Source organism: Gemmatimonadaceae bacterium, from assembly GCA_036273715.1.
GTDB lineage: Bacteria > Gemmatimonadota > Gemmatimonadetes > Gemmatimonadales > Gemmatimonadaceae > JADGGM01.
The window spans coordinates 1-57,671 of sequence record DASUHB010000068.1 but is presented as its reverse complement, the minus strand read 5'-3'; the positions used below and the strand labels follow the sequence as shown (position 1 = coordinate 57,671).

Here is a 57,671-nt window from a genome sequence, read left to right as displayed (position 1 = left end):
GGTGTTCCACTTCGCCGCCTAATTAAGCACGGCGCGTGCCACCATCCGGTTGTCATTACGCCGAGCCGCAGCACCCCAAGCGTTTTTGGAAGAACCGACGTTCGGCCGCGTTGCGCGCGAGGCGCATGGCGGCCTCGAAGTGCTCGCGTGCTTCGGCGGTTCGGCCGCGGCGGAGCTCCAACTCGGCGAACGCGGCGCGATAGAACGGGTACGCGGCCAGCCGCTCGGCGTCGCCGATGGCCTCGAGCTCGGCGATGCCGGAGTCCTCGCCGTCTCGTTGGGCCACGGCGACCGCGCGGTTGAGCGCGACGACAGGCGAGGGCGCGAGGGCCAGCAGGCGATCGTACAGCTCGACGACCGTGTGCCAATCGGTGCCCTCGACGCTCGGCGCCTGCACGTGCGCGGCGGCGATCGCGGCCTCGAGGTGGTACACGCTGACGTCGGCGCCGCGCGCCGACCGGTCGAGCAGCGCCAGTCCGTGGGCAATGAGCGACGCATCCCACGTCGAGCGATCCTGGTCGGAGAGCGCGCTCAGCTCGCCGGCGCCGGTGATGCGTGCCGGCAGGCGCGCCGCGTGCAGGCACATGAGCGCGGCGAGCGCGCACGTGGCCGGCGTGCCGGTCCGCGCATCGGCGGCGAGCAACTCCGTTAGGCGGATGGCTTCGCGGCACATCTCCGTGCGCACGACGGTGTCGGCCGACGCGCTGTGGTAACCTTCGTTGAACAGCAGGTAGAGCGCGCGCTGCACGACGGGCAGACGGTCCGCCACATCGTCGTCGGTGAGATCGAACAGGCGCTGCGACGTCGCGAGCGACTGCTTGCCGCGCGCGATGCGCTTTTCGACGGCGGCGCGGCCGGCGAGAAACGCGGCGGCGATTTCCTGCGCGCCGAACCCGCAAAGAATGTTGAGCACGAGCGCGATCTGCACTGCTTCCTTGAGGCGCGGATCGCAGCAGGAAAACATCATGCGGAGCTGTTCGTCGTGGATGACTTCGGAGGCGAACGCTTCGTCGACGACCGGCGCCAGCGTCCACTCGCTGTCGAACATGCGGGACAATTCCGGCGCGAACGTGGTGGCCGTGCGCTCGCGACGAATCACATCGAGTGCGCGATTCTTGGCGGTGGCCATGAGCCACGCCGACGGATTGTCCGGTACGCCGCGCACTTTCCAGACCTCGAGCGCACGACAGAACGCGTCCTGCACCACATCCTCGGCGAGCGACAAGTTGTGCACGCCGAAGATGCGGGTGAGGGCGGCGACCATGCGCGCCGATTCGCGACGGAAGAGATGCTCGTCGAGCTGCATCGCGCGGGGCCATGCGACGCGCCGGCCACGTTGGGCCGGGCGCGGCGCTGCCGGTCGTCAGAAATTCATTTGCATCACGGGACGCACTTCGACGGCGCCATCGCCCTCGAGGATGGGACATCCCTTGGCGAGCTCGGCGGCCTGCGCGATGTCGCGTGCCTGGACGATCATGAAACCGGCGACGAGATCTTTCACCTCGGGGAAGGGACCATCGGTGATGACCTTCTTGGAGCCGCGCACCACCTTGCCTTCGTTCTCGAGCGGCTGTCCTCTGTCCTTGACATGTCCTCTGGTTTCGAGATCGCGCAGCCACGCGAGCCAGCGCTGCATGCTCTGTTGGGCAAGCTCCGGGCTTCCCATCGCCGCGCGCCGGGCGTCGGGCGTGGTGCGGAACAGGTAGATGTAGTCGCTCATGTGTGTGCCTCTCGTGCAAGTGACCATCGGCCGGCGACCCGACTGGCGCCGCGTCATTCGACATTGGATCGACGTTCGGGCTCGCCCCCGCCGGACATTTTCATTCCGCTGTGCAATATCGTTCGCAGCCGGGTCGGGGTGGAGAGTCGGCGCGCCTCGGGTCCGCGGCGGCGCGCCCGGCATGCAGCGCAGCCCGGTGTTCGACCGTAATCTTTGCGGAGCCGCTGTACGGCGCGCCGTCGATCGGCGCAACCCATTCGACCCGGGTTCGGTATTTCATGGCCACTCTGTCCACGCATCTCGCTCGAGCCGCGTTCCTCGTGTCGGCCGGCGCCGCGGCCGCCGGCGCGCAGTCCCCGCAGCCCCCGCGCGACACGGCGGATCCCCAGATCACGCAGCTGGTGTCCCGCCTAACGCTGGACCGCTACAAGGCGACGGTGAAAGGGTTGACGCAGTTCGGCGACCGCCGTCAGGGCACGGACCGCAATCGTGCGGCCGTGGACTGGATCGAGGCGCAGCTCACGAGCTACGGGTGCACGCCCACGCAGCGGATCACGTACGACTATCAACCGCCGCCGCCGCGCGTGCGACCGACGCCGGAGCAGATCGCGGCCTTTCAGAAAGCGCGCGCGCGTGGCGAAGGGCAGGGCGGGTCGCGCATCCGCGGGAACCGCGGCCCGGTGGGCGTGAACACCGATTCACTGAAACAGCCGGATCCGGCGATTCGCGCGCTCGACTCACAGCCGAGCACTCCGGGGCAGCGGCAGGAGGTGTACTGCACGAAGGTGGGCACCGTGCATCCCGACGAGATGTACATCGTCGGCGGCCACATGGACGGGATCGGCTGGGGCCAGGCGGCCAACGACGACGGCTCGGGCACTGCGTTAGTCATGGAGCTCGCGCGCGTGCTCAGCGCGCCGGACGTGCGCACGGATATCTCGATCCGGTTCATCCTGTGGAACAACGAGGAGACGGGGCTCAACGGATCGCGCGCGTACGTCGCGCAGCGCGCAGCGCTGCAGGGCAAGGAAGATCCGCCGGGGTCGGGAAAGTATCCGGAGCCCAGGTGGCTCGGCATGATCCAGCACGACATGGAGATGTTCGACCACGGGATGCCTAACGCACAGGGGCAGGTGGGCAAGACGCAGCGCCCCGAGGCCGATGTGAACATCGAGTTCCAAGCCAAGTCGAAGTTTGCCGAGGGCGCCGAGCGGCTGGCGTGGGCGTTCCGCGATGCGAACGAGAAGTACGCGACGGACTATCCGGCGGCCGTCGGCCCGCACATGACGAACACCGACTCGGCGCCGTTCCAGGATCTGGTGCCGGCCATCAGCGTCCGCGAGAACGAGCGCGGCATGCAGATCGGCGCGGGATGGGACCCGCAGTGGCACCAGCCCACCGATGTATTTTCGACGTACAGCGATGACGATTTCCGGTTGGGCTTGAATGCGGCGCAGACGACGTTGGGCGCGGTGGCGACGCTGGCGGGCGCGCATCTCGCGCCGTGAACGCGGTGGGTTCGGAACCTTTCATCGCGTTCGGCGCCGGTCTATCATTGCATGGCGCCACCCGGCCGCGCCGTTCATTTCGTCGCCGCGATCGATTCCATCATCTCTCCCGTCATGCGCAGTCTGAGCCATCTGTTCGAGAACAATCGCGCCTGGGCGGCCGAGATGACGCGACAGGATCCGGCGTTTTTCAGCCGGCTCTCGGGCCAGCAGGCGCCGCAGTACCTGTGGATCGGCTGCTCCGACAGCCGCGTGCCGGCCAATCAGATCGTCGGGCTGCCGCCCGGCGAGATGTTCGTGCATCGCAACATCGCCAACGTCGTGGTGCACTCGGATCTCAACTGCCTGTCGGTGATGCAGTTCGCGGTGGAGTATCTCCACGTCCAGCACATCATCGTCTGCGGCCACTACGGGTGCGGCGGCGTGGCGGCCGCGCTGCGCGAGGACAAGTTAGGCGTGGTGGACAACTGGCTGCGCCACGTGCAGGACGTGCGGTGGAAGCACCACGCCGAGCTGGCTGCATTGCCTAACGATGAGGAGCGGCGCCGCCGGCTGTGCGAGCTGAACGTGATGGAGCAGGTGGTGAACGCCGCGCAAACCACGGTGGTGCGTGATGCGTGGGGGCGCGGGCAGCCGCTGTGGGTGCACGGCTGGGTGTACGGGCTCAAAGACGGCCTGCTGCGCGACCTGGGCCTGTGCATCGCCGCGGACGACGAGTTGCCGCGTCTGCGATCCGCACCCGAGACGCCGCCGCCGAGCGAATTGCGTCGGCAGCGCTGACCGCTTCGCGTCAGGCCGGCAGGGTCGCTACGGCTCCATGGAGACCGCGGCGCGCTTCCCCGGCGCGAGCGACGCCGGTCCCGTGCCCAACATCGCGATGCTCAGTGCGCCCGCGAGCAGCGTCAGCTCGAGCTCGATGCCCCGCGGCGAGAAGAATCCGCCGTGCAGCTTTACGAACAGAATCACGATCAGCATTTCGATCGCCAGCAGGCAGGCCGGCCACCGCGCCCACACGCCGAAGAAAATCGCCAGACCGCCGATGAATTCGACGATGATCGCCACCCACGCCGCTACCACCGGCAACGGAATCCCCATGTGCGCCATCGCCATCGCCGTCCCGCCGGCGCCATAGTGGAAGAGTTTCTGTCCGCCGTGCATCGCGAACACGAGTCCGATCACGAGACGAATGGGAAGGATGCCCCAGCCCACAGCGCGGTCCGTAAAGTCAGTCATCGTGCACCTCGTGGTCGAGCGTTAGTCGGAGGCTGCCGTGCCGGCGATGCTACGGATATACGGATGGGGACGGCTCGAGGCCAGTCTCATTGAATCACGGTCAGCGACAGCGTCGCCGAGAGTCCGCCTTTCGCTGCCGACACATCTGCTGTTCCCGGGGCAAGCGCGTGCGCGGTTCCGTCGGCGGCGACGCTGACGATCGTCGAGTCGGTCGTCCCCCATGTCACGCTGGCGGCGGGGATGTTCTGGATCATGCAGCCCGTGCTGCCGACGCCCGGTCCGAGCACGCCCTGCTGCGCAATGAGGGTCACGTCCTGGCCTACCGTGAGCGTGGACGATTTGCCGTTCGCGATGACGAGAAAGATCTTGCCGCCGCACACGCTATTGGGTGAGAGCGCGCCCGAGTTGCACGCGGCGCCGGCAAGGGCGGCGCCCATCGCTGCAATCGACAACAGGGTCCGATATCGCATGAGGCTGCTCTCATGTCGGTCATGGCGACGCGGGGCGCGCCGTCTGGCGAATGGATTCACGGCGCGCGTCTCGCGCGCAAGGGTCGCCTGAGCTCGTCACGCGACGATGACGCCAGCGCACACCAGACAACTGTTGGGCGGGTCGCCTGGTTCCCGTCGAGCGGGACCGCGGTGCGCCGACGCTCTATTCGCTGCGCATGGCGACGAGCGGGTCGACGCGCGATGCGCGCCGCGCCGGGACGACGCACGCCGCGACGGCAACGCCGAGGAGCACGACGGCGACCGCGACGTAGGTGACGGGGTCCGCCGGCGCGACGCCAAACAGCAGGCTCGCGATGAGCCGCGTGAGGAGCAACGATGCCACGATGCCGATGGCGACGCCCGCGCCCGCCAGCGCGGCGCCGGGCCGCAGCACGTGCGCCATCACGTCCGCCCGCGACGCGCCGAGCGCGATGCGAATGCCTAACTCGCGGGACCGCTGGCTCACGGCGTACGAGATCACGCCATAAATTCCGACGGCCGCGAGCACGAGCGCGATGCCGGCGAACGACGCGATGAGCGCCATGTAGAACCGCGGCTGCGAGACGGACTCGCTGACCAGCTCGCGCAGCTGGCGCAGTTGGGCGATGGGCAGGTCCGGGTCCACGGCGCCTATCGCGCCGCGCACTTGATCTTCCACCGCGGTCGGCGGCCCGCTCGTCCGCATGACGACGGAAAACGTGCTGAGCGTCGGCTGGTCGATGGCGATGTACGTCTCGGCGTCGGCCGGTGTCGCCAGACTGAAGCGACGCACGTCGCCGACGACGCCGATGACGTCGCCGCCTAACGTCACCGTCGTCGTGTCGCCGCCTTTGGCCGAGGCGGTATCCGTCGTCCAGCCGATCTCGATGCGGCTCCCGATGGGGCTGCGGCCGGCGAAATATCGTTTCGCCAGCGACTCGTCGATCACGGAGACGATCGGCGCCCCGCCCCCATCGTGCGCGGTGAAGTCCCGCCCCGCGATGAGCGGGATGCCCATCGTGCGGAAATAATCCGGACTCACCAGCGTGACGTACGTCCGTTTGCGCTCGGCCGGCCGTTCTTTGGGCGTGCCGACGATGTGCACGCTCGTGCGCAAGCTGAAGTCGCCTAACGGGAGCCCACCGACGACGGCCGCGGACTGGACCCCTGGTATGGCGCGCACGTGCGATAGAATGTCGGTAGTGAGTGTGCGGAGCGCGTGCCGATCGGCGTATTTGGTTTCCGGCGCCGAGACGTCGAAGGTGAGGACGCGGTCGGGGTGGAACCCGGGATTCACCGCCATCAGGTGCGTGAAGCTCCGCACGAGGAGGCCGGCGCCCACGAGCAGCAGCATGGCGAGCGCCAGCTCGCCCACCACCAGCGCGCCGCGAACGCGCCGGGTCGTGCGCGAGCCGCTCGAGCCGCGTGCGCTCTCCTTGAGCATCGCGGTGAGGCGGGCACGCGTCGCGCCGAATGCCGGCACGATGCCGAACAGCACGCCGGTGCCTAACGTGATCAGGGCGGTGAAGGCGAGCACGGCGCCATCCAGGTGCACCTCGTCCAGACGGGGCAGGTCGTGCGGTCCGAAGCGGACCAGCAGCGCGACGCCCCAGAGCGCCAGCAGCACCCCGGCCACTCCGCCCACGATCGAGATGAGCAGACTCTCGGTGAGCAGTTGCCGCATGATCCGCCACCGCCCCGCGCCGAGGGCGGTGCGCACCGCGATCTCCGTTTCGCGCGTCGACGCGCGCACCAACTGCAGATTGGCCACGTTCGCGCACGCAATGAGCAGCACGAACGCGACGGCGGCGAAGAGCGTCAGCAGTGCGGGTCGCACGTTGCCAACGACGAAGTCCTGCAGCGGCTTCACCGCGCCGCTGATGCCGGTGTTCGACTGTGGGTATTGCTGCTCGAGGCGCCGCGTCAGCGCGACGATCTCCCGGTTCGCCTGCGCGACCGTGGCGCCCGGAGCGAGACGTCCGACCACATCCAACCAATGCGCCCCGCGCTGGTCCGGGCTGAGGTCATCCTTGCTGAAGACGAGCGGCGTCCAGAGGTCGGGATGTTCGGGAAAGGTGAGCGACGGCGGGGCCACGCCGATGATGGTGCGCGGCGTGCCGTCGAGCATCATCGTGCGGCCGATCACGTGCGGATCGCCGCCGTACCTGCTGCGCCAGAGCCTGTCGCTGAGGATGACCACGCGGGCCGCCTGCGGCTGGTCCTCGTTAGGCGCGAAGCCGCGGCCGAGCGCGGGCGAGAGCCCGATCACGCGCCAGAAGTCGGCGCCGACGCCGGCGTCGTCGACGCGTTGCGGTTCGCCATCGCCGGTCAGGTTGGCCGACGCGGTGGAGTACGCGGCGAGCGACGAGAACGACGTGAGCTGGCGGCGCATGTCCTCGTAGTCGAGCGGCGACGTCGCGGACAGCTTGCGGTCGCGGCCGGCGCTCGCCACCTTCATGATCCGGTCCGGCGCGCCTAACGGAAGCGGCTTGAGCAGCACGCCGTCGACCACCGAGAACACGGCGGTGATGGCGCCGATGGCCAGCGCCAGCGTGACCGTGGCGACCACGGTGAATCCCGGCGAGCGCGCGAGCTGCCGCGCCGCAAATCGAATATCGTTCGAGAGCAAGGCCATGACACCAAAGGCCGAAGGATGGGAACGCCGACCGCCTGCGCCAATGGAAAACACATGCCACGAACGGGGAAGGGCAACCCGTTGGTGCCGTGCACGTTATGCCGTGACATCGGTGGCGTGAGACAGTCCGGGTGTCCGCTTTCAGCATCGCGTGTGCGAAATCGAACAGCACGTTGACCGCGTCGACGGGTTGGTGCATTCTCTGCGCAGGGTTGGTGCTGGTGGCAAAGCGCTGCGAAACTCACGCAGTCGACAGGGAGGGGTCATGGCGGCGAAGAAGCGCAAGACGGCTCGGAAAGCGACGCGCAAGCGGAAACCGACGGCCACGAAGCGGCGCAGCGCCAAGACCACGACCAAGCGCGGTGTGCCGGCGAAAAAGAAGCGCGGGGCAGCAACGACGCCGCGCCGTGGATCGACGAAAGGCAAGAGCACAGCCAAGGCGAAGACGAGTCGAGCGTCGCGAGCGCGCCCTGCGCCGAAACGCATCATCGCGGTCATGGGCGCGACCGGGTCGCAGGGCGGGGGCCTGGCGCGCGCGATCCTGAGCGACCCGTCGAGCGGCTTCACCGTGCGCGCGATCACGCGCAACCCCGGCGCGCCGGCGGCGCGCGAGCTGGCTCGGTTAGGCGCGGAGGTGGTGGCCGGCGACGCCGAGGACCGGTCGAGCCTCGAGCGCGCGTTCGCCGGCGCCTACGGTGCCTACTGCGTCACCTTCTTCTGGGCGCACATGTCGCCCGAGCGGGAGAAGGCCGAGGCGATGGCCCAGGCCCAGGCGGCCAAGCGCGCCGGCGTGGAGCACGCCATCTGGTCGACGCTCGAGGACACGCGCCAGTTCGTTCCGTTAGGCGAGACGCGCATCCCGACGCTCATGGGCCACTACAAGGTGCCGCACTTCGACGCCAAGGCCGAGGCCGACGCGTACTTCGCGACACTCGGCGTGCCGACCACGTACCTGGTGACGTCGTTCTACTGGGACAACTTCATCCACTTCGGCATGAACCCGAAACCGGGCGCCGACGGCGTGCTCGAGATCGCGCTGCCGATGGGCAGCGCGAAACTCTCCGGCATCGCCGCCGAAGACATCGGCAAGTGTGCGTACGGCATCTTCAAGCGCGGGGCGCCGTACATCGGGCGCCGCGTCGGAATCGCCGGCGGCCACGTGTCCGGCGCGGAGATGGCGGCGTCGCTCGGCAAGGCGTTAGGCAGGCCCGTGCGCTACGTGGCCGTGCCGCCGGACGTCTATCGCCACCTCGGCTTCCCGGGGGCGGATGAACTGGGGAACATGTTCCAGATCGATGCCGAGTTTCAGGATCGGTTCATGGCGGCGCGCGACATTCGCGAGGCCAGGGCGCTCAACCCGGCGCTCCAGTCGTTCGACGACTGGGCGAAGGCGCACCGGAAGGAGATCCCGACGTCCTAACGGAGGGTCGGCGCGGCGGGAGCCGGGCCGGGCGGCCGGGCGGCGTCATCGCGCGAGCGGCGCGCGCGGAACCACGCGTACACCGGAACGCCCAACACGAGAAACGCGAGCGCGGCGATGGCCTGCGCCGGCGCGGTCGTCACCGCGTTCCCGATCATCCAGACCGTGCCGACGACGTAGATCGCCGGCACGATTGGGTATCCCGTCACCCGGTACGGGCGCGGACGGTCGGGCTGCGTTGCGCGCAACCGGAACACCGCGGTCACCGTGAGCGCGAAGAAAATCATGAAGGCAAACACGGCGAGATCGCTCAGCTGGTCGTACGTGCCCGACGTTGCGAGCACCGACGCCCAAGCGGCGAACGCCGCAATGGCCCATCCGGGCACGTGCGATCGCCGCGTGACGCGGCCGAATACGGGAAAGAATTGACGCGTCCGCGCCATCGCGAACAACACGCGTGAGTTGGACAGGAGTCCGCCGTTCATCGTACCGAGCGTCGCGATGATGAACACGAGTGCCGCCAGCTTGGTCGTGTCGCTGGCGAGAAAGCTGCCGACGGCGAGTGCGGCAACCGCCGGCGCGCCGGGATGCAGCGTCGAATTCGCCGACGCGACGGTGGACGCGGGCAGCGCATAGAAGTACGCGGCGTCGATCGCGAGGTACAGCACGATCACGATGAACGTGCCTCCGATGAGCGCGCGCGGCACGTTGCGACCCGGATTCCGGATTTCGCCCGCGGCCATCGGCAGATACGACCATCCGCTGTACGCCCACACCGCGCCCACCAGCGCAGCACCGAATGCCGACACGCTCACCGCGCCGCCCGGCGCTGGCTGCGCAAAGTGCGCCCAGGATCCGCCGCGCGCCGCGGCGAGCGCGCCGGCCACGATGCCGATCACCGCCAACACTTTGATCGTCGCCAGCGCCACCTGCACGCGTCCGCCTGCGCGAACGCCGGCGCAGTTGATGACGGCCAGCATCAGAATCGGCACGATGGCCACGGCTTGCGGCGCGCCGAACGACCAGTGCACATGCACGCCCCACACGGTTCCGGCGACCCGCACCCAGGGGCCGCCTAACGAAACCAGCGGCGACAGGAAGGTCGAGAACGACACGCCGAGGGCGGCCAGCGAGCCGCTGCCGGCGGTGAAGCGCACCCAGCCATAGAGGAAGGCGACCGCGTCGCCGTACGCCGCGCGCAGAAACACGTACTCGCCGCCGGCCTCCGGCATCATCGCCCCCAGCTCGGCGTACGCCAGGGCGCCGAACAGCGTGAGCACGCCGGCCGCCAGCCACGCCGCCAGCACGGCCCACGGGCTGCCTAACTGCTGCGTCATCACCGCGGCTTTGAGCAGCACGCCGGTGCCGACGATGGTCCCGACGACTAACGAAATGGAATCGAGCAGCGACAGCCGGCGCACCAGCCGTCCGCCGCTCGCCCCGTCGCCGCTCCGGCGCAGGCCGGCGGCCGCGGACGGCGACGCCATCATGGCGCGCGCACGATCGTCGCGCTGATGAGATGATCGAGCCGGGGATAATTGCGATCGAGGTAATCGTTGCCGCCCTCGAACACCGGTCCCTGCTTACCGCCGCGCATGCCGCCGCCCGCCGTCTCGCCGTACTCCGAATTCAATCGATCCACCACGTCCATGCCGCGAACGACGGAGCCGAGCGGCGCGAAGCCCTGCGCATCCAGCTGCGGGTTGTCACGCAGGTTGATGTAGATCTGCGTCGTGCGCGTGTCGGGTCCGGTCATCGCGAACGCGCAGGTTCCGCGCGCGTTCGTGTGACGAACGCTGTCGTCGCCGATGCGCTGGTCGCGCCATCGCTGTGCGATTGCGGGATCGCCCGCGATGCCGAATTGCACGATGTATCCGGCGCGCACACGCGAGAACCGCGAGTCATCGAAATATCCGGAGCGCACGAGCTGGTAGAACCGGTCGACGCCGCGAGGCGCCCACGCGCGGACTGCGCCGACCACGAACGCGCCTTTGGTCGTCTCGAAGCGGACGAAGAAGCGATCGGGCGCGCGCGTTTGCCAGAACGCGTTCGACGGATCGCGCAGCACCGTGCGCGCCGGAGCCGCCGCGTTGAACGAAGCGCTCTGCGACCGATGGCATCCCGCGGCTGCGACGCACACCACCGCGAAGGCGATGGCTTCCGCGCACGATCCTGAGCTCCGCACGACACATGATGCGCCATGGACGGGCACGCTGTCCAGTGACATGCCCAACGCCTGGCGCTTGCCTCGCGTCGTGCGCGCCAGCATCATCGGCCAACGCTTCGATCGCCCGGAGGCTGGACCGTGTCCGCTCGCGTCGGATTGTTCGTCGTTGCGTTGGTCATGGGCTCACTCGCGCCGACGCCGCCATTCCATGCGCCGCTGCCGACATTGGCGCCTGGCAACGGCCTCGCGCTCACGCCGCCGCTGGGGTGGAACAGCTGGAACCACTTTCACTGCGGCGTCAATGAGCAGATGATCCGCGAGACCGCGGACGCAATGGTATCGAGCGGCATGCGCGACGCCGGTTATCGCTATGTGGTGATCGATGATTGTTGGCAAGTCGCGCGCGATGCCAACGGCGTACTCGTCGCCGATTCGACGCGGTTTCCGCACGGCATCAAGTCGCTCGCCGATTACGTCCACGCGAAGGGATTGTTGTTCGGCATCTATACCGACGCCGGAACCAACACGTGTCAGGGTCGCCCTGGGACCCTCGGCCACGAAGACCTGGATGCGCGCACGTTCGCCGACTGGGGCGTCGACTACGTGAAGGAAGATTGGTGTCACGCCGCGAAGCTCGATGCGCCCACGCAGTACGCAAAGTTCCGCGATGCGCTCGCGCGCACCGGACGCCCGATCGTATTCAGCATCTGCGAATGGGGATCGAATCAGCCGTGGGAGTGGGCGCCCCGCGTCGGCAACCTGTGGCGAACCACGGATGACATCGAAGACACGTGGAGCTCGATGCTGGACAATCTCGACCAGTCGGGCCAACATGCGGCCGCCGCGAGTCCGGGCGCGTGGAACGATCCCGACATGCTCGAGGTGGGCAACGGCGGCATGACCGCCGACGAATATCGCGCGCACTTCAGTTTGTGGGCGATCATGGCTGCGCCGCTCATCGCCGGCAACGACCTGCGCCACATGTCGCCGGAAACCGTGCAGACGCTCACCAACCGCGAGGTGATTGCGGTGGATCAGGATTCGTTAGGCGCGCAGGGCATTCTGGTGTGGGAACGGCCGCCCGAGCTCCAGGTCTGGGCCAAGCCCTTGGGCGACGGCTCGCGCGCGATCGCCTTACTCAACCGCTCGTCCGCGCCGGCGAAGATCACCGCCTCCTTCGCGCGCGCCGGCCTGCGCACCGACTCGGCGCAAATCCGTGACCTCTGGCAGCACAAAAATCTCGGCACGTTCGCCCGTCAGTTCGAGAGCGTCGTCCCGCCGCACGCCGCCATGCTGCTCCGCGCGACACCCGTTCGCTAACGACCTTATCCGGCTTCTCCGCGCCCGTCCGGCTTTGTCCGCTCAGTGTCCGCCTTAGAGGCCGTTCGCCACCCCTCGCTGCGCCAGAGACCAGAGCTGCGTCTGTGTCGATGCGTGCTCGAGCATCGTGAGCGCGCGCTGCAGCGGTGCATCGCTCGGCGCCGAGCGACGGAACGCGCTCGAGTCACCGAACGCGATGGTTGCAATCTGCTGCTCGAGGAGCCGGTCAACCCACGGCTCCGCGGCTTCGAACGTCGCGCGGTCGACGTTCACCCCTGATGCGCGCAGCTCTCGGTAGAACGCTTCGCGCCACTCCGGCAGCACGATGAAATCGCCGCGCACCGTGGTGCGAAGTCCGCGCGCAACGTCGAACAGAGCCGTGCGCGTTTGCGCGGCCTTGGGCGCGAATTCGCGCGCGAGATGCTGCTCGGCGCTCGTGAGTGTGTCCGACGCGACCGTCACATCGGGCGTGATGCCGCCCCCGCCGAGGACCGTGCGTCCGCCGTCGCTCTTGTAGCGCGGCCGGTGCGCAGGCGGCGCGGTATCGGCCAGTGGATTGACCGACGTGTCCGGCGCGCCATCGAACGTGTGCGCGCGCTGGATGCTACGCCCACTCGGCGTGTACCAGCGTCCGGTGGTCAGCTTGAGCGCGTAGCCGCCGTCGAGGTTGAACAGCGATTGCACGACGCCTTTGCCGAACGACGTCTCGCCGACGATCACGGCGCGATCGTGATCTTGCAGCGCGCCGGCGACGATCTCGGATGCCGACGCCGTGTAGTGATCGACGAGCAGCACGACGGGCTCCGATCGCACCAGGGGCGGGATGCGCGCGCGATAGCTCTGTGCCGGTTCGCCGCGTTGTCTGAGCTCGGCGATTTCCTGCCCGGCGCGGAGGAACAGGTTGCTCACCGCCAGCGCCTGCGCCACATCGCCGCCGGGGTTGCCGCGCAGGTCGATCACGAACGAGCGTGCACCGCGTTGTTTGAGTCCGGCGACCGCGCTGGCCATCTCGCTGTCCGCGGTCTCGTTGAAGCGCTGCAGCGGGATGTAGCCGGTGTGGTCGCCGATCACCATCGCGAACGGCACGGCCTGCGGCCGGACGATGGCGCGCACGAAGTGGGTGCGGATGGGCGTCGTGATGCCGGCGCGGAGGAACGTGAGGTCGACGCCGGAGCCGGGCTCACCGACGAGCAGCTGCGAGACGCGATCGCGGGGGAGCTTGGCCACGGGCGTGCCGTTGATGGCGACGATCTCGTCGCCGGTCATCACGCCGCCTAACGCAGCCGGCGAGTGCTGGAACACGCCGGTCACCGCGATGCCGCCCGGCTGCCGCTCGAGCGACATGCCTAACCCACCGTACGCGTTGCCGATGTCGTTGCGGAGGAAGCCCGCCATGGCGGTGCGCGAGAACAGGCTCGCGTACGGATCACCGATCGCGCTCACCATGCCGTTCGCCGCCTTCACGAACAGCGAGTCGTCGGAGATCGAGTCGACGCCGCGCGTCGCCACCAGCCGGCGCACTTCGTCGAACAGCCGGGCGCCCCGCTCGTCCCGCTTGCTCTGGCGGCTGGCCGCCATGCCGACCACGATGGCCACGCCGGCGGCGGCCGCGAGCGCCGCAGCCACCACGACAGTCCGCATCTGCCGGAATCCGGACATGGCTCTCCTCGGCTAAACCACAGGGTGCGGGCCGTATGAACCCGAATGCCCCAGGCTAGAACGGTGCGCACGCCAGGCTGTAGCGTCAATGGCGCGTCAGCGGCCTGTGATGTCAGAATCCTGCCATCGCACCGAGCGTACCCGGCCGTAGGGCGCGGTTGGCTGTCGTTCGGGCACTCGGTATGTTGCGCACATGAGTGCTCCTCTGCGCGCGCTCGCGACGTCCGGCCGTGAGCAGATGAAGAGCAGCATTGAGCTGCTGGATCGGACATTCCTCGCCGCGAACTATCTGTCCGCCGCGGAGCTCTACCTCAAAGACAACGTGTTGCTGCGCGAACCGCTCGCGCCGCGACACATCAAGGCCCGATTGCTCGGGCACTGGGGCACCGTCCCCGGCATCAATTTGTTGTACGCGCACCTGGGACGGCTCATACGCGACCGCGGGCAGCGCGTCCTGCTTGTCGTTGGGACCGGCCACGGCGCACCCGGCGTGCTGGCGAATACGTTCCTCGAGGGAACGTTAGGCGAGCGGTATCCCGAATACTCGCGCGACGCGGCCGGCGTGCAGGCGATGGTGCGCGCGTTTTCGTGGCCCGGCGGATTCCCGAGCCACCTCACGGCGCTCACGCCGGGCACGCTGCACGAGGGTGGTGAGCTCGGATACTCGCTCGTGCACGCGGCCGGCGCGGCGATGGACAATCGCGCGCTGTTGGTCGCGTGTCTCATCGGCGACGGCGAGGCCGAGACCGGTCCGCTTGCCGGCTCGTGGCACTGGCATCGGTTCATGAATCCGGTCCGCGATGGCGTCGTGCTGCCGATCCTGCATCTCAACGGTTACAAGCTCTCGGGACCATCGCTGCTGGCGCGGTTCAGCGCCGACGAACTTGCCGAATATTTCGCGGGAATGGGCTACGAGGCGCGGGAAGTCGCGGGCGACGAGCGCGCGCTCGTACACCGCGCGATGTGGGACGCACTCGACTGGGCGTCCGATCGGTTAGGCGAACACCGCAATGCGGCGCGCGACGGCGGCGCGAGCCAGCAGCCGTGGCCGCTCATCGTGCTGCGTACGCCAAAGGGCTGGACCGGACCCAAGAGTCTCGACGGCCAGGCTATCGAGAACACGTTCCACGCGCACCAGATTCCGATCGAAGACCCGGCCACCAACCCGGACCACCTGCGCGCGCTGGAGCGCTGGCTGCGCAGCTATCACCCGGAAGAGCTGTTCGACGCCGACGGCCGCCCCGCGCCGGACGTGACGGCGATGTACCCGGTTGGTGACATGCGGTTAGGCGCGTGCCCGGCGGCAAACGGCGGCGCGCTGCTCGTGCCGCTCGTGTGCCCGGATCCGACTCCTGTGTCGGTGGACGCGGCCGCGCCCGGCGAAACGATCATCGAGAACACCAAGGTGTTAGGCAGCTACCTGCGCGAAGTCTTCAACGCCAACGAGGACGCGGCCAACTTCCGGCTCTTCTGCCCCGACGAGACGTCGTCCAACCGCTTGCAGAACGTGTTCGAGTCGACCCTCCGCGCCTGGATGCTCCCGCTCGTGCCGACGGATGAATACCTCTCGATGACGGGCCGGGTGCTGGAAATCCTGAGCGAACACTGCTGCGAGGGCTGGCTCGAGGGGTACGTGCTGTCGGGCCGCCACGGAATCTTCGCGTGCTACGAGGCGTTTCTCACCATCGTCGACTCGATGGTCCAGCAGTTTGCCAAGTGGCAGAAGATGGCAGCCGAGGTGAAGTGGCGGGTGCCGACCGCGTCGCTGAACCTGCTCGTGACCAGCCACGTGTGGGAGCAGGATCACAACGGCTACAGCCATCAGGGTCCGTCATTGATGAACCTGCTGCTCACCAAGAAGGCGGCGACGACACGCGTGTTCTTGCCGCCCGATGCGAACTCGCTGCTCGCCGTGACTCGCCGCTGTCTCGAGAGCCGTGGCGACATCAACCTCATCGTCGCGTCGAAGAAGCCGATGCCGCAGTGGCTCGACGTGGAGGAAGCGGATGCGCAGTGCTCCGCCGGCGCATCGCACTGGGCGTGGGCGGGCACCGACCCATCGCATGCCGACATCGTGCTCGCGGCGGCCGGCGACGTGCCGGCGCGGGAATCCGTGGCGGCCGCCTGGTGGCTGAGGCGCGTGGCGCCCGATCTGCGCGTCCGCGTCGTCAACATCATCGACTTGTTGGCGCTCGAGTCGCCGGACGACAACCCGCACGGCATCGATGCCCAACGATTCGATGCGTTGTTCGGTGCGACCATGCCCGTCGTGATGGCGTTTCACGGATATCCGAGCGCCGTGCATGAGATCATCCACCACCGGCCGCATCCACAGCGCTTCCACGTGCGCGGGTACGTCGAGGAGGGCACGACGACCACGCCGTTCAACATGCTCGTCCTCAACGGCATGAGCCGTTTTCAGCTGGCGATCGAGGCGCTGCGCCGCTGCGCGCGCACGGACGGCATCGACCAGCTCGAGGGAAAGCTGGCCGAGCACGGGCGGTACATTGTGGAGAACGGCGAGGACATGCCCGAGATCCAGCGGTGGCGCTGGTCCGCCTAACGCAATAGCGCCGCGGTCAGGCGAGGTGCGGAACGACGACCGCCGTCGTGCACCCCGCGCGCTCGACGATCGACGCCGTGCCCTGACCGAAGAACAGCGGCTGCGCGAGCAGCTTGTTCTCCGCGCCTAACACGAGCAGGTCGTAGTGGCCGGCGTGCGATTGCTCGATGATCGTCGCCGCCGGGTCGCCGCTGGCCAGGATGCGGACGCGCGGATCGATACCCGCCGAGGCGGCCAATTTCGCCAGATCTCCGCGGATGCGATTCTCCAGCGTCTCCGCCTCAAATTCCGCCACCGCGTGCGATGCCCGCAGCTCGGGCACGGCGAGCGCGCCCGTCGTCACGCGCGCTTCGTTGATCACGTGCAGCAGCGTCACCTGCGCGCCCGCGGATGCCGCGTACAGAAACGCGAACTCGGCGGCGGCGCGCGAGAAGACGCTGCCATCGAGCGGCACGACCACGCGCTCGTAAATGGTCGGCGCCGTGCCGTCTGCGCCGCGGACGATGACGACCGGCATGCGGAGCCGGCTCACCACGTCGCCCACGGCCGAGCGGCTCACCAGGTGGCGCGGCGCGGCGCCGATGAACACCAGATCGTAGTCGCGGGCGGCTTCGTCGAGAATGGCGGTGGTCGGCGTCGCCGATCGCACGCGGCGCACGACGAATCGCTTCTGTTGGTCGGTCAACAGCTCGGCGGCGCTCTCGAGGTGGCCGTCCAGTCCGAAGCCGGCCAGCGACGAGGTGCGTTCGCCGCGCAGCCGGGGCCACCGCTGATGCGCGCGCTCGGAGTCGACGTACATCGCGGTCAGCGTGCCCTCGTGCGCGCGGACGATCGGCGCGGCCAGGGCGAACGCCGCCATTGCGTTAGGCCCGCCCGCCGTCGGCACGAGCACGCGCACCGCGCCGGTGGACGGCAGCAGCGTGCGGTCGCCGGGCTCGAGGCGCCGCCGCTCTTCGTCCGTCACCGGCACGTGCTTCATGACGACGCGCAGGAACATCGGCGCCAGGAACGATGTGATCACCGCGATCATCACGACGATCGAGTACATCTCGTTCGTCAACAGACCGAGCGACAATCCGATCAGCGCGACGATCAGCTCCATCGCGCCGCGGGCGTTCATCCCGACGCCTAACGCAAGCGACTCCCAGCGGTTGAGCGACCCGAGGCGGCCGCCCACGTAGCAGCCTCCCAGCTTGCCCGCCACCGCGATGCCCAGCACGATCGCCGGCAGCTGCCACCCCGAGAGCGACCACAGGTCGACCTTCAGTCCGACGAACGCAAAGAAGATCGGCGACAGCGAGGCGAGCACGAACGTCTCGATCGTCTGCAGCGTCGCCGCGCGCACACGCGGGATCTGCCGCACGAGCAGCCCGAACACGAACGCGCCGAACACCGCGTGCACGCCGATCGCTTCCGTGATGGCGGAGCACAACAGCGTGGCGACCAAAATGAGGGTGAGGTCCGCGCCGATCAGCGGCACGCTGCGATTGACCCAGCCGATGACGCGCGTGAATCCCGGATACACGATCCAGCGCATCACGCCGAGGAACACGACGAGCGCGATCGCCGTGAACGCGAGCGACCCGGCGGAGAACGATCCGGCGGTCGCGATCCCGGCGATCACCGACAGCACGAGCCAGCCGACCGTATCGTCCACGACCCCGGCTGAAAGAATCACGACGCCGAGGTTGCGCTTCATCAAGTTGAGATCGATGAGAATCTTCGCGATCACGGGCATCGCCGAGATCGCCATCGCCGTCGCGATGAACGCGGCGAAGATCGCACGTTGGCTGGTCTGCGCCAGGTAGCGGTCCGGCATCCACAGGCCTAACGCAAGGCCGAGGGCGAACGGAACCGTGATGCCGAACACCGACGCCATGAGCGCCGGCCGGCCCAACCGCCGCATCACGCGGACATCGGTCTCGATGCCGGTGAGCAGCAGCAGGAAGATCATGCCGAGGCTCGAGATCACCTCGAGCAGATGGAACTGCGACGACCGCTGCGGGAAAATCGCGGTGAAGAGATCGGGCGCATAGTGCCCGAGCACCGACGGGCCGAGGACGATGCCGGCCAACAGCTCGCCGATCACCGCCGGCTGGCCGAGTCGCCGCATCACTTCCGCGAGCAGCCGGCAGAGGAACATCAAGCCGGCGATCTGCAGCAGCAGGATCTGTAAGTCGTGCCCCGAAATCGGCGGCACCGTCGCAGAACCCATAGCGTCCCTCGTGTCCAGCGGTGCGGGGGGCGGCGAATACAAAACCCGTCGCGTGCGGCGGCGGGCCCGATGATTCCATCCAAGGTAACGCGGCCGGCGCGCCGCGCCTATTCACCGAACTCTACGTTTATCATCCGGCGACTGACCGGCCGGTAAGCCGCGTCACCGCGCTGGCAACTCAATCCGGGTGATGCGGCCATTTGGGCCGACGGCCCATCCAATCCGATCCGATCCGAAGCCGACGCTCCAGTACGCCGCCGAGTCGATGAGCGTCCAGGTGCGGCCGTCATCGGTGGACGCTGCGGCGCCGCCGGGGCCCACGGCAACCAACCAGGGCGCCGTCGAGCGCGAGTACGCGGCGCCGAACACCGGCCCGGGGAAGGGCAGCGCGCCGCCCATGGTCCAGGTTCGGCCGCCATCATCGGTGATCGCGACGTCGTGCTGGAACGCGCGCAGGCGCGCGATGTTTCCGCCTAACGCAACGATGTGGCGCGCGTCGCGGATCGCGAGGCTCGTGATGCCGGCCGATGTGTCGGCGGCGAGCGGCGTGTTCGCGACATCCCACGTCGCGCCGCGGTCGCCGGTGCGGAGGATGCGCGCGGTGCGCGCATTGCCGGTGCCGATCCACGCGTCGCCGGGCGGCAGGGCCATCGCGCACGTGCCGCTGGCCGCGAACGCGCCTTCGTTGGGCAGCGCCGCCGGCAGCGCGCGAGCCGGAACGGGCGACCAGTGCGCGCCGTCGCTGGTCGTGATCACGAGAAAGCGCCCGTCCACGGCGTCGCTCATCGCGACGCCGTGCATGCCGTCCCAGAAGGCAAAGCAGTCGTAGAACGCCCTGGAGTTGCGGGCGGTGAACTCGAGGGCCCAGGACGCACCGCCGTCGGTGGTCTTGTAGATGCGGGAATGTTCGCCTAACCCGCTCGACAACAGGTACGCGGTGCGCGCATCCACGGCGTGCACGTCGCGGAACTCCAGCGAGTCGGCGTTGGGCATCACGGCGCTTCGCCAGTGCTCGCCGCCGTCGGTGCTCACGGCCCAGGTCGCCGAATGCCCGCCCACCCACACGACGTTGGAATCAACGGCGCTCACGTCCTGCAGCAGCGCCGCCGTTCCGCTCCGTTGGGCAACGAGCCGGATGTCGGCTCGGCGTGGATGCGTCACCGCGGCCGCGCCGGCGGCGACGGCGCCGCCGAGCGCGAGGACGCCGAGCGCGCGACTGATTGTCGAGGTCAGAATCGATGGTCTCCGAGCGAGAGGACTGGATGCACCGTGAGCTTCGTGCGCACGCCATGTTGCGTCGTGGCGGCCGGCGCATGCAAGTCCGACGCCCCCGCGCAGCGCCCGAGGCTGCAAACTAATCGCCGTGTCGCCCGGCGCGGCCAGCCATCGCGCCCGGCGATGTGAGCGCCGAACGACCCCGTTCTTCCACGTGGCGCATCTCTGTTTCGTTGCCGCATATTGCTCGCGTCCTCACCTCATTCGAGCCTCGCAATGCGACGTATCGGTTTCCTTGCCGCCTCTTCCGTTGCCGCGATCGCGTTCCTGCCGATCACGACGCTTCCGTCAACCGACACGCTGCCTGGATTCTCCGCGCAGTCGGCTCGGCTCGAGCTCGATTGGGAATCGAAGTTCGACGCCATTCCATCCCCCGACACCATCCGCGCCAACATGCGCCGGTTGTCGGCGCGGCCGCACCACGTCGGGTCGCCGTACGATCACGACAATGCGCAGTGGCTGCTGGCGCGCTTCAAGTCGTTCGGCTGGGATGCGCACATCGAGCAATTCGACGTCCTCTTCCCGACGCCGCGCGAGCGAGTCGTCGAGCTGGTGGCGCCGACGCATTTCAGGGCGAAGCTCGAGGAGCCGGCCGTCGCCGGCGACCCTACATCGTCGCAGCACGACGAACAGCTTCCGCCGTACAACGCATACTCGGCCGACGGCGACGTGACCGGACCGCTCGTGTACGTGAACTACGGCATCCCGTCGGACTACGACGAGCTCGCGCGACACGGCATCTCGGTGAAGGGTGCGATCGTGATCGCGCGCTACGGCGGGTCGTGGCGCGGCATCAAGCCGAAGGTTGCCGCGGAGCATGGCGCGGTGGGTTGTCTCATTTACTCCGACCCGCGCGACGACGGCTACGCGCAGGGCGACGTGTTCCCGAAGGGGCCGTTCCGTCCGCGCGACGGCGTGCAGCGGGGCAGCGTGGCCGACATGCCGCTCTACTCGGGCGACCCGCTCACGCCCGGGGTGGGCGCGGTGCCGGGAGCCAAGCGCCTAACGCTAGCCGAAGCGAAGACGCTCACCCGGATTCCAGTGCTGCCGATTTCGTATGGCGACGCGGAGCCGCTCCTGGCGGCGATGACCGGTCCGGTGGCGCCGCCCGCATGGCGCGGCGCGCTGCCGGTGACGTATCACCTGGGACCGGGCGCCGCGCGCGTGCACCTGCGTGTGAAATCGGACTGGTCCACCAAGCCGATCTACGACGTGATCGCGATGCTCAAGGGGTCGACGAGCCCCGACGAGTGGGTGATTCGCGGCAATCACCACGACGGATGGGTGAACGGGGCCGGCGATCCGCTGTCGGGGCAATCGGCGCTGCTCGAGGAGGCCCGCGGGTTAGGCGAGCTGGTGCGCCAGGGCTGGCATCCGCGCCGGACCATCGTCTACGCGGCCTGGGACGGGGAAGAGCCCGGTCTGTTAGGCAGCACCGAGTGGGTCGAGACGCACGCCGATGAGCTCCGCGGCAAGGCGGTGGCGTACATCAACAGCGACGGCAACGATCGGGGATACCTCAACGTGGGCGGATCGCACACGCTCGAGCGCTTCGTGAACGACGTCGCGCGCAGCATCCAGGATCCCGAAACGCACCTCACGGTGTGGAAGCGCTCGCAGCTCGTGCGCATCGAACGCGCGCGGTCGGCCGCAGAACGCAGCGAGCTGCGCAGTCCGAACGGCGAGCTCCCGATCAACGCACTCGGCTCGGGCTCGGACTACACGCCCTTCCTCCAGCATCTGGGTATCGCGTCGCTCAACATCGGCTACGGCGGCGAGGTGAGCAGCGCCGGCGTGTATCACTCGGTGTACGACGACTTCTACTGGTACACGCACTTCGGCGACACATCGTTCGTGTACGGCCGCGCGCTCGCGCAGACGGGCGGCACCATGGTAATGCGCCTGGCCGATGCGGATCTCCTGCCGTTCGATTTCAGCGACCTCGCGCGCACGGTGCATGGCTACGTCGGCGAGCTGGAGAAACTGCTCGACGCAGAACGGGACAGCGCGCTGGAGCGGAACCGCGAGCTCGGCGAGGGCGTGTTCGCGGCGACCTCGGATCCCTGGTCGCCGACGAACCCGCCGCCGGCCGAGGCCGTGCCGCCGCACCTGGATTTTTCGCCGCTGGACAACGCCATCGACTCGCTCACGCGGAGCGCGGATCGCTACGCGCGCGCCGCGGCTGCCGCGCACGCAAAGGGGATGTCTAACGAGGCGGTGCTGGCGCGCGTCGACGCGCTCGTGATGCAGAGCGAGCGGCGCCTGACGAACGCCCAGGGCTTGCCGCGGCGCCCGTGGTACGTCCACGAGCTGTACGCGCCCGGCTTCTACACCGGCTACGGCGTCAAGACGATTCCGGCGGTGCGCGAAGCGATCGAGCAGCGCAACTTCACCGAGGCCGGCCGCGAAATCCCGGTGGTGGCGCAGGCCCTGACGGACGAAGCGGCCCTGGTCGACTCGGCCGCCGCAGCGTTAGGCGGGACGTGACTGGACCGGCAGTCCGCATCGAGCGGGTCTCGAAGTCCTACGGCCACGTTCGTGCGTTGATCGACGTCTCGGTCGACGTTCCCCGGGGCGCATGCGTGGCGCTGGTCGGTGAAAGCGGCTCGGGAAAGACGACGCTGCTGCGGTGCATCAACCGGTTGGTCGCGTTCGACGCCGGCCAGATCACGGTGTTCGGCAGCAATGTGCTCGAAAGCGATCCGGTAGCGCTGCGGCGCGCCATCGGCTACGTGCCGCAAGACGGCGGCCTGCTGCCGCACTGGCGGGTGCGTCGCAACGTCGCGCTCGTTCCGTGGTTGGACGGCGCGCCGGATGCATCGCCGCGCGCCGAACGCGCGATGGCGGCGGTCGGGCTCGAGCCGGGGATGGCCGAGCGATGGCCGCACGAATTATCGGGAGGACAGCAGCAGCGCGCGGCGGTGGCGCGCGCCGTGGCGGGCGGGCAGTCGTTGGTCCTGCTCGATGAGCCGTTCGGCGCCCTCGATGCGATCGCGCGCTCGGATCTGCAAGCGATGATGATCGCGCTGCGCGAGCAGTCATCGCTCACGCTCGTGCTGGTCACGCACGATCTCACGGAGGCGTTCCGCCTGGCGACCGCGGTGGTGGTGATGCGCGCCGGCCGCGTCGAGCAGCACGCGCCGCCGGCCGACATCCGGAATGCGCCGGCGACGCCGTACGTGGCCGCGCTCCTGGCGCGCGCCGGCGTCGAGCCGTGATGCTTCGGCTCGCCGCCGCGGCGCTCTGCGCGGCGCTGCTCGTGCCTAACGGAGCAGCGGCGGGGCTGCGCCAGGCCGGCGCGCGGCCGGTGGTCGTCGCGTCCAAGCCGTTCGGCGAATCGTATCTGCTGGCCGAAATGTTCGCCCAACTGCTGGAATCGCGCGGCATTCCCGTGGAGCGCCGCGCCGGGCTCGGCGCCACGCAGGTCGCGTTCGCGGCGCTGCGATCGGGCGCGATCGACGTCTACCCCGAGTATACCGGCACCGGATTGCTCGCCATCCTGCACGCGGCGCCGATGCACGACGCCGGCGCGGTGTTCGACACGGTGCAGCGAGCGTTCGAGCAGCGGTGGGGCATCCGCTGGCTGCCTCCGTTAGGCTTCGAGAACACCTACGCGATCGCCGTCCGCGCCGGAACCGCGAGCCGGTACGGGCTCCGGACGCTGAGCGATCTGGCGCGCGTCGCTCCCAGGCTCACGGCGGGGTTCACGCCCGACTTCATCGGCCGCGCCGACGGCCTGCCGGGCCTGGCCCACGTCTATGGCCTCCACTTCGCGGCCGTGCGGCCGCTCGATCAGGCGCTCAAGTATCGCGCGTTGGCGTCGGGGAAGGTCGACGTCGTGGACGGATATTCCACCGACGGGTCGATTGCGCGCTACGGCCTCGTGGTGTTAGGCGACGACCGCCACTTCGTCCCGCCGTATCAGGCCGCGGCGCTCGTCGGCGCCCGATTGCAGCGCGACGACCCGGCCGCGGTCACGGTGTTAACGGAACTGAGCGGGCGGCTGAGCGCGCCGGTCATGCGGGCGCTCAACCAGCGCGTCGAAATCGGCGGCGAGTCGGTCGCCGCCGTCGCCACGGCCGCGCTCGCATCGCTCGGCCTAACGCAAGCACCCAGGGCGGTCGCGGCGGCGCCGCAGACGACGAAGCCGTCGTTCACGGCTTATCTCTGGCAGCGCCGCGCGACGTTGTGGAACGAGACGCTGCGCCATTTGCTGCTCGTCGCCGTGCCGCTGGTCGCCGGCATCATCGCCGGAGTGCCGCTGGCCCTGTGGCTCGAGCGCCGGCGCCGCGCGGCGGAGCCCGTGATTCGCGCGGTAGGCGTGCTCCAGACGATTCCGAGCATCGCCTTGCTCGCGATCATGATCCCGCTGTTGGGCGTTGGCGTGTGGCCGGCGCTGGTCGCGCTGTGGCTGTACTCGCTCTATCCGATCGTGCGCGGCACGTTCACGGCGGTGCGCGACGCCGATCCGTCGGCCGTGGCCGCAGGGCGAGCGTTAGGCATGACGCCGGCGCAGGTGCTGCGCTGGATACGGACACCGCTGGCCGCGCCCGGCATCATGGCCGGCATTCGCACCGCGGCCGTGATCGACGTGGGCACGGCGACGCTGGCGGCGTTCATCGGCGCCGGCGGCTTGGGCGAACCGATCGCCACCGGCCTCGCCCTCAACGATACCCGTCTCATTCTCTCGGGCGCGATTCCCGCCGCGGTGCTCGCGCTGATCGTCGATGCCCTGCTCGCCGCCGTCGAATGGTCCACGACGCCCGAGCCGCTCCGCGCCGCGGCCCGCGAACGATCACGCGACCGCTAGCCGCCTAACGTCAGGCTTTGTCGACTTTCTCCACGACGAGCGTGTAGTTGGCCGCCAGCGCCGCCAGTGCGCCGATCGCCACCCAGATCGGCAGCAGCACCGCCCCCACCACGCCGACCGTCAGCGGCACTTCCATCAGCGTGTGCCCCTGCTCGTTCTTGATCGTGATGCGGCGGATGTTGCCCTGGTGGACGAGCTCCTTCACGCGCGACAGCAGGCGCTCGCCGCTCACCTTGTGCTCCTCGGTATGGACCTTTTCCTCGGACGATGGAGGCGGTGTGGTGGGCGTCATCGCGTACCCCTTGGATGAGTTCTGCTCGGTCATTTCTCGGTATCCGTCGCGAGCACTTTGGAAACTGCGGCATGCGCCAGCACGACATCCGGGTCGCGCTGCAGCGCCTCGTAATAGTGCGTTCCGAAACCTACTCCCTCTTCGACAGGCGTGAGCAGGCTGCGCGCCGTACTCATGAGCCCGTGCACGTCCGCCATCGTCGGCGGCTCATCCGAGTCGAGTCGCTCGTCGATCTCGACCACGAGGGCCGAGATCGGCCTGAGCCACACGAACCACGGATCGTGAATCACCAGCTGCAGCAGCTCGCCGCTCGTCGACACACGCCCCACGACCCGCTCGAACGTCCTTCGCTCCGAATACACGAGCGTCTTGTGCAACCCCAGCAGCGCCCGTCGCAACGCGCCCAAGCGTTGACGGGAAAGATCAGTTTCGGACATGAAGAAAAGTAACTGAGCCGAAAACCGGCGCGTTTCGGCTTGTCCGGCCTTGTCCGGCCTTGTCCGGCCGTGTCCGCGCCCTTGTCCGCCTTAAGGCATCAGATCCCCGCACGTCCCATCGAACCACACTGTCGGATGCGACGTGACGTCGGCCAGGTCGTGCATCACCTCATGACGCACCACGAGCGTATCGCTCGCGTAGAAGTCCGCGATCACGATGGTGTGCAAGCTCGGATAGGTGACGGCGGCCGCGTACCCGCCCGCGTCTGGAGCATGCACCATCGACCCGGGCACGTGATACCACCGGATGCGTGCGTAGTCACCAACGAGCCCCGAGCATCGCTCCATGCCCGCGTACGCTGCGGCGTACCAGGAGGGCGCCGTGAGCGGTGCGGCGTTCACCAGTGCCGCCGGGGCGATCGGTGCCGATGGCGAGGCGCAGGTGAGCGCGGCGAAGCCCGCGGCGACAAGGAGCGCGAGGCGAGAGAGACGGGGGCCGGTCGACTCATGGTGAGAATGCATGGCCGGCTCGAGTGCAAGCCGGATTCCATCGCCGTCGACCCGTCAGACCGGTCAGCGGGGCCAAAATCGACGCGCGAGAGCACCAACTTCGATGCGCGCTCGACTATGGAACGAACTGTGCCTTCCTCCGGGCGGGAATTGTAGCGGGCGCAGCCATAGCCGACCGGATGGCATCGCCTTTGCCCGAAGAACCCACGTCACCCCGATTTGCGGCGCTCATGACGTCGTTGCGACCGCATCCTCAAGTCAAATCGTACGGAGGAAGGCTCAATGCGCCATTTTGCGTCGCGACGTGTCAGCCGATTCGCGCTCGCTCTGGCTGCGCTCGCCTCGGCTGCAACGCTTGCTGGGTGCGGAAGCGACAACGGCACCGGTGTCAACACCGGGTCCGTCAACGTGTCGGCCGCCACCACGGGCGCCGATGTCGATTCGAGCGGCTACAGCGTCGTGATCGACAACGGCAATGGACACTCCATCGGCATCACCGATTCGGTTACGGTATCCGGGGTCGGGTCGGGCAGCCATCAGGTGGTGCTGGCGTCGGTCGGGTCGAACTGTGTGGTCTCGCCGAGTGACACGCAGACGGTCACGGTGACGAGCGGCTCGGCCGCGTCGGTGTCGTTCCAGGTGACGTGCGCGCTGCGGCAGATCGTGTTCGCGTCGTTTCCGTCCGACAGCGGCGACATCTTCACGATCGCCGACGACGGCACCAACGCGCACCAGCTGGCCTCGTCGCCGAGCTTCGACGGGCTGCCGTCGTGGGCGCCTAACCGGCAGCTCATCTCGTTCTCGTCGAGCCGCCAGCACACCGGCCACGGCTTCGACATCTGGGTGGTGACGCCAAGCAACACGGGGCTCAAGCGCCTAACGACAGCGACCGGCGAGAACGGCCTGCCGGCGTGGTCGCCCGATGGGAGCAAGATCGCGTTCGCGTCCACGCGCACGGACACGACCGTTGGGCACGCTGAAATCTGGGTGATGAACGCCGACGGCAGCAACCCGGTGCAGCTCACACACGATGACGCGCTGGCCAACGCGCCCGCCTGGTCGCCCGACGGATCGCAGATCGCGTATCAGTCCGACGCCTCCGGCCCAACGCAGATCTGGGTGGTGAACGCGGACGGCAGCAACCCGCACCAGCTGACCAACGATCAGTCCAATGACGCCTCGCCCTCCTGGTCGACCACCGGCATGATCGTGTTCCAGTCGGACCGGGATCGCACCGCCGGTGATACGTCCGAGGTCGAGGTCTACGTGATGAAGTCCGACGGGACGAATCAGACGCGGCTCACGACGAGCCCCGGATTCGACGGCACGCCGGCGTGGTCGTCCGATGGCAAGAAGATCGTGTTCGAAAGCAGCCGCAGCGGCCACTCGGACGTGTGGATCATGAACGCCGATGGCACCAATCAGACGCGCGTCACCAGCAACGGCGCCGACAACGGAACGCCCAAGTTCGAGCCGTGACGGGTGAGGGAAGCGCGCGGTACTGCGCGCTTCCCTCCGTCCGTTACCATCCCGGCGTGAGCTGGAATCCCCACTGGTTCTTCGCGTTCGGACGCTGGAACGGGTGCGCGTACCAGACTTCCGCCACGAGATAGCTCAACACGTTCACGCGCATGCTCACGCCGGCGCTGAAAATCGGCACGCGGCCCTGCGACGTAGTCGAGAACTCGATGTTCGGCTGGTCGGCCGATGTCCAGGCGACGCCGGCGTCCACGAACGGCGAGAGCTCGGTGGCCAGGTACGGGAAGTTGATCAGCCCGAACTGGTCGGTGCCTAACACTGGAATGCGCAACTCCACGTTGGCCACCGCCATCTTGCTGCCGATCAATCGGTCGAACACCGGGCAGCTGCTGGTCGCGGACGCGACGCACTCGTTTGCGTTGATCGAGTTCACGTCGTAGCCGCGCACGAGCTGCGGATCGCCGACGTACAGCGGGAACAACTCCGGGTTGTCCGCGTCCGGCCCGTACCGGCCGATGTGAATGGCCCGGAAGGCGAACGTGATCGGACGCATGAAGAAATAGCGCCGGTAGTCGGCCAGTACGTTCTCCATGCGCAGCGATCCGAACGATGGGTCGACCTCGAAGCGATAGCGGCCGCCGGCGATCGGCGACGTGAATCCGTAGTACGAGTAGTCGCCCACGAACGCCGCCGTCAGCGACACGTAGTTCCAGGTCGGCAATCCCGACGACACGTTCTGCTGCGTTTCGCCGAACGGAATGCCGGTGGTCGGGTCGATGAACAGCCGGAAGAGCTGCGTGCCGTAACTCAGGTGCGTCGCCGAAATGCCGAACTCGAAGCGTTTCGTGAGATCGAGCGGGTACTGCGTGGCCGCGTTCACCTGGTCGTAGTACTGGCGAATGAGCCGCTGCTCGAACACCGTCGTCGGAACCTGGTTGCCGCTGTTGTCGGTCAGCGTCGTGTCGAATGCATCGGCGCCGATCAGGGGATAGACGGTGTGCGAGAGACCCACCTGCCAGTTCCATCGGTGGGCGAGGTTGGCGTAGAAGACCGATCCGCCGAAGTCCTGGATGTCGCCCGCGCCGCCTAACTCAACACCGATGACGTTGTTGCTCAACTGGTCGGCGAAGTACGCGGTGACGCCGCCGCCGGCGATCGTTCCGTACGGCCCGACGCCCACGCCCACACCGGGCGAGCCCAGGTACTCGAGCGAGATCTTCGGGTTGTAGGGGAGCGACGCATACTGCTCGGCCGGCGGCAAGCCGGTGACCGGATCATGCACGCGCTGCGTGATCTCGCCGACTTCCACCGGTTTGAGCGGCGGCATGTTGCCGGCGATCGACGTCGTGTCCACGTTAGGCCCGAGCAGCGTGCCGCCGGCTTCGTCGGGCTGCATCGTGTGCAGCGAGTACCCGCCGCGCTCGAACAACGAGAACGCGAGCCGCCCTTCGTCCTTGGCGACCGACAGGGCGGGGGAGAGCGCTTCGATGCCGCTCACGCCCGTCGCCGACTTCGTCACCTCGTACACTTCGTTCGTCTGCAGGTTAATGCGATAGATGTCATCGTATCCGCCGCGGTCGGAGACGAAGTAAATGCTCTTGCCGTCCGGCGAATACTGCGGGTTGATCGACTTCGCGTTCGGGAACACGGGCACGAGCGAGATCTTGCGCGTGTCCATGTCCATGAGGGCGAGGTGCATCGGCCCGTACTTGAGCGTATCGAGATTGGTGAGCGGGCCGGAATCCGTGACGAACGCGACCGTCTTGCCGTCGGGCGACCACGCCGGCTGGATCTGCGCGTAGCGATCGTGCGTGAGGCGTTCCTGGTTGCCCGTCTTGAGGTCGTAGAGGAACAGATCGCTGATGCCGCCGACCATGCCGGAGAACACCATCTGATCGTTAGGCCCCCACGAGACGTCGGTGATCGCGCTCACGCCCTGTTTGGGTTTGATGCGCCGGATGATGTCCTTCCTGTCGACGTTGAACACGTCGATCTCGTTCTTGCCGTCGGCGTACACGATGAACGCGAAGTCCTTGCCGTTCGGCGACCACGAGCCCGACGAGTTGATGAAGCTGATCGCGTCGAAGTGCTGGTCGCTGTTCGGCCCCGTGAGCTTCTTGACGATCCGTCCCGTCTGCGCGTCGGCGACGTACAGGTCGATGTTCAGCAGGCCGCGCGTCGTCAGGAACGCGAGGTACTTCCCGTCGGGGCTCAGCGCCGGCGAGACGTCCATGTCGCCGTACTTGCTGCCGGGCCGGAGGAGGCGCTTGCCTAACGAATCGGGCACCTGGCGGCCCTGCATGAGCGGGAGGTACGCGTCGCGGATTGCCTGCAGCCACTGCGCCGACAGCGTGTCGCTGCTCATGCCGAGGGTGCGGCGGATGCCCAACTCGAATCCGCTCTGCAGGGACGCGCGGTAGAGCTGCTGGACGACGTCGTCGCCCCAGCGCCCGCCAATGTACGCCCACAGCGCCTCGCCGTAGCGGTACGGGAAATAGCGCGGGTCCGTGCTCAGCTTCTTGATCGTCGGAATGTCGTTGCGCAGCGCCGCGTCGCGCAGCCACATCGCGGTGTTCGGGTCGTTCCTGCCTAACGAGAGATATTCAGCCATGCCTTCGATGAGCCAGAGCGGGAGGCGGTCGAGTGCGATCATGCCGCCGCCCTTCATCTTTCCGGCGATGTCGTACTGGAATACGTGCGTCAGCTCATGGCCGATCACGTGGTCGTCGTCGGCGTACACGCCGGTGAACGGCAAGACGACGCGGCTCCGCAGCCCCTCGGTGACGCCGCCGGTGCTCTGGTCGATGAATCCGCCGATGACGTTGGTCTGCTCGAAATCGGCGTGGTTGGCGTAGAGGATGATCGAGCGCCGATCGAATTCGTCGGTCAACGTCTTGCTGTGCCGCGCGTACCACCGCTCCGCCATGCGCGCGGCGTCGACTGCCGCGAGCGACTCCGCGGGATAGTAGTAGATGTCGAAGTGCGGCGTCTTGAGGCGCTTGAAGTGGAACGTCTGGTATTGGACTTTGTTGCGGCCGAAGTACTGCGCCGCGGCAGTGGACGGCAGGCTAGAGGCGAATCCCATCGCGAGCGTCGCCGCGATCGTGAGAGCCTTACTCCCTGCTATGCGTACGCTCGGCACGTTAGCCTCTCGTAGGGGGTTGAGCGCGCGACTCGACGGGCGAATGCATCGCGCAATCGTTGTACCAATACACGCCCCGTCTTCGCGGTTCGCGCGAGACGATTTGCATATGGCGCACGTACGATACTACAGGTCAGCCTCACCGGAAGATGGTGTTGTCTGCCGATGTCCCGCGTGCATCGCCGCAGCGAGTGACCGCATTCCGACACAGCGTGCGTCCCCCGTCGAGGACGCCGAACGCGATCGCCCTGGCCGCCGCCGCGATGCTCTTCTATCGTTCGGCGTGCACTTCCATCCCCAGCCGGCCGCGCGATCCGTCGTCGCCGATCGCGTGCTGTTTCTCGTTTCCTATCTGCTGTTCTGGACGGCCGCGTTCCTCGTCGCGCGGGGCATCTTCATCGTCTACGAACATCACGCTGCCGCGCAGTTGGGCATCGGCACCATCGGCCGGGTGTTCCTCAACGGCGCGCGCATGGACCTTTCTGCTGCTGCGTACGCGACGATAGTGCCATCACTGCTCATCATCCTTGGCCGCGTCGTGCGGCCGAGTGTGGTTCGGGCGGCACTCACCACATATACCTATGCCCTGGTCGTCGTGGTCACGCTGTTCACGGCGGCCGACCTCGGTATTTACGATGCGTGGGGCGTGCGGCTGGACGCAACGCCTCTCACCTACTTGCGGACCCCGGTGGAAGCGTATGCGTCGGCAGAGTCCGGCCCGGTGGTCCTCTGCGCCATAGTCGCGCTCGTCTTCGGCGCGCTTTGCATCGTCGCGTATCGCCGGCTCGTCGCGCGCCGATTGGACGCGCGCCCGACCACGACCGGAGCCGCGGCCGCAGCCCTCGTGCTCGGGGCTCTCCTCATCGTGCCGATTCGCGGCGGCGTGCAGTGGACGCCGCTCAATCAGAGCAGCGTGTACTTCTCGAGCAACGAATTCGCGAACCAGGCCGCGCTCAACGTGCCGTGGAACGTCGCGCACTCGCTGACCACCGAGAATGCGTTGGGCCGCGCGAATCCGTACACGACCATCGACGCGGCCACCGCGCGCCGCGTCGTGGACAGCCTGCTCGCGGATCCGGCGGCCACGCCGCCCGCGCTGCTCCGGATCCGCCGGCCCAACATCATTCTCATCATCTGGGAGAGTCTCACGGCCAAGGTCGTGGCTCCGTTAGGCGGCGTGCCCGGCGTCACGCCGAACCTGGACTCGCTCGTCCGCGACGGCGTCTTCTTCGACCACTTCTACGCCTCGGGAGACCGAAGCGCCAAGGGGCTCGTCGCCATCCTGAGCGGCTTTCCGCCCCTGCCGCACGTCCAGGTGATGAATACGCCGAATCGCGCCGCCAAACTTCCCATGTTGAGCCGGGATCTGGGCGATGCGGGGTACGCGACATCGTTCTACTACGGCGGCGAGCTCGCGTTTGCGAACATCAAGTCGTATCTGCTCAACGGACGCTTCGATACATTGGTGGGCGAGCGCGCGTTCCCGCGCGACGAACGCAACTCGAAATGGGGCGCGCACGACCAGTATGTGTTAGGCCGGTTGCTGCGCGACGTGCCGTCGATGCGGCGCCCGTTCTTCTCGGCGCTGTTCACACTGAGCAGCCACGAGCCGTTCGAGGTGCCGATGGCGCCCGTGTTCCCGGGCCACGACCAGCGCGCGAAGTTCCTCAACTCACAGGTGTACGCGGATCGCAGCGTCGGCGCCTTCGTTCGCGCCGCGCGCGCCCAGCCGTGGTGGGACAGCACGTTGGTCGTGATCGTCGCCGACCACGGGCATCCGCTGCCGCACCTCCTCCTGCCCAACGGGACGCAGGCCGACTCGCGGCAGCGCATTCCGATGCTCTGGCTGGGCGGCGCGCTCACGCGCCGCGATACCGTCATCACGCGCTTCGGCGCACAAACGGATCTCGCGCCCACGCTGCTCGCCCAACTGGGCCTCGGTCACGTGCAGTATCACTTCGGCCACGACGTCCTCGCGCCCGGCGCAACGTCGTTTGCCTACTATTCCTTCCTCGATGGTTTCGGCGTCGCCGATGCGCGCGGCAGTCTCGTGTACGACGCGCTCGCCCGGCGCGTCACCGAGCGCTACGGCGATGCCGGAGAGCCGGAGCAGCGCGCGGGACTGTCGCTGCTCCGGCTCTCGTTTCAGGCCTATCTCGACAAGTAAGCCGGCACCGCCCAACGCAGCGCCGGCGCGACACCTTACTGCACGATGACGACGCCCGTGTCGGCCTTCACCGAGTCGTCAAGATACGTATATGTCCCGTTCTTGAGAAACACGGTGAACTTCGACTGACCAACGCCGATCGGACCGCTCCCCTGCAAGGAATCGGGTGACAGCGAGGCGATGAAGCTGATCGCGTGCACCGCGTCGGTGGCGGTCCACGTCACGGTATCGCCAACTGCGCTGGTCACCGTGTCGGGCGTGAAGCCGCTGTTGGAGATGGTGACGTTGTGATTGACCGGGTGAGGATTCTGGTTGTTACCGGTGCTCGAGCTGCTTCCGCACGCTGCCAGCGCGACGAGAGCTCCCGCACTGGCAAGGACGGCGATCGCATTGCTACGCATGGCGTTCCTCCAAGACGTGATCCGATGTGCATCACTCGCCGGCGAAGGAGCCCCACGCTGCCGTGCCGGACCCCGAGCGCCCACCTGCCGAAGCAATTCTCTTGCCGCCGTCCCGCTCGCCGGTTCTCGCGTTAGCCGCGTCGGCGCTATCGGAACGACCACTCGACCATGAGCCCGGTCCCGCCGTGCGCGCCCGTGTCGTGCTCGGGCACCAGCGCTGACGGCACGAGCCACCGTTCGAGCGCATTGTGCGGATGACGCCGGTTGTACCGCTCCACGATGAGGCCGCTGTACTCGCCGAGGAGCGCACCCACCGCGACGTCGCTCACCCAGTGGCGGTCCTTGTAAATGCGCGACAAGCCAACCAGCGTCGCGAGGCCGTACGTCGCCGGAGTCACGAAGCGCGCGGCGTGCGGCCAGTGTACCGCGCCTTCCTCGTCGACCACGGCGGCGAGCGAAAAGGCCGCGCTCGTGTGGCCCGATGGGAACGAGGTGAAGCCGCCGCCGGTGAACCCGCCGAAGACCAAAAAGTCATCGCCATCGGCCCGGCGCAGGTACGGCCGGTTGCGACCGGCCACGCCCTTGACGAGCTCCGTTGCGATCGCGCTCGAGACCAGCGCCTCCGCGGCATGGAGGCCGACGTCGGTGACGGTGTGATTGCCGGCGATGCGCCCGACGGCATACGTGCCGACGGTCAGCAGCACGGTGCCGGGATCGCCTAACAGGGAGAAGTCGTTCGCGATGGCGTGGGCCGATGCGCTCGATTGAACGCCGCGCTGCTCGACGCGGCCGCGCAGCCAGTCGTCCGCCGGCATGAGCGCCACCGCCCCGGCGACGAGCGCCGATGCGATGGCCGCGTCGTGCCGGGTGAACATCGGCCGCGCCGGCGCGCGCGCCGTGTCCCGGGCCTGCGCCGCCAGCGGCGCCGCGGCGCATCCGATGCCTAACGAGACGGCCAGCGCCGCGCCGGCCGCGGTCACTTGCACGAACGTACGCGCCAGGCCAACGCGTTCGCGTTCTTCGTCACCAGATCGCCCGCCCACGCGTCTTTGCCCTGCGCCGTCACCAGCGTCATCTCGCAATCGCGTTGCATGAGGACGGTTCCGTTGGGCGCGGCGACGGCCAGGTGCATCACCATCGGCGTCGGCGGCGGCAGCACGCCGTGATACGTCGTCTCGAGCTCGATCTGGCCGCTCCCCGGCGCCATACGCGCGCTCGCCGCCGTGAATCGCAGCACGCGTCCGTTGAGACGCCGCCACTCGAGATCGAGCCGCAACGTGTCCGTCGACGCCGGCTCGGAGTAGGTGATGGCCACGGTCATCTTCATCCAGGTGGACGTGAGGACCGACACCGACGTGATCGTCGCTCCCTGCGGACCGGCGCCGGCAGCGAGGGGAATCAGCGCCATCGCCGTGGCGCACGCCATCAGCCGCCGCAGCCGGCGGCGCGGGTTCCGCCTAACGATACCGCCGTCCCCGCCCTTCGCTGCCCTCATTGACGACACCTCGCTCCGCGGCCACACCGTACCGCGAGAAGAAATCGAGCATCGTCGGCGATGCGTACAGCTCGCGCGTCGGCAGGTGTCCGAACAGCCAGCTCCGCCTGCCGCCAGGCCACTCGTGCTCCCCGCCGACTACCGTATAGAACACCACAACCGTGCCATTGGTGCATTCGGCGTACACTTCCTTGATCACGTGCCCGCTCTTCGACCGCTTGACCGGCGCCGAGCATCCATCGTGATGCGCCCAGAACGCCACGGCCTCCGGCGCCGACAAGTACGACACCGGCGCACCGGGCACGCGCTCGCCATGGTTGTCGTACGGAATCACATCATCGGCCGTGCCGTGGACGACCATCACCGGCAACGGCCTCGTCGTTGCGCACGCCGAGTCGGGCATCTCACCGGCGATCACCGCGAAGCCGGAAAGCTTGTCGGCGATGTCGCACGCGAGCGTGTACGTCATGATCCCGCCGTTGGACACGCCCGCCAGATACACGTGCGTCGGGTCGAGCGCCGGCACTCGCGCCAGCGATTTGATCAACGCCGAAATGAAATGGACGTTGCCCAACACCGTGGCGCGCCCGTCGGCCGTCGTGTCGCCCGTGGGCCAGTCGAGAAACTCGACGCCCAGCGTCCCGCTGCCGTCCGGATACGCCACGGCGTAGTGATGATCGTCGGCAGCGTCGTTCAATTCGGATTGCTGCGCCAGCCAACTGCCATTGGTCCCGCTGCCGTGTAGCACGATCACGATGGGCAGCGGCCGGTCGCCCTTGCGCCCATAGTCGGGAGGCAGGTGGAGCAGGTACGTCCGCGCGGCCGCGCCGACGGTGATCGTGTGATACGAGTCGCCGGGCTTGAGCGCACCCGGGACCAGTGGTCGCGCGCCGATCAGCGGCAGACAGCCGGACGCGGCGGCGATCACGGCGGTCGCCGTCATCTGCGCGACCATTGTCAACCTGCGCCGCACGAGCGGCCGGCTCTTCGGCTTCGCGAACCCAGGGCGGGACGCGATCACGATCGTCGCACGTATCGGTTCAATCCCTCGAGCCTCGACTGCGGAGAGACGAGCACACCAGGAAAGCTATCGCTGTACGGCCGGGCGCGCCCGACTCTGACCAGGATGCCGCCACCCGGGCCGCGCGGTCCACAACGATGGCGCACGCACGGCCATCGCTCAAGCCACGGCGAGTCCGCCCGACCCTGCGCCGGCCGCGGCCGTCACACGTCGCCGGCCGGCGAACCCTCCCACGCCGTCCGATCAGCCGCCTAACAATCCATACGCGAGCAGCGCCAGCACGATTGCGCTGATCACCGCGTACAACCGGTCCTTGCGCATCGCGAATGCCACCAGCGTGAGCGCGACCCGCGCGATCGGCGTCGCAATCAGCAGCACGACCCCCGCCTGCACGATCGCCTCGGCGCTGCCGGCGGCAACGCCGTGCGCCACGGCCGCCAGCGATCGGAGCGGCGACACCTGTCCGCGGAACGTGTGATAATCGGGATGCGTCCCGCCGGCCTGCATGAGGTACAGCACGCCGCCGACGAGCGTCACCGCCGCTGCGATGAGTACGCCGAACCGCAAAACGGTGCCCACGATCTGCTCGGTACGGTCGTCGGCCTGCGTGTGCCCGGTGACGACGGTATGCGGGACGCTCATCTCAGATCTTTCCCGTGAACGCGTTGAGCAGCAGCTCGACGGCAAGCGCGGCCACGAGCACGCTGAACACGACGCGCAATTTTTGTGTGTGCAGGTGCGGTAACATGCGTGCGCCGACTAACGCCCCGGCGAGGACGCCAAGCATGACCGGGAACGCCAGGCCGGGCACGATGTACCCGCGGTGCAGGTAAATGCCCGCGCTCGCCGCTGCCGTCACGCCGATCATGAAGTTGCTCGTCGTCGTGGACACCTTGAAGGGCAGGTGCATCGCGCGATCCATGGCCAACACTTTCACGACGCCCGAGCCGATGCCCAACAATCCCGAGAGCACGCCGGCGATGTACATGAGGCCGAACCCGAGCGGCACGCGCTGCACTTGATAATGCTGCGGGCCCTCCGGCGTCGGATACGTCGAGTCGAGTCGGAAGCGCAGTGCGATCGGATCCGACGGACCACCAGCGATGTGATCGACCCGCGGGCGCGTCGATGTCCATGCGGTGTGGAGGAGCACGACGCCGAAAATCACGGCGACGGCAGTCGGCGACACGAGGCCGGCGATGTAGGCTCCGGTCACGGCGCCAATGGTCGTCGCGATCTCGAGCAGCATGCCGACGCGAATGTTGCTGTATCCTTCTTTGACGTACGCCGCCGCCGCGCCTGACGACGTGGCAATCACCGACACGAGCGACGTGCCGATGGCGTAGCGAATGTCGACATGGAAGAGAATCGTGAGCAGCGGAACGATGATCGCGCCGCCGCCGAGTCCTGTGAGCGCGCCCAACAATCCGGCGGCGAGCGCCCCCAGAAAAAGGAGAATCGTGATGTCCGTAACGGGCATGTGTGCGTGGTGCGCGGAACAAGGGCAGGGTAGGCAAGCCATAGTCTAGCGCGTGCGACTGTCGCGCACTACCGGTTGCCGCGGCGACGGAGGACGCCCCACATTGGAGCGTGACCCGTCGGTGAAGGAGGACGCAGGTGAGCACGTTCTTGCGAGCGACCGAGATTCCGACGCAGGGCGCACGGACACCGCCCGCGTCATGGTACACGTCGCCTGTCACCTACGCGCTGGAGCTGGATCGCATTTTCCACAAGCGGTGGCTCTCGGCGTGTCGGGCATCCGACGTCATCAACCCGGGCGACTATGTGGTGCGCACGATTGGCACTGAGAGCGTGATCATCACGCGCGACAGTGAGGGCGCCGTGCGGGCATTCCACAACGTGTGCCGGCATCGCGGGACGCGCCTGTGCGCGGACACGAAGGGACACTTCGCGTCGGGCATCCAGTGCCCGTATCACGCGTGGACGTACGCGCTGGACGGCACGTTGACCGGCGCGCCGCACATGAGCGGCACCGAGGGGTTCGACCGTCGCGACTGGCCGTTGCACGCCGTTGCGGCGGCGGAGTGGGAAGGCTGGGTGTTCATCAATCTCGACCGCGACCCGGAACCGTTCGCCAGTGCATTCGCACCGCTGATCTCGCGGTTCGAGCGCTTTCGTCTCCCGACGCTCGAGCCGGCGCGCCGCATCGAGTACGACGTGCGCGCGAACTGGAAGCTCATCCACCAGAACTATTCCGAGTGCTATCACTGTTCGCCGGTACATCCCGCGCTCGTCCGCCTTACGCCGGCGAACAGCGGCGAGAACGATCTCTACGATGGACCGTTCCTCGGCGGCTTCATGGTGATCACGCAGCCGGGCGGCAGCATGAGCATGAGCGGACGCGCGTGTGGTGTGCCGGTGGGCGATCTGCCGGGCGACGACCTGCAGCGCGTGTATTACTACTCGATTTTCCCGAACATGCTGCTCAGCCTGCACCCGGACTACGCGATGGCGCACACGATGTGGCCGCGGGCGGCCGACCTGACGCACATCACGTGCGAGTGGTTGTTCAATCCGGCGTCGTTCGGCGATCCGTCGTTCGATGCCGACGATGCCGTCGCCTTCTGGGACATGACCAACGCGCAGGACTGGCGCGTGTGCGAGTTGAGTCAGTTAGGCGTATCGTCGTCGGCGTACACGCCGGGGCCGTATTCGGCGCGCGAGAGCCTCTCGGCCGCGTTCGACGCCGAGGTCCGCCGGAGCCTCGCCGGCTGAGTTCCGTTAGGCGTCGCGCAGCATCTCGCGCGCGGCGTTGTAGCCGCACGCGCCCATGACCCCGCCGCCGGGGTGCGTCGCGGCGCCGCAGAGATACAGATTCTCCACCGGCGTCCGGTAGTCGGCGTAGCCGGCGAGCGGGCGCAGGAAGAAAAGCTGCGGGAACGTCATCGCGCCCTGGAAGATGTTGCCGCCGGTGAGCGCGAAGCGGCGCTCGAGATCCAACGGCGTGAGCACTTGCCGCGCGATGACCGAGCGCTTGAAGTTGGGCGCGTACTCGTTGAGGATGTCGAAGCAGCGGTCGGCGAACTGCTCCTTGCGATCGTCCCAGGTGCCGTCGCGCAGCGCGTACGGTGCGTACTGAATGAACATCGTCATCAGGTGCTTGCCCGCCGGCGCAACGCTCGGGTCGACGGCGGACGGGATGGTACACTCGAGGATGGGCGACGCGGACGGGCGAGCGTACTTTGCGTCGTCGTACGCGCGCTCCATGTACTCGAGCGTCGGCGAGATGTGGATGGTGCCGCGGTGCTGCGGGCCTGCGGCCGCGCCGCTCGAGGGAAGCGCCGTGAAGTCCGGCAGCTCCGACAGCGCGACGTTGATCTTGAGCGACGCGCTGCGGTAATCGATCTGGCCCACGGCCCGCAGAAAGTCCTCGGGCAGATCGCGCGGATCCATCAGCCTGAGAAACGTGACGTTCGGATCGGCGTTCGATGCGATCTGGTGGGCGAGGAATTCCCTTCCGTCCTCGAGCACCACCGAGCGCGCGCGTCCGTCGCGCACCACGATGCGCGACACCGGCGAATCGAGCCGGATCTCCGCGCCTAACGCACGAGCCGAGCTCGCGAGCGCTTGCGTGATGCCGCCCATGCCGCCGCGCACGTAGCCCCACACGCCGCGCACGCCGTTGCACTCGCCCATGACGTGGTGGAACAGCACGTAGGCGGTGCCCGCCATCGATGGCGACGCAAATGCGCCGATGATCGCATCTGTGGCCAGCGTTGCCTTGAGCTGCTCGGACTCGAACCAGCGGTCCAGCACCGTCCGGGCGTCCGCCGTGAGAATCTCTATCGCGCGCGACGCATCCGCGCCGAGCCCGCGAAAATTCCATGCGAGCTTGACCAGGGCGAGGAGATCGCGCGGGCGGTCGGACCACGGCGCCGGCGGCGGTTGCATGAGCGTGGGCTCGATGAGATCCGCCACGCGCTCGAGCATCGCTTCGTACGCGGGATAGGCCTCGGCATCGTGCTCGGAGAATTTCGCGATCTCGCGCTGCGTCATCGCGCGGTCGGGTCCGAGGAGCAGCGAGCGTCCATCGGGAAACGGCGTGAACGACGATGGATCGCGGGGCAGCATCGCAAAGCCGTAGTCGGCGAGGCGCAGGTCGCGAATGATCTCGGGACGCAACAGGCTGTTCACGTAGGCGGCGGTCGAGACTTTGTAGCCGGGCCATACTTCTTCGGTCACGCACGCGCCGCCCACGATGTCGCGCCGCTCGAGCACGAGCACACGCCGTCCCGCGCGCGCCAGATACGCCGCTGTGACGAGACCGTTGTGTCCCGCGCCAATGATGATCACGTCGTACATCGCGCCCACTGCACTCGCTCCGCGAACCGGGAACGCAAAGGTCGATGGCGCGAGCCTCGCGCGTCAAGGCCGAGGCGTTTAGCTTAGCGCGCGCCGCGCCGGTGGGCGCGACACCCCGTCCTCACGCGCTCCCGCACTGCATCGATCGTGACACTCGCCGTCGAGTCTTCGAGGTCCAGTGCCGTCACGCGCCGCGCGGCGTGGTTCGGCCTGGCGGTGCTCACGTGCATCAATCTGCTCAATTATCTGGACCGGAACGTCGTCCCGCCGCTGGGCGAGAGTCTAAGGACCTCGACGCTGCACGTCACCGATCCACAGTTCGGCGCACTGGCCAGCGCTTTCATCCTGGTTTACATGGCGACGGCGCCGGCGTTCGGCGTGTTAGGCGACCGGGGCCCGCGTCCGCGGCTGATTGCGTTAGGCGTCGGGCTGTGGAGCGTCGCGACCATGCTCGGCGGCCTGGCATCCAGCTACGGGTGGCTGCTCGGGGCTCGCGCCGCGGTGGGCATCGGCGAGGCGGCGTACGGGAGCATCGCGCCGGCGCTGCTCGCCGACTACTTCCCCGATCACCAGCGCTCGCGCGTGTTCGCCGTGATGTACATGGCCATTCCCGTCGGCTCGGCGCTCGGCTACGTGGTGGGCGGCGCGATGGACGCACACTTTGGTTGGCGCTCCGCGTTTTTCGTCGCCGGCGCACCAGGACTGCTGCTCGCGCTGATCGCGCTCGGCCTTCTCGATCCGCCGCGCGGCGCGCAGGACCATGTGGGTGCTTTTGGCGCTGCCACACGGTCTCGCGGATTCGCGGCGTATCTCGACGTCGCGCGCATCCGCGAATACCGGCACACGGTGTTCGGCTACGCCGCGTACACGTTCGCCACGGGCGGCATCGCGGCGTGGATGCCGACGTTTCTGGTGCGCGAACGCCATCTGAGCAGCCAGAGCGCGTCGGTGACGCTCGGCGCGGTGCTCGTGGCGACGGGCTTCGCCGGAACGTTCGCGGGCGGCTGGCTGGCCGACGCGCTGCACCGCCGGATGCCTAACGCAAATCTGATGGTGTCGGGCGTCACGACGCTGCTCGCGGCGCCCCTGGCGTACGTGGCGCTGTCGTCGGCCGACCATGCGGTGTACTGGCCGGCGCTGGCCGCCGCCGAGGTGCTCATCTTCATGTCGACGGGGCCCATCAACTCCGCGATCGTCGACGCCGTGCCGGCGGCGATGCGCGCATCGGCGATGGCGGCGTCGATCTTCACGATTCACATTCTCGGCGACGTGCCCTCGCCGTACCTCATCGGCTCGCTTTCCAGCCGCGTCGGACTGGCGCATGCGGTACTACTGGTGCCCGCCGCCGTGCTCGTGGCCGGCGTATGGTGGATCTACGCGGCTAGCGTCCGACCGCCGCGGGCGGAATGAATCGAAGCGACTTGCCGCGGCTGACGACGGCGCGCAACGCCTCGTACACGAACGGATCGAGCAGCGTCCGCACGTGCTGCTTGAGGTAGGCGATCGCGTGATCCGGCGACAGCGGCTTCTGATGCGCGCGTCCCACCGTCACGGCATCGAAGGCGTCCGCGGCGCAGAGGATCCGCCCGCCTAACGATATCGCCTCGCCCTTCAACCCGCGCGGATACCCCGCGCCGTCGTAGTGCTCGTGGTGGTCGTGGATGTAGTCGAGCACCACGCCCAGGTGCTTGAGCGGCGCCAGAATTTCCATGCTCACGCGGACGTGAGCGCGGACGTGCGTGTATTCATCGGGCGTCAATTTCCCCGGCTTGGACAGCACTTCTTCGCGGATGCCGATCCGTCCGATGTCCATCAGCCGTCCCGCCAACCGCACTGCCTCGATGGTGTCCTCCGAGAGACCCATCTCGTCGGCGATCGACGCGGCGAGCTCGCCCACGCGGTGCGAGCGACCACGCAGATAGCGGTCTTTCGCTTCCATGGCGTTGATCAACGTTTCCGTCACCGTCACCGTGAGCGTGCGCAGCGCTTCCTGTTCGCGCTCGAGCTCAGCCGTGCGGCTCGCGACCTCGTCGCGCACCAGCTGGTCCACCTGGCGCTGATGCAGCATCAGCTCGCGCTTGCGGCGCACCTTCTCGATAGCGTGCTCCAGGTCCGGCAAATCGACCGGCTTGGTGAGGTAATCCATCGCGCCGCTTCCGAGCGCGTCGGTTGCCGTGGCCGCGTCGCTGACCGCGGTGAGCATCACGATCGCCAAGTCGGGACACGCCTGCAGCGCGTGCGGCACCAGCTCCAACCCCGACATGCCGGGCATGCGAATGTCGCTCAGCATGATGGTGAACGGCTGTCTGCCTAACTGATCGAGCGCGGCGGCTGCCGACGTCGCCGTCTCGACCTGAAATCCGCGGATCGTGAGGAACCGGCGGAGCGCGTTGCAGATCGCTTCTTCATCATCGACGATCAGCACGCGCGTGGCGCGGCGCTCGTCCTCTCGCAATGGCACTCCGGAATCCACACGCCGAACCGGGCCGGAGATCCGAAGTGCCGGAGCCAGTGCTGCGCTCATCGTCAGGGCAGGACGAAGGACGGGCTGGTCACGCTGCCCTTCTTACCGGTGGACACAGGCGAGAGCGAACCGCCCATCGTGCCCATCGAGACGAGGCTGCCCTTGCCGCCGTACGCGCCATTCACTGCCAGGCACATCGACGCGTTGCACGACGGCTGTCCGAGCGCGGCGTCTGCCGAGGCGAAGTCCATGGTCGAACCCGTTGCCAGCGTCACCTCGCGGAGGTACGGTGTACCGGTCGCGGACACGAACACGATCTGTGAACCGTCGGCCGACCACGCGGGATCCACCGCGCCGCCCGCCTCATGCGTGAGCTGCACTGCCTGTCCGCCCGCAGCCGGCACGACGTACACTTGCGGCAGGTTCGAACGCGTCGAGACGAAGGCGATCTGCGAACCATCGGGACTCCACACCGGAGCACGCTCCGGGACCCACGACTCCGAGCCCGTGGTGAGCGCCGTCTGGTTCGCGCCCGTGATATCCATGGTGAAGATGCGGATCACGCCGCCGCGGGCGCTGGTGAAGACGATGCGCGTGCCCGAGGGATCGATCGCCGCTTCATCATCGAGGCCCGCGCTGTTCGTCAGGCGCGTTTGGGCAGAACCATCCAGGCCCGAGATGTAGATTTCGGCATCGTTGTCGCGGTAGGACGTGAACACGAGCTTGCCCGCCGCGCTCTTCGGATTGTTGTCCGTGGAATTGTCGAACGTGAGGCGCGTGTTCGTGCCGTCGTGGTTCCAATAGATCTGCGGGGTGCCGGACGCATCGGAGGCGTAGACGAAATCGGCGACGGCCGGGGCTTTGGGCGCGCGCTGCTGATCGGGCGCCACGGGGCTCGAGGAACTCGAGCACGCGCCGGCCAACAGCGCCATGCAGCCGACGGCGAATGCGCGGGGCGCAGGACCAACGAGTGGAGAGTTCGGGCGGGACATGGACGTGGACTCCTCGTAAAGTTCAATGGGACTTCGTATGCATTGGTGTCTGTGCTGACATCGAGGAGTATCGTGAGCCGTAGGAGTGCCTTGAGATCGCGAGCAATTAAAGGCGGCTCATGTCTCGCGCGGTCCGTGGCGGTGGCCGGTGATGGAGTTATCGCTCTCTGGCTCGGGCGGACGGGACCGATCCGGGGTATATTTTTGCCGGCATGACACCTTTTCCGAGCAGCCTTCGCCGGCCTCCCGCGCGCGACAAGCCCGTCTTCCTCGACGAGACAGGGCGGCGGTGGCGGCTGCTGCGTTTGTTAGCACTCGGCGCCGGTGTCGTAAGTTCGTTAGTCGCGGCGGTGGTGGTCTTCAGCCTGCTCGTGCCGCCGGCGGGTCCGGCGCTGGCGATGTCGGCGACGCCGCCCTCGCACTCGCACCTGGTCATGACCAAGACGCAGCGCCGTCGGTTGGACAAGCGCCTGCAATTGTGGTTCGAGCTGCGCCGCCACCGCGCGCCTCCGGCTGTGCACGCCAACCGGCTGCCGATCCAGGCGCGGACCGTCGTCGGTAAGGCGCCCCAGCCCGGTCAGCCGATCGTTGCCGGGTTCTACGTCAACTGGGACGATAATTCGCTCGCGTCGCTCGCCGCGCACGTCGTCGATATGGATTGGGTGATCTGCGAGTGGGGCTTCCTCATGCCCGGCGGCGACTCGCTGCGGATGAACATCGACCGCCGCGTGCCGTACACCATCGCGCAAAAAATCCCGGACGAGCGGCAGCGTCCGTGGGTGTTCGCGATGATCTCGAACTTCGACTCGACGCGGGGCAAGTGGGACACGCCGTCGCTGCGGCACCTGCTCACCGACAAGGCGTCGCGCGACCGGGCGATCACGCAGCTCACCGACACGGTGATGCGCTACGGGTTAGGCGGGGTGACGCTCGACTTCGAGGAGGTGCCGCCGAGCCTGACGGACGCGATCGTGCAGTTCGAGAAGAAGCTCAAGGCGAACCTCGCGCCGAAGGGGCGGCTGGTGACGCAGGCCGTGTCGTTCAACGACACCGACGCGCAGCTGGCGAAGTACGGAGCCGTGGCCGACAAGCTGTTCTTCATGCTCTACGACGAGCACTACGGCGGCGGCGACCCGGGGCCGGTGGCGAGCCAGGAGTGGTTCGTGCGCACGGCGCGCCACATGATGCGGTTCATTCCGCCCAACAAGGCGATTCTTGCGTTGGGCGCGTACGGCTACGACTGGAACGACTCCGAGGATTCGGCCTCGGCCATGACGTTCCAGGATGTCATGAGCGCGGTTCGCGACGCGGCGGTGGACGGGCAGCCGGCGGCCATTCACTTCGACACGGCGGCGCTCAATCCGTATGCGACGTGGCGCGACCCGGATTCGACGGACCACGTGGATTGGTACCTCGACGGCGTCACCGCGTACAACGAGATCATCGCCGGGGATGCGTTAGGCGCGGCCGGCGTGGCCGTATGGCGGCTCGGTTCCGAAGATCCGGCAATCTGGTCGGTGATCGGCAGGCGCGGCATCGATGCGCCCGCGGAGAGCCTGCGCGTGATCCCGTCGGGCTACGATCCCGAGTTCCAGCCCAAGGCCGGTACGGGCGAGCTGCTGGAGCTGCGCGCGCGCCCGACGGACGGCACCCGCGAGATCAAGGTCGATCCCGTGACGCGGCTCGTCGTGGACGAGGACGTCACCCGATACGCGACGCCGTGGATCGTCCGGCGGTTCGGCAGCGGATCGCCGCACAAGATCGCGCTGACGTTCGACGACGGGCCCGACGGCCGGTACACGAGCGCGATTCTCGACACGCTCAAGTCGCGGCACGCGCCGGCCACGTTTTTCGTCATCGGACAGAACGCGGAGGCGCACATCCCGCTGCTGCGCCGCGAATACGCCGAGGGCCACGAGATCGGCAACCACACGTTCACCCATCCGAATCTCGCCTTCGCCAGCGACCGGGTGACCAAGCTGCAGCTGGACGCCACCGAGCGGCTGCTCGAGGCAGCGTTAGGCAGGCGCACGGCGTTCTTCCGGCCGCCGTATTTCGGGGACGCCGAGCCGACGACGCCGGACGAGCTCGAGCCGATTGCCGTGGCCACCGACCGCGGCTACATCAGCGTCGGCCTGCGCATCGACGCCGAGGACTGGCAGTCGCCCGGCGTCACAACGATCATCGACACGGTGCTGCATCAGCTGCCCAAGGGCGGGAACGTCGTGCTGCTCCACGACGGCGGCGGCAACCGCACGCAGACGGTCGCCGCGTTAGGCACGCTCATCGATTCGATCCGCGCCCGCGGCGACACGCTGGTGCCGCTCTCGGAGCTGGTCGGCATTCCGCGCGACGTCGCCATGCCGCCGCTGCCTCCCGAGGGCCGGTTCGGCCGCTTCGGCGAGCTGCTCGCCTTCGGCGGCGTCGGCGTCGCCGAGTGGCTGCTGTACTGGCTGTTCACCATCGCCGTCGTCCTCGGCTTCGCCCGACTGCTGTTCATCACGACGCTCGCGATCATCCAGCGCATCAAACGCCACCAGAACCCCGACGCGCCGGTGACGTACGCGCCGACGGTGAGCGTGATCGTGCCGGCGTACAACGAAGAGAAAGTGATCGTCAACACGATTCGCAGCCTCGTGACGCAGGAATATCCCGGCGAGCTCGAGGTCGTGATGGTGGACGACGGCTCGCCCGACCGCACGACGGAGGTAGCGCAGGCGGCGTTCGGCCACCATCCGCGCGTGACGCTGCTCCACAAGCCTAACGGAGGAAAGGCCAGCGCGCTCAACTTCGGCCTCCAGCGCGCGCGCGGCGAGATCGTCATCTGCCTCGACGCGGACACCATCTTCGCGCCCAACACCGTCGCCGAGCTCGTGGAGCCGTTGCACGATCCGAGCGTCGGCGCCGTGGCCGGCAACGCAAAGGTCGGAAACCGCGTGAATCTCGTGACACGATGGCAGGCCGTCGAATACGTCACCAGCCAGAACCTCGATCGCCGCGCGTTCTCGCTGCTCAACTGCATCACCGTCGTGCCGGGCGCCGTCGGCGCGTGGCGCAAATCCTTGATCGACGAGGTCGGTGGATTCAGCGAAGACACGCTGGCCGAAGACCAGGACCTCACGCTCTCGATTCGCCGGCACGGACACTCGATTGCCTACGCCGACGAAGCCATCGGCTATACCGAAGCGCCCGATTCGCTCCGCGCGCTGGCCAAGCAGCGCTTCCGCTGGTCATTCGGCACGCTGCAGTGCCTGTGGAAGCACAAGCGCGTGTTCCTCGACCCGCGGTACGGTTCGTTAGGCTTGGTCGCGATGCCGAACGTCCTCATCTTCCAGTTGTTCTTCCCGTTCGTATCGCCGATCGCCGACCTGATGTTCGTGTGGAGCTTGATCTCCGTGTGGCTGGTGCGCGCGCAACACGGCGCGACGTACGCGCTCACGAGCCTTGAGCAGGTGCTCACGTACTACGCCGTGTTCCTGCTCGTCGACTGGATCGCGACTGTGGTCGGCTTCTTCCTCGAACCGGGCGAAGACCGCTCGCTCACCTGGCTCGTGTTTCTGCAACGCTTTGCCTACCGGCAGGTGATGTACTGGGTGGTGGTGCGCTCGTTCGTCGCCGCGCTCAGGGGACGCGTGGTGGGCTGGGGCAAGCTGGAGCGGAAGGCAACCGTGGCGCGCGAAGAAGATGCGCGGTTGCGGGAAGCGCGCGCCGTCGCTCGTTAGGCAAACAACGGCGCGGGCGCCGGTTCCCCTACTCCAGCATTCTCCCGAATCCCGGGTCGTCGATCTCCTCCGGCACGTGGCTCTCGTTGCGCCGCGTGACGATCCAGACGACGATCGCGACGATAATAATGAGTGCGACCGCGAAGCGGTCTTCGTGACGGCGGACGTGGCCGATCATCACGACCGCGGTCGAGCCGAAAATCCATCCGACGGCAGTGAATATTCCGCTCCACAGCCAGGCGCTCACACCGCTTCCGATCACGAAGCCGGCGAACGACACACGCGCAGCGCCACAGGTGATCGGGAGCAGCAGCCGCGCTCCGTAGGCAAAGCGGACGACCAGCGACGCGCGCCATGGATGCCGCTGCACGGCGCCCAACAGGCGCGTCATCGGTTTCTGCAGACGGGGCCAGCGTGCGGCAACCGCCAGGGCGCGCCACCGGCCGAGCATGTAGAGCGCGACGTCCGCGGCCCAACTTCCCACCGCGCACGCCATGGCGGCGCGCACGACGTGCAGGTGTCCCTGGTGCGCGGCAAATCCCGCAACCACCGGCGCCGCTTCCTCGGTGAAGATGCTCGTCGCCCCGAGCGTGACGTACGCCCACACCTGCGACAGTCGGCTGAGGAAGGAATGCTGGGCGGCGAGAGCGAGAACCATCTGACCTCGGGTGTGCGTGAACGCGTTCGCGGAACTTCGACCCTGCGGTCGCGTTTGGCAACCGGGCTATTGCTCGCGCAGGGCCGCCATGGGTGTTTCCGCAAACACATCGCGGCTGCTCGAGAGGCCGACCACGGCGGTCAGCGCGACGATGATCAGCGCGAGCACGAGCAGCGGCGCTCCGGCCGGCGCAAACGGCGAGTCGAACAGAAAGTGCATCAGCGCCCAGGCGCCGCCTAACGAAAGTACGAGGCCCGTCGCGGCCGAGAGCAGGCCCAACACCGTGTACTCGCTGAGCATGATGCGGCCGATCTGCGCGCGCGTTGCGCCGAGGGTCTTGAGGAGCACGCCTTCGCGCAGCCGTTGGCGCCGCGCCGCGGCCACGGCGCTGAGCAGCACGAGAATGCCCGTCGCGACGCTGAACAGCGCCATGAAGCGGATCGCGATCGACACCTTGTCGACGATGCCGTCGATGGCCTGTTGAATGAGCGCCAGGTCGATGGTCGACACGTTTGGATCGTGTACGACCACCGCCCGCTGCAGCTCGGCGCGGGCGGTCGATTGCTCGACGCGCGTCAGGAACACGGTGGTCTGCGGGGCGTTGGTCAACGCCCCGGGCGCGAAGATGACGAAGAAGTTCGGCTCGAACCGGGCCCACGTCACCTGGCGCAGGCTCGTGACGATGCTCGGCACGCGAACGCCCTGCACGTCCCAGGTGATCGTATCGCCTAACGCGACGCCGAGGTCCGAGGCCAGGCCGGCGTCGATCGAGATCGGCCACGGCCCCGTGTGGCGCGCCGTGTCCGCGGCGGCGAACCAGGTGCCCGCCACCAGTTTCTCGGACGCGATCAGCGTGTCGCGATAGCTGGACCGGTACTCCCGGCGCAGCGCCCACGAGGCGCGGCGCGGATCGCGTTGGGCATCGGAGACGCTGCGGCCGTCGATGGCCGCGATGCGCATGGGCACGATCGGGACGCGCTGCAGTACCGGCGCGTGCGCGGCGCGAATCAGCGAATCGACGCTCTTCACCTGATCGGACTGCACGTCGAAGAAGGCGAGGTTGGCGCGCGTCTCGACCGAGCTTGCCGCCAGGCGCGCGAGGAGATTGCTCTGGACCAGGTACAGCGTGCTCACGAGAAACGCGCCGAATCCCAGCGCGAGCATCACCGCGCGCGTCTGGTTCGCCGGGCGATAGAGGTTCGCGAGTCCCTGGCGCACGACGAACGGCCAATGGTCCTTGAGCACGCGCCGGGTGACGCGCGAAACGATCGCGGCGGCGAGTGCGAGCAGCACGAGTGCGGTGCCGACGCCCGCGCTCATCCAGACGCCCCGGCGCACCGTGCCCGCGCGGCCGATCGCAATCAGCACGACGCTCGCGGCCAGCGCGACGAGCGCGAGCAGCCGCGGCCAGTCGGACAACACCCGGCGCATCGGGGCCACGCCGGCGGCGTCCCGCCGGATCGCTTCGAGCGGCGAAATCCGCCGCACGCCGAGGATCGGCAGGAGGGCGAAGATGACGGCCACCCAGACGCCGATGGCGATGCCGGCGCCGATCGCGCGCGGCTCGAGCTGTGGGACGACCGTGACCGGTACGGCGCTGCCCAGCACTCGGGGCAGCGCCATCTGCGCGACCACGCCGAGAATGGCGCCCGCCACCGCGCCGGCGAGACCGAGGACGCCGGTTTCGAGCAGATAGACGGTCAGCACCTGGCGCGACGTGGCGCCCAACACGCGGAGCATGGCAATCGGGTCGCGCTTCTCCTCGATGTACGCGCGGATCGCGCTGGCGACGCCGACGCCGCCTAACAGCAGCGCGACCAGCGCTACGACGCCGAGGAACCGGTTGAGCTGCTGCATGTCGTAGGTGAGTGAGCGCTCCGTGTCCTGCACGGTGCGCGTCCGTACGTGTGCGGCGTCGAGGGTGGCGCGGTGGGCATCGGCCACCGCGTTCGGGTCCGCGCCCGGCGGCAGCTTGAGCAGGGCCGCGTACTCGGCGCGGCTGCCGAACACCAGCAGTTTCGTTTCCGGTACCCACTTCTCGGCGATGTAGACGCGCGGGCCGAGGGATGATGCGATGCCGATGTCGCCGGGGACGTTCTGCAGCGTCCCCGCAATCCGGAACCGGGCCGAGCCTAACGAGAGGCTGTCGCCTAACCGAGCGCCGAGCTCGACGAGGAGCGAGCCGTCCACCAGCACGGTGTGCGACTGCTGGAGTCCCGCATAGCGGCCCGGCGGATCGGTCTGGATGGCGCCGTAGAACGGGACGCCGGGGCCGACCGCGTTCACCTGGACGAGCCGCGGCGCCGTCGCCCGCGGCACGAGGGCCATCGACGTGAACGTCGTCGTGCGCCCCACCGCGATGCCGTCCCGCGACAGCGTGTCGAGCAGCGAGTCCATCGAGGCGGGGAACGCCGTCCGCGACGAGAGCGACAGGTCTCCGCCTAACAGTTCCCGCGACTGCGCGCGAATCGAGCGAACGACGTCGGCCGAATAGGAGTCGATGGCGACGAGGGCCGCCACGCCGAGCGAGATAGCCGACATGTAGAGCAGGAGCCGGCTGCGTGCCGTGCGGCTGTCGCGCCAGGCGAGCCGCGCGAGATCGCGCCAGCGTGCGCTCACGCCGCGAGCTCCTGGTCGCCGACGACGGCGCCGTCGCTCAACCGGATGATGCGCTTGGCCCGCGACGCCAGCGCCGTGTCGTGCGTGACCAAAATGATTGTCGTGCCCGATTCGCGATTGAGCTCCTCGAGCAGCTGGATGATGCGATCGCCGGTCGACGAGTCGAGGTTGCCCGTGGGCTCATCGGCAAAGAGGACGCGCGGCGCGTTGGCGAAGGCGCGCGCGAGGGCGACGCGCTGTTGCTCGCCGCCGGACAGCTGCGCGGGGAGGTGTCCCGCGCGATCGGCGAGTCCGATGCGATCGAGGAGGGTGCGCGCTCGGTCACTCGCGTTGCGTTCGCCGCGCAGCTCGAGCGGCACGGCGATGTTCTCGGCCGCGGTGAGTGTCGGAATCAGTTGAAAGCTCTGGAACACGAATCCAACTTTCTCTCCACGGAGTTTGGCCCGCGCATCTTCGGTCAGGGTGCCGAGCTCGGCGCCATCGAGGAGGACGGAGCCGGACGTCGGCGTGTCGAGGCCGGCGAGCAAGCCGAGCAGCGTGGTCTTGCCGCTGCCGGATGGACCGACGATTGCGACGAAGGCGCCGTCGGGAATGGTGAACGAGACGTCGCGGAGCACCGTGAGGGTGCGGCCGCCGCTGGGATACGATTTGGTCAGGTGCCTAACGACGAGCATGAGAGCGGGTGTGTGGTGGAGACTGGTTGCGCTCTTGGGCCTCGCGGCCGCCGCAGGATGCGGCGGCCGCCCGGCCCAAGAGCGCAACGCGAGCCATGGCGCGGCGCCGGATACCGCGGCCCGTGACCGGGCCGCAGTCTCCGCGCCCCGCGCGGACAAGCACACGATCGTCTTCGTGGGAACGAGCCTCACCGCCGGGTACGGCCTGGACCCCGACTCGAGCTTCACGTCGCTCATCCAGCGGCGCATCGACTCCCTCGGTCTAAGCTATGACGTGGTCAACGCCGGCGTCAGCGGCGAGACGTCGGCCGGCGCACTCCGTCGCATCGGATGGGTGATGCGCCAACCGGCGGACATCGTGGTCCTCGAGGTCGGCGCGAACGACGGATTGCGCGCGCTCAACGTCGATTCGCTGCGCTCGAACCTTCAGCAGATCATCGACACGGTGCGTGCCACGCACCCCCAGGCCCGCATCGTGGTCGTCGGCATGCAGGCGCCGCCCAACCTCGGCGCGCGCTACACGTCGGCGTTTCGGCAGGTCTATCCGGAGATCGCCAGGAAAAACGATGCGGTGCTGCTTCCGTTTTTACTCGCCGGAGTGGGCGGCGTCGACTCGCTCAACCAAGCGGATGGGATTCATCCCAACGTGCGGGGCGAGCGAATAGTGGCGGAGACGGTCTGGCGAACGATCGAGCCGCTGTTGGGCGCGAAATGGTCTGTGAAACCGGCGGCTTGACCGTGCTTATCTGGTCAGCTAAGCTTAAAGGCTAGCTACCTTTACGCGATTTCTCGCCACGCGCGGGGTCGCAGGCCGGACGCGGGCGCCAGCGCGCCAGCCTCCGACCGGTTTCTGTCACCACGATTCTCAGGTCACGTACTTATGGCAATGCCGGCAACGCAGATCCGCCGAGGGATGGTCATCGTCTTCGAAGGCGAGCCCTGTCGCATCATGGACTTCCGCCACCATACGCCGGGGAACTTGCGGGCGATGGTGCAGACGAAGATGAAGAATCTGCGCACGGGCTCGAATTTCGAGCATCGCTTTCGGGCCGCCGACACCATCGAAAAGGCATCGCTCGAGACGCACGATCTGGAGTTCCTGTACCAGGGCGGCACGACGTATCACTTCATGAACACCGAGAACTACGACCAGCTCGAGATGGATGACGAGATGCTGGGCGACGCGGCGCAGTGGATGCAGCCGGGCATGAAGATCGTCGCCGAGTACTATGAGGGAAAGCCGATCGGAATCGAGCTGCCCAACTCCGTGGAGCTCGAGATCGTCGAGACGGCGCCGGTGATGAGGTCGGCGACGAAGACGTCGTCGTTCAAGCAGGCGAAGCTCGAGAACGGTGTGACGGTGAACATTCCGGAGTTCATTCCGTCGGGGATTCGCGTTCGCGTGAATCCGAATACGGGCGAATACATCGACCGCGCGAAGTGAGCGTGTCGAGGCGTTGATTCACCCATGGTGCACCGTTAACATTTGCATCTCGCCGGCGTCGCCCGTGGAGGGCGCGTTCGGCGTCATGGTGACCGTAGCTCAATTGGTTAGAGCACCGGACTGTGGCTCCGGGGGTTGTGGGTTCAATTCCCATCGGTCACCCTGGGGAATGGGCAATGGGGTGTGGGGTCCAGCGCGGGTCGGCGTGCCGGGTGCGCCGAGCGTTAGGCAGAGGGACCGCGGGCGGTGCACGTTAGGTCCGTAGCTCAATTGGTAGAGCACCGGTCTCCAAAACCGGCGGTTGGGGGTTCAAGTCCCTCCGGGCCTGTGGGAGATTGGCCGACAGCAGACGGCGGTATCGTCTAGGGGACCAGGACGGAGCCCTCTCAAGGCTCAAACACGGGTTCGAATCCCGTTACCGCTATCGGCCATGCGGCCCCATCGTCTATCGGTTAGGACGGCACTCTTTCAAGGTGCAGAGAGGGGTTCGACTCCCCTTGGGGCTATGAGGGGCCGTGCAGGTGCAGGAGCATGGAAGTCGGGGGCTGTAGCTCAGCTGGTTAGAGTGCCGGTCTGTCACACCGGAGGTCGCGGGTTCGAGCCCCGTCAGCCCCGTTAGGCAAGTGTCGCGCATGCTGCCCTGGTGGTGAAATTGGTAGACACGCCATCTTGAGGGGGTGGTGCCGAAAGGCGTCGCGGTTCGAGTCCGCGCCAGGGCATGCCGCCAGCGTAGCTCAGTGGTAGAGCACTCGATTCGTAATCGAGCGGTCCTCGGTTCAATCCCGAGCGCTGGCTTTCCGTTACGGCCTCTGTTGTGGGATTAACCACCGTCGCGGCGCCTTCATTGGCGTCGCGTTTCGTTTTCGTTCCACTTTCAACCGATGCCTGCATGGTCTCCAGGATGCGCGCCGACTCCTCGAGCTGCTCGGTGCGCTCCTTGTCGTACGACTGGCGCACCACCCGGAGATCGCGGTCCCCGATGTAGTCCGCCGCCACCTTGTAGTTGCCGCCCGTCGCTTCCAGCAAGTCGCCGGTGACGCCGCGCCGAAAGCCGTGGAACGCGCGGTATTTGATGTGCTCGACCTCAGCCCGCGTTTCCGCTTGGTGCAGCGCCTCGCACGCCGCCTGATAGGTCCACGGCTTCCCTTCGCGCCGCGCCTGTAGCGCCGGGAAAACATACAGGCTCCCGAATCCCCGCACCGTCGCCCACCCGTACGCGACCCACAACGCTTCGATCGCCGGTGCCGGGAGCGGCCGCGTCTGATCCTGCCACATCTTGTCGGTCTCCGCGCGCCAGTGGATCGTGCCTGCCCGCAGGTCAACGTCCCGCCACTCGAGATGCAGGAGCGAACGCGCGCGACGGCCCGTCATCGCGCACAGCACGGTGAGCACGTACGGCCGCCAGCCGTGGAAGGTGCGCGGGTCGAACTGGGCCAGGATCGCCGCGGCTTCCTCGCGCCGGTATTCGTGCATCGGAAGCGCGCGCTTCCCCTTGGGGCTTTTGACGCGGTACTCGAGCACCTTGGTCATCGGGAGCTTGTCGGCGTTGACGCCCCAGCGGATGATCCGGCGCACGGCGGCGACCAGGAGCCGGACCTGGTTCGGCACGTGGCCTAACTGCGCGAGCGCCTTCCGGTACTCATCGAGCAGCGCGGGCGTCACCTCGGTGGCGATCCTGTTGCGGCCCGCGAACGTCTCGAACTTCCGCCAGCGCTGCAGATATCCGACGGCGGTGGTCTGCGCGCGCACGTCGTCCGCGACGGCGAGCCAATACGCGTCCCAGAGCTCACGGAGCGTGATCGGCGGGAACGTTGGCGTGGACGGTTGCGTGAGCCGCTCGTAGGCGCCGTGCGCGTACGCACACGCCTCGTCCTCGCCCTCTCGCGTGAGCGGCCAGCTTTCAGTGCGGAGCTTCCCCTTTTCCTTCCACTGGCAGCGCACGAGCTGCAGGCGCCGGTCGAGGAGGACGCGCACCTGCGCGCCGCGCCGGCCTAACCGGAGAATCGTTTTGCGGCGGACGGGTTTGGTCACGCGGCATGCTCCCCACGGCGTCCGCGCTCGCGAGCCGCCACGATGTTCGCGCGCGTCGGCACGACGAGCGCACGGTACTCGCGATCGCCCTTGGCGTTCCGCCGGGCGTTGCCTTGCGCCTCCCATTCCGGGAAGCGCGAGCGCAGATACCGGACGCCCTTGGCTGAGCGTAACTGCGCGTCGCGCTCGGACAGAAAGCGCAGGTAGTCCTCCGCCGCCCGCGCCACGTCCGCGCAAATCTCATCGATGAGATCCGCCTGCGGCGTGGCTCGCGCCCGCCGCGCCGCGCTCGCGCGCTCCCGCCAGTCAGCAAGCACGGACTCTAGCGTCGGTGTCATGACAGCGCCGCCGGCGACGGCACCGGGGCCGTCGGCAGAGAGCCGCGCTCGCGAGTGCCTACGCGCGGTGCACGCCGGGCCTTTGTGCCCGGTTCGGGCGGTCTCCCGCTCACCGTGATCGACGGCGGCCTTGTCATGGGGTGCTTTATTACTCGGCGGGTGTGAAATCGACGCAGAACTTGTCGAACTGCTTGAATTGGCCCATGAGTTCTGGGTTCGTGATGCTCATCCTTAGGCTCGCGTTGGGCGTCCACTTCGAGTACTTGTTGTCCTCGCTGATCCCGTCCGCATCGAAGGGCTTGGACGTGACCGCTCCGAAGTGCAGGTCCTCCTGCGTGTCACTGACTCGGGTGACGGAATGAATCACGAACTTCGCCCGCATCGTGGCTGCCATTGTAGTCTACTCCTCTGTTGTTGGTTGTCCTGCGTGTGATGCGGCCGGTTCAGCGTTAGGCGCAGCCGCCTTCTCGGATTCGATGGCATTGTCGACGACGATGTCCACATCGCTGGGCGACAAACAACGCTCGCAGCCCCGCAGCGCGATCACAGGAATCGACACGCTAAGCCGTCCCGACTCGTCCAACATCGTGTCGCTGTGACGGTCCATGTAGAAGCGACGGTGGAAGTATCGCCAGCGATCAGCGTCCTTCCGCAGCTCGTCCATCTCGCGCCCGACCGCAGTGAAGGCCGCGTCGGTGCTTTCGAGAACGGGGCCGCAGATGCCGCAGTCCCGAATCTCCTCGGGCCGCTTGTGCGTGCTGATGCGCAGGCGCTCCTCGGCGAACGCCTCACCCAGCTTCATGAGGCTTTCGTTCATAGCGATGCGACTCCGTGATGCGCAGCCAATATCTGTGCGTCGCGTTGGACTGCGACAAAGAGTCCGTCGTTGCCACCGGCGTCCGGGTGCGCCTTCGCGCGCGCTTTGCGCCAAGACGCGCCGGCGAACTCGCGATCGCTCAGAATGCGCCGCACTGTGGCCGTCACGTTTTCGTCTATGGGCGCGACAAGCGATGCGATGTTCACCGCTGCTTGCTCGGCGCTCTGAACCGGCGCTGTCGTCGCTGGAATCGCCTTGAACCCCGTGTACTGCTTGCCCTGCTGCACGCCGTAGCGATCGACCATGCGCAGCGCTTCGAGCGCGCGCGCGATCGCGTCCACGTTGGACTCCCAAAAGAGGAACGTGTCGCACGGGAACTGGAGCGTGCCGTCCGAGACCTCGAAGCTCACGATGACACCGGGCGTGCGGGCGCGCGCGCTCGCGTAGAGCTGGCCGTCGAGGCGGATCTGATCTTCGCGCACATCGATCGCGATGCGCACGTGCTTCCCGTTGAGCATGCCAATCTCGCGCGCGAGCAGCTTGAGCGCCTTGCCGGGCGTGCCCTTGAACGGCGCGCGTCGCCGCGCGTACGCGGGCGTCGCCTTCCCGGGCCACGTCGCCGGCAGCGGCACCACGCGATAGTCGAAGCTCATGCGGCGTTCACCCGTGCGTTAGTCGTCATCGTCCTCGTCGTCCCACTCTGTGTTGTCGTCCACGATTTCGTACGCTGGCCCATCTTCGGGGCCGCTCCACTCTTTCTCGCCGGTGTCCTCGGCGAGATCGTCATCCTCGTCGGCAAGTCGTCGACGTCGGGGCACACGTGATCGTCCACGTCGCCGCTGTACGCGAGTCCGCAATCGGGGCACTCGCGCATCGTTAGGCCTCGGCCTTCTCGCGCTCGCGGAGCGTGGCGCAGTACTTCTCCGCGCCGAGCCGCCGGAACGCCATCACGTGACCGACTGCCGCTTGGTGCATCGCGCCGGTCGCACCGTACTTCCCGATCGTCGTGGTCTCGCCGGTGCGATCGTCCACGAATGGCGTGTCCATCATTGCGCGATCGAGCGCTTTCGCGTCCGCGTTGTCGTCGGTCAAGAGACCGAACACGCCCTCGAATCCCTGGTAATGCGGATCGAACTTCTCGCGCTCACCACGGGCATGCGCCGCGTCCTGCGCTTCCCAGAACTCGACGCCAGCCTTCACCATCGCGCGGCACCCGGCTTCGTACGAGCCGCCGAATCCGCTGATCTCGCCCATATCGGGCGTCCACTCTACGTACGGCATCAGCGCGGATTCCCCATCGCGTCGAGCCCGTCGTTGAACGGGTCGTCGTCGCTGGCGCCCGCGTCCTCGGGCTCGGCGCCGGCGCGCTTCGCTTCGTTTGCCTTCCGCGCGGCCATGCCCTTGCGCCCCTGCTCTTTCTTCCCTTGCGACACGTTCCACGCGTGGATGATGTCGCCGACGTGCGTGAGCAGGCTGTGGATCTTGAGCGCGTTCATGGTCGGGATCTCGCTCTCGATCATGCCGCGGATCGAAACGCACGCAGGGTGCTTGATCGCCTCCGCGAGCTGCTGCCGCTCGGCCTCAACCAACGGATCCGTCGTCGTAGATGAGACGGGAGCGCCCGCCGCCGCAGGCGAAGCCGACGATGCG

Annotated in this window: 49 protein-coding genes and 7 tRNA genes; 23 read left to right on the top strand and 33 right to left on the bottom strand. The window is 67.7% G+C overall.

The genetic code is table 11. The features are described from left to right. Window positions 1–55: 55 nt before the first annotated feature. Together VFW04_15915 and VFW04_15910 are read right to left on the bottom strand one after the other, a co-directional pair. Window positions 56–1,306, bottom strand: coding sequence for a DUF6596 domain-containing protein (locus tag VFW04_15915; protein HEX5180817.1), 1,251 nt, complete (start codon window positions 1,304–1,306; stop codon window positions 56–58). 57 nt (window positions 1,307–1,363) lie between these two features. Continuing rightward, window positions 1,364–1,720: a YciI family protein gene (locus tag VFW04_15910; GenBank protein HEX5180816.1), complete on the bottom strand. Its 357-nt coding sequence runs from the start codon at window positions 1,718–1,720 to the stop codon at window positions 1,364–1,366. A gap of 278 nt (window positions 1,721–1,998) precedes the next feature. Here VFW04_15910 and VFW04_15905 point away from each other — a divergent pair, with 278 nt between their 5' ends. Then, window positions 1,999–3,228 (top strand): M20/M25/M40 family metallo-hydrolase, encoded by a 1,230-nt coding sequence (locus VFW04_15905; GenBank protein ID HEX5180815.1) that lies wholly within the window; start codon window positions 1,999–2,001, stop codon window positions 3,226–3,228. 114 nt (window positions 3,229–3,342) lie between these two features. Continuing rightward, complete coding sequence (can, locus tag VFW04_15900; GenBank protein ID HEX5180814.1) at window positions 3,343–4,008, top strand: carbonate dehydratase; 666 nt, start codon at window positions 3,343–3,345, stop codon at window positions 4,006–4,008. 27 nt (window positions 4,009–4,035) lie between these two features. On the opposite strand, the gene VFW04_15895 is transcribed toward can, so the two are convergent. The 3 genes from VFW04_15895 to VFW04_15885 form a co-directional block, all read right to left on the bottom strand. Then, entirely contained in the window at window positions 4,036–4,461 is a 426-nt protein-coding gene (locus VFW04_15895; protein HEX5180813.1) for a DoxX family protein, read from the bottom strand. A gap of 86 nt (window positions 4,462–4,547) precedes the next feature. Further along, window positions 4,548–4,931: a hypothetical protein gene (locus tag VFW04_15890; GenBank protein HEX5180812.1), complete on the bottom strand. Its 384-nt coding sequence runs from the start codon at window positions 4,929–4,931 to the stop codon at window positions 4,548–4,550. Between the two features lie 184 nt (window positions 4,932–5,115). Then, window positions 5,116–7,566 (bottom strand): ABC transporter permease, encoded by a 2,451-nt coding sequence (locus VFW04_15885; GenBank protein HEX5180811.1) that lies wholly within the window; start codon window positions 7,564–7,566, stop codon window positions 5,116–5,118. A 265-nt stretch (window positions 7,567–7,831) separates the two neighbouring features. Here VFW04_15885 and VFW04_15880 point away from each other — a divergent pair, with 265 nt between their 5' ends. After that, window positions 7,832–8,986 carry an NmrA family NAD(P)-binding protein gene (locus VFW04_15880; protein HEX5180810.1) on the top strand — a complete coding sequence of 385 codons (1,155 nt, stop codon included), beginning with the start codon at window positions 7,832–7,834 and terminating at the stop codon, window positions 8,984–8,986. On the opposite strand, the gene VFW04_15875 is transcribed toward VFW04_15880, so the two are convergent. Next, on the bottom strand, window positions 8,983–10,476 hold the full coding sequence (locus VFW04_15875) for an amino acid permease (GenBank protein ID HEX5180809.1): 1,494 nt from the start codon (window positions 10,474–10,476) through the stop codon (window positions 8,983–8,985). The two genes, VFW04_15880 and VFW04_15875, sit on opposite strands and share 4 nt — an antisense overlap. Next, the gene (locus VFW04_15870; protein HEX5180808.1) at window positions 10,473–11,258 is read right to left on the bottom strand and encodes a peptidylprolyl isomerase; all 786 of its coding nucleotides are present in this window, start codon (window positions 11,256–11,258) and stop codon (window positions 10,473–10,475) included. The genes VFW04_15875 and VFW04_15870 overlap by 4 nt, the downstream gene beginning before the upstream one ends. A gap of 33 nt (window positions 11,259–11,291) precedes the next feature. Between VFW04_15870 and VFW04_15865 the strand changes: the two genes are divergently transcribed. Further along, window positions 11,292–12,473: a glycoside hydrolase family 27 protein gene (locus VFW04_15865; protein HEX5180807.1), complete on the top strand. Its 1,182-nt coding sequence runs from the start codon at window positions 11,292–11,294 to the stop codon at window positions 12,471–12,473. Between the two features lie 54 nt (window positions 12,474–12,527). Here VFW04_15865 and VFW04_15860 read toward each other — a convergent pair whose 3' ends face one another. Next, window positions 12,528–14,132 carry a S41 family peptidase gene (locus VFW04_15860; protein ID HEX5180806.1) on the bottom strand — a complete coding sequence of 535 codons (1,605 nt, stop codon included), beginning with the start codon at window positions 14,130–14,132 and terminating at the stop codon, window positions 12,528–12,530. A 193-nt stretch (window positions 14,133–14,325) separates the two neighbouring features. On the opposite strand from VFW04_15860, the gene VFW04_15855 reads away from it, so the two are divergent. Further along, window positions 14,326–16,695, top strand: coding sequence for a phosphoketolase family protein (locus tag VFW04_15855; protein HEX5180805.1), 2,370 nt, complete (start codon window positions 14,326–14,328; stop codon window positions 16,693–16,695). Window positions 16,696–16,711: 16 nt separating this feature from the next. Here the strand turns inward: VFW04_15855 and VFW04_15850 are convergent, their stop codons facing one another. Next, window positions 16,712–18,910, bottom strand: coding sequence for a cation:proton antiporter (locus tag VFW04_15850; protein ID HEX5180804.1), 2,199 nt, complete (start codon window positions 18,908–18,910; stop codon window positions 16,712–16,714). 162 nt (window positions 18,911–19,072) lie between these two features. Continuing rightward, window positions 19,073–20,071: a hypothetical protein gene (locus VFW04_15845; protein ID HEX5180803.1), complete on the bottom strand. Its 999-nt coding sequence runs from the start codon at window positions 20,069–20,071 to the stop codon at window positions 19,073–19,075. A 330-nt stretch (window positions 20,072–20,401) separates the two neighbouring features. Here VFW04_15845 and VFW04_15840 point away from each other — a divergent pair, with 330 nt between their 5' ends. Genes VFW04_15840 through VFW04_15830 form a run of 3 tightly spaced genes read left to right on the top strand, consistent with a single transcriptional unit; the run spans window position 20,402 to window position 24,995 of the window. Then, window positions 20,402–22,672: a M28 family metallopeptidase gene (locus VFW04_15840; GenBank protein ID HEX5180802.1), complete on the top strand. Its 2,271-nt coding sequence runs from the start codon at window positions 20,402–20,404 to the stop codon at window positions 22,670–22,672. Continuing rightward, entirely contained in the window at window positions 22,669–23,403 is a 735-nt protein-coding gene (locus VFW04_15835) for an ATP-binding cassette domain-containing protein (GenBank protein HEX5180801.1), read from the top strand. The genes VFW04_15840 and VFW04_15835 overlap by 4 nt, the downstream gene beginning before the upstream one ends. Beyond that, window positions 23,403–24,995: a glycine betaine ABC transporter substrate-binding protein gene (locus VFW04_15830; GenBank protein HEX5180800.1), complete on the top strand. Its 1,593-nt coding sequence runs from the start codon at window positions 23,403–23,405 to the stop codon at window positions 24,993–24,995. The genes VFW04_15835 and VFW04_15830 overlap by 1 nt, the downstream gene beginning before the upstream one ends. A gap of 10 nt (window positions 24,996–25,005) precedes the next feature. Here the strand turns inward: VFW04_15830 and VFW04_15825 are convergent, their stop codons facing one another. The 3 genes from VFW04_15825 to VFW04_15815 form a co-directional block, all read right to left on the bottom strand. Then, the gene (locus VFW04_15825; GenBank protein ID HEX5180799.1) at window positions 25,006–25,320 is read right to left on the bottom strand and encodes a DUF4342 domain-containing protein; all 315 of its coding nucleotides are present in this window, start codon (window positions 25,318–25,320) and stop codon (window positions 25,006–25,008) included. Beyond that, on the bottom strand, window positions 25,317–25,724 hold the full coding sequence (locus tag VFW04_15820; protein ID HEX5180798.1) for a hypothetical protein: 408 nt from the start codon (window positions 25,722–25,724) through the stop codon (window positions 25,317–25,319). The genes VFW04_15825 and VFW04_15820 overlap by 4 nt, the downstream gene beginning before the upstream one ends. Window positions 25,725–25,814: 90 nt before the next feature. Continuing rightward, window positions 25,815–26,246 carry a hypothetical protein gene (locus VFW04_15815; protein HEX5180797.1) on the bottom strand — a complete coding sequence of 144 codons (432 nt, stop codon included), beginning with the start codon at window positions 26,244–26,246 and terminating at the stop codon, window positions 25,815–25,817. Between the two features lie 270 nt (window positions 26,247–26,516). Between VFW04_15815 and VFW04_15810 the strand changes: the two genes are divergently transcribed. Then, window positions 26,517–27,713: a hypothetical protein gene (locus tag VFW04_15810; GenBank protein ID HEX5180796.1), complete on the top strand. Its 1,197-nt coding sequence runs from the start codon at window positions 26,517–26,519 to the stop codon at window positions 27,711–27,713. A gap of 43 nt (window positions 27,714–27,756) precedes the next feature. Here the strand turns inward: VFW04_15810 and VFW04_15805 are convergent, their stop codons facing one another. Continuing rightward, a complete protein-coding gene (locus VFW04_15805; protein HEX5180795.1) occupies window positions 27,757–30,798 on the bottom strand; it encodes a BamA/TamA family outer membrane protein in 3,042 nt (1,013 codons plus the stop codon). Window positions 30,799–31,138: 340 nt separating this feature from the next. On the opposite strand from VFW04_15805, the gene VFW04_15800 reads away from it, so the two are divergent. Beyond that, window positions 31,139–33,022 (top strand): LTA synthase family protein, encoded by a 1,884-nt coding sequence (locus VFW04_15800; protein ID HEX5180794.1) that lies wholly within the window; start codon window positions 31,139–31,141, stop codon window positions 33,020–33,022. Between the two features lie 35 nt (window positions 33,023–33,057). On the opposite strand, the gene VFW04_15795 is transcribed toward VFW04_15800, so the two are convergent. From VFW04_15795 to VFW04_15770, 6 genes are all read right to left on the bottom strand, one after another. Next, window positions 33,058–33,423, bottom strand: coding sequence for a hypothetical protein (locus VFW04_15795; GenBank protein ID HEX5180793.1), 366 nt, complete (start codon window positions 33,421–33,423; stop codon window positions 33,058–33,060). A gap of 146 nt (window positions 33,424–33,569) precedes the next feature. Further along, window positions 33,570–34,409, bottom strand: coding sequence for a phosphatase PAP2 family protein (locus VFW04_15790; protein ID HEX5180792.1), 840 nt, complete (start codon window positions 34,407–34,409; stop codon window positions 33,570–33,572). Beyond that, window positions 34,400–34,918, bottom strand: coding sequence for a hypothetical protein (locus tag VFW04_15785; protein HEX5180791.1), 519 nt, complete (start codon window positions 34,916–34,918; stop codon window positions 34,400–34,402). The genes VFW04_15790 and VFW04_15785 overlap by 10 nt, the downstream gene beginning before the upstream one ends. Then, entirely contained in the window at window positions 34,881–35,939 is a 1,059-nt protein-coding gene (locus tag VFW04_15780; GenBank protein ID HEX5180790.1) for a PHB depolymerase family esterase, read from the bottom strand. Before VFW04_15780 ends, VFW04_15785 begins: the two co-directional genes overlap by 38 nt. A gap of 243 nt (window positions 35,940–36,182) precedes the next feature. Then, on the bottom strand, window positions 36,183–36,581 hold the full coding sequence (locus VFW04_15775; protein ID HEX5180789.1) for a DUF1634 domain-containing protein: 399 nt from the start codon (window positions 36,579–36,581) through the stop codon (window positions 36,183–36,185). A gap of 1 nt (window position 36,582) precedes the next feature. Then, complete coding sequence (locus tag VFW04_15770; GenBank protein ID HEX5180788.1) at window positions 36,583–37,419, bottom strand: sulfite exporter TauE/SafE family protein; 837 nt, start codon at window positions 37,417–37,419, stop codon at window positions 36,583–36,585. A gap of 137 nt (window positions 37,420–37,556) precedes the next feature. Between VFW04_15770 and VFW04_15765 the strand changes: the two genes are divergently transcribed. Then, window positions 37,557–38,675: an aromatic ring-hydroxylating dioxygenase subunit alpha gene (locus VFW04_15765; GenBank protein HEX5180787.1), complete on the top strand. Its 1,119-nt coding sequence runs from the start codon at window positions 37,557–37,559 to the stop codon at window positions 38,673–38,675. Window positions 38,676–38,681: 6 nt separating this feature from the next. On the opposite strand, the gene VFW04_15760 is transcribed toward VFW04_15765, so the two are convergent. Next, entirely contained in the window at window positions 38,682–40,262 is a 1,581-nt protein-coding gene (locus VFW04_15760; GenBank protein HEX5180786.1) for an NAD(P)/FAD-dependent oxidoreductase, read from the bottom strand. Window positions 40,263–40,409: 147 nt separating this feature from the next. On the opposite strand from VFW04_15760, the gene VFW04_15755 reads away from it, so the two are divergent. Continuing rightward, entirely contained in the window at window positions 40,410–41,672 is a 1,263-nt protein-coding gene (locus tag VFW04_15755) for an MFS transporter (protein HEX5180785.1), read from the top strand. On the opposite strand, the gene VFW04_15750 is transcribed toward VFW04_15755, so the two are convergent. Next, window positions 41,644–42,723 carry an HD domain-containing phosphohydrolase gene (locus VFW04_15750; protein ID HEX5180784.1) on the bottom strand — a complete coding sequence of 360 codons (1,080 nt, stop codon included), beginning with the start codon at window positions 42,721–42,723 and terminating at the stop codon, window positions 41,644–41,646. The two genes, VFW04_15755 and VFW04_15750, sit on opposite strands and share 29 nt — an antisense overlap. Window positions 42,724–42,788: 65 nt before the next feature. Continuing rightward, on the bottom strand, window positions 42,789–43,718 hold the full coding sequence (locus tag VFW04_15745; protein ID HEX5180783.1) for a hypothetical protein: 930 nt from the start codon (window positions 43,716–43,718) through the stop codon (window positions 42,789–42,791). A 212-nt stretch (window positions 43,719–43,930) separates the two neighbouring features. Here VFW04_15745 and VFW04_15740 point away from each other — a divergent pair, with 212 nt between their 5' ends. Then, on the top strand, window positions 43,931–47,440 hold the full coding sequence (locus VFW04_15740) for a glycosyltransferase (GenBank protein HEX5180782.1): 3,510 nt from the start codon (window positions 43,931–43,933) through the stop codon (window positions 47,438–47,440). A gap of 28 nt (window positions 47,441–47,468) precedes the next feature. On the opposite strand, the gene VFW04_15735 is transcribed toward VFW04_15740, so the two are convergent. The 3 genes from VFW04_15735 to VFW04_15725 form a co-directional block, all read right to left on the bottom strand. Then, window positions 47,469–48,098, bottom strand: a complete 630-nt coding sequence (locus VFW04_15735; protein ID HEX5180781.1) for a VTT domain-containing protein — start codon at window positions 48,096–48,098, stop codon at window positions 47,469–47,471. 66 nt (window positions 48,099–48,164) lie between these two features. Further along, window positions 48,165–50,717 carry an FtsX-like permease family protein gene (locus tag VFW04_15730; GenBank protein ID HEX5180780.1) on the bottom strand — a complete coding sequence of 851 codons (2,553 nt, stop codon included), beginning with the start codon at window positions 50,715–50,717 and terminating at the stop codon, window positions 48,165–48,167. Continuing rightward, entirely contained in the window at window positions 50,714–51,391 is a 678-nt protein-coding gene (locus VFW04_15725) for an ABC transporter ATP-binding protein (GenBank protein HEX5180779.1), read from the bottom strand. The genes VFW04_15730 and VFW04_15725 overlap by 4 nt, the downstream gene beginning before the upstream one ends. Here VFW04_15725 and VFW04_15720 point away from each other — a divergent pair. From VFW04_15720 to VFW04_15675, 10 genes are all read left to right on the top strand, one after another. Further along, complete coding sequence (locus VFW04_15720) at window positions 51,390–52,127, top strand: arylesterase (protein ID HEX5180778.1); 738 nt, start codon at window positions 51,390–51,392, stop codon at window positions 52,125–52,127. The genes VFW04_15725 and VFW04_15720 overlap by 2 nt on opposite strands. Before the next feature lie 144 nt (window positions 52,128–52,271). After that, window positions 52,272–52,835, top strand: a complete 564-nt coding sequence (efp, locus tag VFW04_15715; protein ID HEX5180777.1) for an elongation factor P — start codon at window positions 52,272–52,274, stop codon at window positions 52,833–52,835. 88 nt (window positions 52,836–52,923) lie between these two features. Further along, a tRNA-His gene (locus VFW04_15710) sits at window positions 52,924–52,997 on the top strand. A gap of 93 nt (window positions 52,998–53,090) precedes the next feature. Then, window positions 53,091–53,163 (top strand) — tRNA-Trp (locus VFW04_15705). Window positions 53,164–53,186: 23 nt separating this feature from the next. Beyond that, window positions 53,187–53,259 (top strand) — tRNA-Glu (locus tag VFW04_15700). A gap of 10 nt (window positions 53,260–53,269) precedes the next feature. Continuing rightward, window positions 53,270–53,341: transfer RNA gene (locus VFW04_15695), tRNA-Glu, on the top strand. Window positions 53,342–53,376: 35 nt separating this feature from the next. Then, window positions 53,377–53,450, top strand: a tRNA-Asp gene (locus VFW04_15690). 22 nt (window positions 53,451–53,472) lie between these two features. Further along, window positions 53,473–53,554 (top strand) — tRNA-Leu (locus tag VFW04_15685). Window positions 53,555–53,558: 4 nt separating this feature from the next. Beyond that, window positions 53,559–53,630 (top strand) — tRNA-Thr (locus tag VFW04_15680). Between the two features lie 589 nt (window positions 53,631–54,219). After that, window positions 54,220–54,678: a hypothetical protein gene (locus VFW04_15675; GenBank protein ID HEX5180776.1), complete on the top strand. Its 459-nt coding sequence runs from the start codon at window positions 54,220–54,222 to the stop codon at window positions 54,676–54,678. A 184-nt stretch (window positions 54,679–54,862) separates the two neighbouring features. Here the strand turns inward: VFW04_15675 and VFW04_15670 are convergent, their stop codons facing one another. The 7 genes from VFW04_15670 to VFW04_15640 all read right to left on the bottom strand — a co-directional run. Then, a complete protein-coding gene (locus VFW04_15670) occupies window positions 54,863–55,204 on the bottom strand; it encodes a hypothetical protein (protein HEX5180775.1) in 342 nt (113 codons plus the stop codon). A gap of 148 nt (window positions 55,205–55,352) precedes the next feature. Then, window positions 55,353–55,598, bottom strand: a complete 246-nt coding sequence (locus VFW04_15665; GenBank protein HEX5180774.1) for a hypothetical protein — start codon at window positions 55,596–55,598, stop codon at window positions 55,353–55,355. Between the two features lie 6 nt (window positions 55,599–55,604). After that, window positions 55,605–56,021, bottom strand: coding sequence for a hypothetical protein (locus VFW04_15660; protein HEX5180773.1), 417 nt, complete (start codon window positions 56,019–56,021; stop codon window positions 55,605–55,607). Then, window positions 56,018–56,674 carry a hypothetical protein gene (locus VFW04_15655; protein HEX5180772.1) on the bottom strand — a complete coding sequence of 219 codons (657 nt, stop codon included), beginning with the start codon at window positions 56,672–56,674 and terminating at the stop codon, window positions 56,018–56,020. The genes VFW04_15660 and VFW04_15655 overlap by 4 nt, the downstream gene beginning before the upstream one ends. 18 nt (window positions 56,675–56,692) lie before the next feature. Further along, window positions 56,693–56,839 (bottom strand): hypothetical protein, encoded by a 147-nt coding sequence (locus tag VFW04_15650; protein ID HEX5180771.1) that lies wholly within the window; start codon window positions 56,837–56,839, stop codon window positions 56,693–56,695. Between the two features lie 58 nt (window positions 56,840–56,897). Continuing rightward, on the bottom strand, window positions 56,898–57,302 hold the full coding sequence (locus VFW04_15645) for a hypothetical protein (protein ID HEX5180770.1): 405 nt from the start codon (window positions 57,300–57,302) through the stop codon (window positions 56,898–56,900). After that, window positions 57,302–57,671 (bottom strand): hypothetical protein (locus tag VFW04_15640; GenBank protein HEX5180769.1); only part of this gene is annotated, 370 nt, incomplete at its 5' end. The genes VFW04_15640 and VFW04_15645, both read right to left, overlap by 1 nt.

What these genes read in the sequence shown, in the direction of transcription:
- VFW04_15915 (HEX5180817.1), bottom strand. Translation starts at nt 1,306, where the DNA reads ATGCAGCTCGACGAGCATCTCTTCCGTCGCGAATCGGCGCGCATGGTC.
- VFW04_15910 (HEX5180816.1), bottom strand. Translation starts at nt 1,720, where the DNA reads ATGAGCGACTACATCTACCTGTTCCGCACCACGCCCGACGCCCGGCGC.
- VFW04_15905 (HEX5180815.1), top strand. Translation starts at nt 1,999, where the DNA reads ATGGCCACTCTGTCCACGCATCTCGCTCGAGCCGCGTTCCTCGTGTCG.
- can (HEX5180814.1), top strand. Translation starts at nt 3,343, where the DNA reads ATGCGCAGTCTGAGCCATCTGTTCGAGAACAATCGCGCCTGGGCGGCC.
- VFW04_15895 (HEX5180813.1), bottom strand. Translation starts at nt 4,461, where the DNA reads ATGACTGACTTTACGGACCGCGCTGTGGGCTGGGGCATCCTTCCCATT.
- VFW04_15890 (HEX5180812.1), bottom strand. Translation starts at nt 4,931, where the DNA reads ATGCGATATCGGACCCTGTTGTCGATTGCAGCGATGGGCGCCGCCCTT.
- VFW04_15885 (HEX5180811.1), bottom strand. Translation starts at nt 7,566, where the DNA reads ATGGCCTTGCTCTCGAACGATATTCGATTTGCGGCGCGGCAGCTCGCG.
- VFW04_15880 (HEX5180810.1), top strand. Translation starts at nt 7,832, where the DNA reads ATGGCGGCGAAGAAGCGCAAGACGGCTCGGAAAGCGACGCGCAAGCGG.
- VFW04_15875 (HEX5180809.1), bottom strand. Translation starts at nt 10,476, where the DNA reads ATGATGGCGTCGCCGTCCGCGGCCGCCGGCCTGCGCCGGAGCGGCGAC.
- VFW04_15870 (HEX5180808.1), bottom strand. Translation starts at nt 11,258, where the DNA reads ATGATGCTGGCGCGCACGACGCGAGGCAAGCGCCAGGCGTTGGGCATG.
- VFW04_15860 (HEX5180806.1), bottom strand. Translation starts at nt 14,132, where the DNA reads ATGTCCGGATTCCGGCAGATGCGGACTGTCGTGGTGGCTGCGGCGCTC.
- VFW04_15855 (HEX5180805.1), top strand. Translation starts at nt 14,326, where the DNA reads ATGAGTGCTCCTCTGCGCGCGCTCGCGACGTCCGGCCGTGAGCAGATG.
- VFW04_15850 (HEX5180804.1), bottom strand. Translation starts at nt 18,910, where the DNA reads ATGGGTTCTGCGACGGTGCCGCCGATTTCGGGGCACGACTTACAGATC.
- VFW04_15840 (HEX5180802.1), top strand. Translation starts at nt 20,402, where the DNA reads ATGCGACGTATCGGTTTCCTTGCCGCCTCTTCCGTTGCCGCGATCGCG.
- VFW04_15830 (HEX5180800.1), top strand. Translation starts at nt 23,403, where the DNA reads ATGCTTCGGCTCGCCGCCGCGGCGCTCTGCGCGGCGCTGCTCGTGCCT.
- VFW04_15825 (HEX5180799.1), bottom strand. Translation starts at nt 25,320, where the DNA reads ATGACCGAGCAGAACTCATCCAAGGGGTACGCGATGACGCCCACCACA.
- VFW04_15820 (HEX5180798.1), bottom strand. Translation starts at nt 25,724, where the DNA reads ATGTCCGAAACTGATCTTTCCCGTCAACGCTTGGGCGCGTTGCGACGG.
- VFW04_15815 (HEX5180797.1), bottom strand. Translation starts at nt 26,246, where the DNA reads ATGCATTCTCACCATGAGTCGACCGGCCCCCGTCTCTCTCGCCTCGCG.
- VFW04_15810 (HEX5180796.1), top strand. Translation starts at nt 26,517, where the DNA reads ATGCGCCATTTTGCGTCGCGACGTGTCAGCCGATTCGCGCTCGCTCTG.
- VFW04_15805 (HEX5180795.1), bottom strand. Translation starts at nt 30,798, where the DNA reads ATGGGATTCGCCTCTAGCCTGCCGTCCACTGCCGCGGCGCAGTACTTC.
- VFW04_15795 (HEX5180793.1), bottom strand. Translation starts at nt 33,423, where the DNA reads ATGCGTAGCAATGCGATCGCCGTCCTTGCCAGTGCGGGAGCTCTCGTC.
- VFW04_15785 (HEX5180791.1), bottom strand. Translation starts at nt 34,918, where the DNA reads ATGAGGGCAGCGAAGGGCGGGGACGGCGGTATCGTTAGGCGGAACCCG.
- VFW04_15775 (HEX5180789.1), bottom strand. Translation starts at nt 36,581, where the DNA reads ATGAGCGTCCCGCATACCGTCGTCACCGGGCACACGCAGGCCGACGAC.
- VFW04_15770 (HEX5180788.1), bottom strand. Translation starts at nt 37,419, where the DNA reads ATGCCCGTTACGGACATCACGATTCTCCTTTTTCTGGGGGCGCTCGCC.
- VFW04_15760 (HEX5180786.1), bottom strand. Translation starts at nt 40,262, where the DNA reads ATGTACGACGTGATCATCATTGGCGCGGGACACAACGGTCTCGTCACA.
- VFW04_15745 (HEX5180783.1), bottom strand. Translation starts at nt 43,718, where the DNA reads ATGTCCCGCCCGAACTCTCCACTCGTTGGTCCTGCGCCCCGCGCATTC.
- VFW04_15740 (HEX5180782.1), top strand. Translation starts at nt 43,931, where the DNA reads ATGACACCTTTTCCGAGCAGCCTTCGCCGGCCTCCCGCGCGCGACAAG.
- VFW04_15735 (HEX5180781.1), bottom strand. Translation starts at nt 48,098, where the DNA reads ATGGTTCTCGCTCTCGCCGCCCAGCATTCCTTCCTCAGCCGACTGTCG.
- VFW04_15720 (HEX5180778.1), top strand. Translation starts at nt 51,390, where the DNA reads ATGAGAGCGGGTGTGTGGTGGAGACTGGTTGCGCTCTTGGGCCTCGCG.
- VFW04_15725 (HEX5180779.1), bottom strand. Translation starts at nt 51,391, where the DNA reads ATGCTCGTCGTTAGGCACCTGACCAAATCGTATCCCAGCGGCGGCCGC.
- efp (HEX5180777.1), top strand. Translation starts at nt 52,272, where the DNA reads ATGGCAATGCCGGCAACGCAGATCCGCCGAGGGATGGTCATCGTCTTC.
- VFW04_15670 (HEX5180775.1), bottom strand. Translation starts at nt 55,204, where the DNA reads ATGACACCGACGCTAGAGTCCGTGCTTGCTGACTGGCGGGAGCGCGCG.
- VFW04_15665 (HEX5180774.1), bottom strand. Translation starts at nt 55,598, where the DNA reads ATGGCAGCCACGATGCGGGCGAAGTTCGTGATTCATTCCGTCACCCGA.
- VFW04_15660 (HEX5180773.1), bottom strand. Translation starts at nt 56,021, where the DNA reads ATGAACGAAAGCCTCATGAAGCTGGGTGAGGCGTTCGCCGAGGAGCGC.
- VFW04_15655 (HEX5180772.1), bottom strand. Translation starts at nt 56,674, where the DNA reads ATGAGCTTCGACTATCGCGTGGTGCCGCTGCCGGCGACGTGGCCCGGG.
- VFW04_15645 (HEX5180770.1), bottom strand. Translation starts at nt 57,302, where the DNA reads ATGCCGTACGTAGAGTGGACGCCCGATATGGGCGAGATCAGCGGATTC.